At 55.8% G+C, this 57,671-nt stretch carries 49 protein-coding genes, 4 tRNA genes and 1 pseudogene (2 of these 54 running past the window's edge); 16 read left to right on the plus strand and 38 right to left on the minus strand.

The window, feature by feature from the left end; translation table 11 throughout:
- Positions 1–1,181, plus strand: partial view of a glycoside hydrolase family 1 protein gene (locus GY169_RS22425; protein ID WP_167577154.1) — the 3' portion only. The gene continues 283 nt to the left of window position 1, outside the view; only the last 1,181 of its 1,464 coding nucleotides appear in the window; its start codon lies off the left edge, out of view; it ends in the stop codon at positions 1,179–1,181.
- A 50-nt stretch (positions 1,182–1,231) separates the two neighbouring features.
- Here the strand turns inward: GY169_RS22425 and metE are convergent, their stop codons facing one another.
- Entirely contained in the window at positions 1,232–3,493 is a 2,262-nt protein-coding gene (metE, locus tag GY169_RS22430) for a 5-methyltetrahydropteroyltriglutamate--homocysteine S-methyltransferase (protein WP_167577364.1), read from the minus strand.
- Between the two features lie 117 nt (positions 3,494–3,610).
- Here metE and metR point away from each other — a divergent pair, with 117 nt between their 5' ends.
- The gene (gene metR / locus GY169_RS22435; protein WP_163448184.1) at positions 3,611–4,564 is read left to right on the plus strand and encodes an HTH-type transcriptional regulator MetR; all 954 of its coding nucleotides are present in this window, start codon (positions 3,611–3,613) and stop codon (positions 4,562–4,564) included.
- Here the strand turns inward: metR and GY169_RS22440 are convergent.
- The 3 genes from GY169_RS22440 to pldB form a co-directional block, all read right to left on the minus strand.
- Positions 4,452–5,351, minus strand: coding sequence for a carboxylate/amino acid/amine transporter (locus tag GY169_RS22440; protein ID WP_163448183.1), 900 nt, complete (start codon positions 5,349–5,351; stop codon positions 4,452–4,454). The genes metR and GY169_RS22440 overlap by 113 nt on opposite strands.
- Positions 5,352–5,436: 85 nt before the next feature.
- Positions 5,437–6,237 carry a sugar/pyridoxal phosphate phosphatase YigL gene (gene yigL / locus GY169_RS22445; protein WP_163448182.1) on the minus strand — a complete coding sequence of 267 codons (801 nt, stop codon included), beginning with the start codon at positions 6,235–6,237 and terminating at the stop codon, positions 5,437–5,439.
- Positions 6,238–6,278: 41 nt separating this feature from the next.
- Complete coding sequence (pldB, locus tag GY169_RS22450) at positions 6,279–7,271, minus strand: lysophospholipase L2 (protein ID WP_167577155.1); 993 nt, start codon at positions 7,269–7,271, stop codon at positions 6,279–6,281.
- Positions 7,272–7,380: 109 nt separating this feature from the next.
- Here pldB and rhtB point away from each other — a divergent pair, with 109 nt between their 5' ends.
- Both rhtB and GY169_RS22460 read left to right on the plus strand, forming a co-directional pair.
- On the plus strand, positions 7,381–8,001 hold the full coding sequence (gene rhtB / locus GY169_RS22455) for a homoserine/homoserine lactone efflux protein (protein WP_064546461.1): 621 nt from the start codon (positions 7,381–7,383) through the stop codon (positions 7,999–8,001).
- A 154-nt stretch (positions 8,002–8,155) separates the two neighbouring features.
- Positions 8,156–9,040, plus strand: a pseudogene (locus GY169_RS22460) (Rpn family recombination-promoting nuclease/putative transposase).
- Positions 9,041–9,087: 47 nt separating this feature from the next.
- Here the strand turns inward: GY169_RS22460 and rhtC are convergent.
- The 3 genes from rhtC to pldA form a co-directional block, all read right to left on the minus strand.
- Complete coding sequence (rhtC, locus tag GY169_RS22465; RefSeq protein WP_167577156.1) at positions 9,088–9,711, minus strand: threonine export protein RhtC; 624 nt, start codon at positions 9,709–9,711, stop codon at positions 9,088–9,090.
- An 81-nt stretch (positions 9,712–9,792) separates the two neighbouring features.
- A complete protein-coding gene (gene recQ, locus GY169_RS22470) occupies positions 9,793–11,622 on the minus strand; it encodes an ATP-dependent DNA helicase RecQ (RefSeq protein ID WP_163448178.1) in 1,830 nt (609 codons plus the stop codon).
- Positions 11,623–11,740: 118 nt separating this feature from the next.
- Positions 11,741–12,607, minus strand: coding sequence for a phospholipase A (gene pldA / locus GY169_RS22475; RefSeq protein ID WP_163448177.1), 867 nt, complete (start codon positions 12,605–12,607; stop codon positions 11,741–11,743).
- 161 nt (positions 12,608–12,768) lie between these two features.
- Between pldA and yigI the strand changes: the two genes are divergently transcribed.
- Both yigI and rarD read left to right on the plus strand, forming a co-directional pair.
- On the plus strand, positions 12,769–13,236 hold the full coding sequence (gene yigI, locus GY169_RS22480) for an acyl-CoA thioesterase YigI (protein ID WP_106929870.1): 468 nt from the start codon (positions 12,769–12,771) through the stop codon (positions 13,234–13,236).
- 50 nt (positions 13,237–13,286) lie between these two features.
- Positions 13,287–14,180, plus strand: coding sequence for an EamA family transporter RarD (gene rarD / locus GY169_RS22485; RefSeq protein ID WP_163448176.1), 894 nt, complete (start codon positions 13,287–13,289; stop codon positions 14,178–14,180).
- A 42-nt stretch (positions 14,181–14,222) separates the two neighbouring features.
- On the opposite strand, the gene corA is transcribed toward rarD, so the two are convergent.
- From corA to lptM, 8 genes are all read right to left on the minus strand, one after another.
- Positions 14,223–15,173: a magnesium/cobalt transporter CorA gene (corA, locus tag GY169_RS22490; RefSeq protein WP_064546451.1), complete on the minus strand. Its 951-nt coding sequence runs from the start codon at positions 15,171–15,173 to the stop codon at positions 14,223–14,225.
- A gap of 152 nt (positions 15,174–15,325) precedes the next feature.
- On the minus strand, positions 15,326–15,382 hold the full coding sequence (gene ysgD / locus GY169_RS23680; RefSeq protein ID WP_368301982.1) for a YsgD/CorL family protein: 57 nt from the start codon (positions 15,380–15,382) through the stop codon (positions 15,326–15,328).
- A gap of 147 nt (positions 15,383–15,529) precedes the next feature.
- Positions 15,530–17,692 (minus strand): DNA helicase II, encoded by a 2,163-nt coding sequence (gene uvrD / locus GY169_RS22495; RefSeq protein ID WP_163448175.1) that lies wholly within the window; start codon positions 17,690–17,692, stop codon positions 15,530–15,532.
- Between the two features lie 188 nt (positions 17,693–17,880).
- Positions 17,881–18,597, minus strand: coding sequence for a 5-amino-6-(5-phospho-D-ribitylamino)uracil phosphatase YigB (yigB, locus tag GY169_RS22500; RefSeq protein WP_167577157.1), 717 nt, complete (start codon positions 18,595–18,597; stop codon positions 17,881–17,883).
- Positions 18,597–19,502 carry a tyrosine recombinase XerC gene (gene xerC / locus GY169_RS22505; protein ID WP_167577158.1) on the minus strand — a complete coding sequence of 302 codons (906 nt, stop codon included), beginning with the start codon at positions 19,500–19,502 and terminating at the stop codon, positions 18,597–18,599. The genes yigB and xerC overlap by 1 nt, the downstream gene beginning before the upstream one ends.
- Positions 19,499–20,206 carry a DUF484 domain-containing protein gene (locus GY169_RS22510; protein ID WP_167577159.1) on the minus strand — a complete coding sequence of 236 codons (708 nt, stop codon included), beginning with the start codon at positions 20,204–20,206 and terminating at the stop codon, positions 19,499–19,501. Before GY169_RS22510 ends, xerC begins: the two co-directional genes overlap by 4 nt.
- Positions 20,203–21,027 (minus strand): diaminopimelate epimerase, encoded by an 825-nt coding sequence (dapF, locus tag GY169_RS22515; RefSeq protein WP_064546442.1) that lies wholly within the window; start codon positions 21,025–21,027, stop codon positions 20,203–20,205. Before dapF ends, GY169_RS22510 begins: the two co-directional genes overlap by 4 nt.
- 32 nt (positions 21,028–21,059) lie before the next feature.
- Positions 21,060–21,263: an LPS translocon maturation chaperone LptM gene (gene lptM / locus GY169_RS22520; protein WP_163448170.1), complete on the minus strand. Its 204-nt coding sequence runs from the start codon at positions 21,261–21,263 to the stop codon at positions 21,060–21,062.
- Positions 21,264–21,402: 139 nt separating this feature from the next.
- On the opposite strand from lptM, the gene cyaY reads away from it, so the two are divergent.
- Positions 21,403–21,723, plus strand: coding sequence for an iron donor protein CyaY (gene cyaY, locus GY169_RS22525; protein WP_163448169.1), 321 nt, complete (start codon positions 21,403–21,405; stop codon positions 21,721–21,723).
- Between the two features lie 43 nt (positions 21,724–21,766).
- Here cyaY and cyaA read toward each other — a convergent pair whose 3' ends face one another.
- Entirely contained in the window at positions 21,767–24,313 is a 2,547-nt protein-coding gene (gene cyaA / locus GY169_RS22530; protein ID WP_064546437.1) for a class I adenylate cyclase, read from the minus strand.
- A 407-nt stretch (positions 24,314–24,720) separates the two neighbouring features.
- On the opposite strand from cyaA, the gene hemC reads away from it, so the two are divergent.
- The 5 genes from hemC to GY169_RS22555 all read left to right on the plus strand — a co-directional run bounded on the left by hemC (position 24,721) and on the right by GY169_RS22555 (position 31,127).
- Entirely contained in the window at positions 24,721–25,662 is a 942-nt protein-coding gene (hemC, locus tag GY169_RS22535) for a hydroxymethylbilane synthase (protein WP_163448168.1), read from the plus strand.
- A complete protein-coding gene (gene hemD, locus GY169_RS22540; protein ID WP_163448167.1) occupies positions 25,659–26,399 on the plus strand; it encodes a uroporphyrinogen-III synthase in 741 nt (246 codons plus the stop codon). The genes hemC and hemD overlap by 4 nt, the downstream gene beginning before the upstream one ends.
- Positions 26,400–26,420: 21 nt before the next feature.
- Positions 26,421–27,614, plus strand: coding sequence for a uroporphyrinogen-III C-methyltransferase (gene hemX / locus GY169_RS22545; RefSeq protein WP_167577160.1), 1,194 nt, complete (start codon positions 26,421–26,423; stop codon positions 27,612–27,614).
- Between the two features lie 3 nt (positions 27,615–27,617).
- Positions 27,618–28,814, plus strand: a complete 1,197-nt coding sequence (hemY, locus tag GY169_RS22550; protein ID WP_163448165.1) for a protoheme IX biogenesis protein HemY — start codon at positions 27,618–27,620, stop codon at positions 28,812–28,814.
- Between the two features lie 660 nt (positions 28,815–29,474).
- The gene (locus tag GY169_RS22555) at positions 29,475–31,127 is read left to right on the plus strand and encodes an arylsulfatase (RefSeq protein ID WP_167577161.1); all 1,653 of its coding nucleotides are present in this window, start codon (positions 29,475–29,477) and stop codon (positions 31,125–31,127) included.
- 45 nt (positions 31,128–31,172) lie between these two features.
- Here the strand turns inward: GY169_RS22555 and GY169_RS22560 are convergent, their stop codons facing one another.
- The 21 genes from GY169_RS22560 to trxA form a co-directional block, all read right to left on the minus strand.
- Positions 31,173–32,408, minus strand: a complete 1,236-nt coding sequence (locus GY169_RS22560; RefSeq protein ID WP_167577162.1) for an anaerobic sulfatase maturase — start codon at positions 32,406–32,408, stop codon at positions 31,173–31,175.
- 145 nt (positions 32,409–32,553) lie between these two features.
- Positions 32,554–32,630: transfer RNA gene (locus GY169_RS22565), tRNA-Pro, on the minus strand.
- Positions 32,631–32,672: 42 nt separating this feature from the next.
- Positions 32,673–32,758 (minus strand) — tRNA-Leu (locus GY169_RS22570).
- Between the two features lie 23 nt (positions 32,759–32,781).
- A tRNA-His gene (locus GY169_RS22575) sits at positions 32,782–32,857 on the minus strand.
- A 58-nt stretch (positions 32,858–32,915) separates the two neighbouring features.
- Positions 32,916–32,992: transfer RNA gene (locus GY169_RS22580), tRNA-Arg, on the minus strand.
- A 102-nt stretch (positions 32,993–33,094) separates the two neighbouring features.
- Positions 33,095–34,480: a bifunctional threonine/serine APC transporter ThrP gene (thrP, locus tag GY169_RS22585; RefSeq protein ID WP_167577163.1), complete on the minus strand. Its 1,386-nt coding sequence runs from the start codon at positions 34,478–34,480 to the stop codon at positions 33,095–33,097.
- A gap of 231 nt (positions 34,481–34,711) precedes the next feature.
- Positions 34,712–35,452, minus strand: coding sequence for a lipopolysaccharide N-acetylmannosaminouronosyltransferase (gene wecG, locus GY169_RS22590; protein WP_167577164.1), 741 nt, complete (start codon positions 35,450–35,452; stop codon positions 34,712–34,714).
- Between the two features lies 1 nt (position 35,453).
- Positions 35,454–36,803 carry an ECA oligosaccharide polymerase gene (wzyE, locus tag GY169_RS22595; RefSeq protein WP_167577165.1) on the minus strand — a complete coding sequence of 450 codons (1,350 nt, stop codon included), beginning with the start codon at positions 36,801–36,803 and terminating at the stop codon, positions 35,454–35,456.
- A complete protein-coding gene (locus tag GY169_RS22600; protein ID WP_167577166.1) occupies positions 36,800–37,879 on the minus strand; it encodes a TDP-N-acetylfucosamine:lipid II N-acetylfucosaminyltransferase in 1,080 nt (359 codons plus the stop codon). Before GY169_RS22600 ends, wzyE begins: the two co-directional genes overlap by 4 nt.
- The gene (gene wzxE, locus GY169_RS22605; protein ID WP_167577167.1) at positions 37,876–39,126 is read right to left on the minus strand and encodes a lipid III flippase WzxE; all 1,251 of its coding nucleotides are present in this window, start codon (positions 39,124–39,126) and stop codon (positions 37,876–37,878) included. Before wzxE ends, GY169_RS22600 begins: the two co-directional genes overlap by 4 nt.
- A gap of 1 nt (position 39,127) precedes the next feature.
- Complete coding sequence (rffA, locus tag GY169_RS22610; RefSeq protein ID WP_163448157.1) at positions 39,128–40,258, minus strand: dTDP-4-amino-4,6-dideoxygalactose transaminase; 1,131 nt, start codon at positions 40,256–40,258, stop codon at positions 39,128–39,130.
- Positions 40,259–40,262: 4 nt separating this feature from the next.
- Positions 40,263–40,937 (minus strand): dTDP-4-amino-4,6-dideoxy-D-galactose acyltransferase, encoded by a 675-nt coding sequence (gene rffC, locus GY169_RS22615; protein ID WP_167577168.1) that lies wholly within the window; start codon positions 40,935–40,937, stop codon positions 40,263–40,265.
- Positions 40,915–41,796, minus strand: a complete 882-nt coding sequence (gene rfbA, locus GY169_RS22620) for a glucose-1-phosphate thymidylyltransferase RfbA (RefSeq protein WP_167577169.1) — start codon at positions 41,794–41,796, stop codon at positions 40,915–40,917. The genes rffC and rfbA overlap by 23 nt, the downstream gene beginning before the upstream one ends.
- A gap of 22 nt (positions 41,797–41,818) precedes the next feature.
- Positions 41,819–42,886 carry a dTDP-glucose 4,6-dehydratase gene (gene rffG, locus GY169_RS22625; RefSeq protein WP_167577170.1) on the minus strand — a complete coding sequence of 356 codons (1,068 nt, stop codon included), beginning with the start codon at positions 42,884–42,886 and terminating at the stop codon, positions 41,819–41,821.
- Positions 42,883–44,145: a UDP-N-acetyl-D-mannosamine dehydrogenase gene (gene wecC, locus GY169_RS22630; protein ID WP_163448153.1), complete on the minus strand. Its 1,263-nt coding sequence runs from the start codon at positions 44,143–44,145 to the stop codon at positions 42,883–42,885. The genes rffG and wecC overlap by 4 nt, the downstream gene beginning before the upstream one ends.
- Complete coding sequence (gene wecB / locus GY169_RS22635; protein WP_167577171.1) at positions 44,142–45,272, minus strand: non-hydrolyzing UDP-N-acetylglucosamine 2-epimerase; 1,131 nt, start codon at positions 45,270–45,272, stop codon at positions 44,142–44,144. Before wecB ends, wecC begins: the two co-directional genes overlap by 4 nt.
- 56 nt (positions 45,273–45,328) lie before the next feature.
- Positions 45,329–46,375: an ECA polysaccharide chain length modulation protein gene (gene wzzE / locus GY169_RS22640; protein ID WP_163448151.1), complete on the minus strand. Its 1,047-nt coding sequence runs from the start codon at positions 46,373–46,375 to the stop codon at positions 45,329–45,331.
- Positions 46,376–46,388: 13 nt separating this feature from the next.
- Positions 46,389–47,492 carry a UDP-N-acetylglucosamine--undecaprenyl-phosphate N-acetylglucosaminephosphotransferase gene (gene wecA / locus GY169_RS22645; protein ID WP_163448150.1) on the minus strand — a complete coding sequence of 368 codons (1,104 nt, stop codon included), beginning with the start codon at positions 47,490–47,492 and terminating at the stop codon, positions 46,389–46,391.
- A gap of 241 nt (positions 47,493–47,733) precedes the next feature.
- Positions 47,734–48,993 carry a transcription termination factor Rho gene (rho, locus tag GY169_RS22650; protein ID WP_035895778.1) on the minus strand — a complete coding sequence of 420 codons (1,260 nt, stop codon included), beginning with the start codon at positions 48,991–48,993 and terminating at the stop codon, positions 47,734–47,736.
- 86 nt (positions 48,994–49,079) lie between these two features.
- Positions 49,080–49,163, minus strand: coding sequence for a rho operon leader peptide (locus GY169_RS23575; RefSeq protein WP_106929928.1), 84 nt, complete (start codon positions 49,161–49,163; stop codon positions 49,080–49,082).
- Between the two features lie 161 nt (positions 49,164–49,324).
- Positions 49,325–49,654: a thioredoxin TrxA gene (gene trxA / locus GY169_RS22655; RefSeq protein ID WP_004386384.1), complete on the minus strand. Its 330-nt coding sequence runs from the start codon at positions 49,652–49,654 to the stop codon at positions 49,325–49,327.
- Positions 49,655–49,797: 143 nt separating this feature from the next.
- Between trxA and rhlB the strand changes: the two genes are divergently transcribed.
- On the plus strand, positions 49,798–51,063 hold the full coding sequence (gene rhlB / locus GY169_RS22660; RefSeq protein WP_167577172.1) for an ATP-dependent RNA helicase RhlB: 1,266 nt from the start codon (positions 49,798–49,800) through the stop codon (positions 51,061–51,063).
- A 7-nt stretch (positions 51,064–51,070) separates the two neighbouring features.
- Positions 51,071–52,555 (plus strand): guanosine-5'-triphosphate,3'-diphosphate diphosphatase, encoded by a 1,485-nt coding sequence (gppA, locus tag GY169_RS22665; RefSeq protein WP_167577173.1) that lies wholly within the window; start codon positions 51,071–51,073, stop codon positions 52,553–52,555.
- Positions 52,556–52,608: 53 nt separating this feature from the next.
- Here gppA and rep read toward each other — a convergent pair whose 3' ends face one another.
- Complete coding sequence (gene rep, locus GY169_RS22670) at positions 52,609–54,630, minus strand: DNA helicase Rep (protein ID WP_163448148.1); 2,022 nt, start codon at positions 54,628–54,630, stop codon at positions 52,609–52,611.
- Positions 54,631–55,059: 429 nt separating this feature from the next.
- Between rep and GY169_RS22675 the strand changes: the two genes are divergently transcribed.
- Both GY169_RS22675 and GY169_RS22680 read left to right on the plus strand, forming a co-directional pair.
- Positions 55,060–56,454 carry a glycoside-pentoside-hexuronide (GPH):cation symporter gene (locus GY169_RS22675; protein WP_167577174.1) on the plus strand — a complete coding sequence of 465 codons (1,395 nt, stop codon included), beginning with the start codon at positions 55,060–55,062 and terminating at the stop codon, positions 56,452–56,454.
- 11 nt (positions 56,455–56,465) lie between these two features.
- Positions 56,466–57,671: the 5' portion of an alpha-N-arabinofuranosidase gene (locus tag GY169_RS22680; protein ID WP_167577175.1), read on the plus strand. It continues 288 nt past the right edge of the window; only the first 1,206 of its 1,494 coding nucleotides appear in the window; its start codon is at positions 56,466–56,468; its stop codon lies beyond the right edge, outside the window.

Here is a 57,671-nt window from a genome sequence, read left to right on the forward strand (position 1 = left end):
TGGGCTTTAAGGTTCTGCGCGTCTCCATCGCCTGGTCGCGCATCTTCCCCACCGGCGAAGACGCCGAGCCGAACGAGGCGGGGCTGCAATTTTATGAAGACCTGTTCCGTGAGCTGCGCCGCCATCACATCGAGCCGCTGGTTACGCTTTCGCACTATGAAATGCCGCTGGCGCTCAGTGAAAAGTATAACGGTTGGGTGCACCGAAACGTCGTGGATGCCTTCGTACGTTTCAGTAAAGTGTGCTTCGAGCGCTATAAAGATCTGGTGCGCTACTGGCTGACGTTTAACGAAATCGACAGTATTCATCGCCACCCGTTTACTACCGCCGGGATCCGCGAAGAGAAAAGCGCACCGGGCAAGGCAAAACAGGATATCTACCAGGCGCTACATCACCAGTTTGTCGCGTCCGCGCTGGTCACCCGCGACTGCCACGCTATCATTCCCGGCAGCCAGGTCGGCTGCATGCTGACCAAGCTCACCACCTATCCGCACAGCTGCCGTCCGGAGGATGTCGAGACGACGCTGAAGAAGAATCTCGAAAATTACTTCTATGCCGACGTACAGGTGTTTGGCGAATATCCACCGCTGATCCTGCACGATCTTGAACGTCGCGGCATTGAGATTGTCATGCATGATGAAGATCGCCACATTTTAAAACAGCATACCGTCGATTTCGTCTCTTTTAGCTACTATATGTCGATGACCGAATCAACGCAGCCCGATGCTGAACGTATTCCCGGCAACACTGTGCTGGGTGTGAAAAATCCCTACCTGCCCGCCTCGGAATGGGGCTGGCAGATTGACCCCCTTGGCCTGAAAATTTCGCTGCTTGAGCTGTATGACCGCTACCAGAAGCCGCTATTTATCGTTGAAAATGGCCTGGGCGCGAAAGACGTGGTGGTGGACGGTAAAATTCACGATGATTACCGCATCGACTATTTCCGCGCCCACTTTGAGCAAACGTTGGCCGCCATTCATGAAGGGGTGGAGGTGATGGGATTCACCACCTGGGGCTGTATCGATATCATCAGCGCTGGCACGTCGCAGATGTCAAAACGTTACGGTTTTATCTATGTTGATCAGGACGACGAAGGCAACGGATCTCTCCAGCGTCTGCGCAAAGACTCTTTCTGGTGGTATCAGAGAGTGATTGCCAGCAATGGCGCTGACATGAGATAAGCGACCTGCCGGTTGATGGACGGGCAGGCATAACGCCTGCCCGCCGTGACTTACGCCTGACGCAGATTCTGCGCCGCTTTGACCATGTTCGCCAACGCGGCGCGGGTTTCCGGCCAGCCGCGGGTTTTCAGGCCGCAGTCCGGGTTCACCCACAGACGCTCAGCGGGAATACGCTGCTCGGCTTTCTTCAGCAGGGCTTCAATCCACTCCACGCTCGGGACGTTCGGCGAGTGAATGTCGTAGACGCCTGGCCCGATTTCGTTCGGATAGTCGAACTCTTCAAACGATTCCAGCAGTTCCATATCAGAGCGAGAGGTCTCAATGGTGATCACGTCCGCGTCCAGCGCGGCAATGGAATCCATGATGTCGTTGAACTCGCAGTAACACATGTGGGTGTGGATCTGGGTTTCATCCTTCGCCACCGCCGCGTTAATGCGGAAGGCTTCCACGCCCCACGCCAGATACGCCGCCCAATCACTGCGACGTAGCGGCAGACCTTCGCGCAGCGCCGGTTCGTCAATCTGAATAATACCGATGCCCGCAGCTTCCAGATCCGCCACTTCATCACGCAGCGCCAGCGCAATCTGCTTCGCGATGGTTTCACGCGTCACGTCTTCGCGCGGGAAGGACCAGCAGAGAATGGTCACCGGACCGGTCAGCATGCCTTTTACCGGTTTGTCGGTCAGTGACTGCGCGTACTTCGCCCACTCAACAGTAATTGCTTCCGGGCGGCTGACATCGCCAATCACCACCGGCGGCTTCACGCAGCGAGAACCGTAGCTCTGCACCCAGCCGTTCTGGGTAAAGACAAACCCGTCCAGGTGTTCGCCAAAGTACTCGACCATATCGTTACGCTCGGCTTCACCGTGCACCAGCACATCGAGCCCCAAACGTTCCTGTTCAACGATCGCTTGTTTGATATGTTCTGCGATACCGGTGCGGTAGTTACCGGCATCCAGGTTGCCCTTTTTGAAGTCCAGACGTAGACCACGAATTTCGGTGGTTTGCGGGAATGAGCCGATAGTCGTGGTCGGCCATGCCGGCAGATTAAAACGGGTACGCTGTGCTTCAGCACGAACCGGGTAAGCGTTGGCGCGCTGGCTGTCCTGGGCGGTGATCGCCGCCAGACGTTTTTCCACTGCGGCGTTATGTACGCGGGTAGAGTGACGACGCGCCTGGATCGGTGCGCTCCATTCCACAATTGCCGCCGTATCGCCGCTGTTCAACGCATCGCGCAGCAGCGCCAGCTCGCCACATTTTTGCAGCGCGAAGGCAAACCAGCTCTTCACTTCTGCATCAAGGCGGGTTTCCACGCTGAGATCGATTGGGCTGTGCAGCAGAGAGCAGGAGGAAGCCACCCACAGGTCACGTTTGCCGACGATATCTTTAATTTGCGCATATTTTTCGCTGAGATCGGCACGCCAGACGTTGCGACCGTTTACCAGACCCGCTGACAGCAGCCAGTCGGCAGGCAGACGTTTATGCAGCTCGGTGACATCATCTTTGCCGTGCACGAAGTCAACGTGCAGCCCCTGCACCGGCAGCGCGGTAATGGTATCCAGGTTTGGCGTTACACCTTCGAAGTAGGTGGTCAGTAGCAGCTTCACCTGGCCTTGCAGGGCGTCATAAGCCGGTTTAAAAGCATCCAGCCACGCTTGCGGCAGCTCCAGTACCAGCGCAGGTTCATCAATCTGCACCCACTCAATACCGCGTTTCGCCAACTCAGCCAGCACCTGCTGGTAAACCGGCAGAATATCGTTCAACAGGCTCAGGCGGTCAAACTGTTCACCCTTCACTTTCCCCAGCCACAGATAAGTGACCGGCCCCAGCAGCACAGGCTTGATCTTGTGACCGAGCGCCAGCGCTTCGTCCACTTCATCCAGCAGTTGGGTCCAGGTCAGTTTGAACTGCTGACCTTTGGTGAACTCCGGCACCATGTAGTGATAGTTGGTGTTAAACCATTTGGTCATTTCTGCCGCCGCCGCGGGTTCACCCGTGGGTGCGCGGCCACGGCCAATGCGGAATAAGGTATCGATATCGACAGAGCCATCTTTATTTTGATGACGAGCCGGAACGTTGCCGAGCAGCAGGCTGGTGGTTAGCACGTGATCATACCAGGCGAAATCGCCCACCGGCAGCAGGTCAACGCCCGCCTGCTTCTGCTGATCCCAGTGGCGGGCACGCAGCCCGCGGCCTACAGCCAGCAGTTCTTCACGGGAGGCGTTACCCGCCCAGTAGCTTTCTTGCGCTTTTTTTAGCTCGCGACGCAGGCCAACGCGAGGAAAACCGAGGGTGTGGTTCAGGATAGTCATCATATGCCTCTCATGGATTTTTTGTGTTTTAGCCGTCCAGATGTTTACACATCCATAATGTGAATGTACTGTATAATCCTCAAGCGCAAATTGTTCATGCCGAAGTGAAGGACTTTCATGATTGAAATTAAACATCTGAAAACGCTCCAGGCGTTGCGGAGCTGCGGGTCGCTCGCAGCAGCAGCGGCGACGTTGCATCAGACGCAATCCGCCCTCTCCCACCAGTTCAGCGATCTGGAGCAGCGCCTCGGCTTTCGACTTTTTGTCCGCAAGAGCCAGCCACTGCGCTTTACGCCGCAGGGCGAGATTCTGCTGCAACTGGCCAATCAGGTGTTGCCACAAATTACCCAGGCGCTTCAGGCCTGTAATGAACCGCAGCAGGCAACGCTGCGCATCGCCATTGAGTGCCATAGCTGTATTCAATGGCTGACGCCCGCGCTGGAAAACTTCCATAAGCAGTGGCCACAGGTGGAGATGGACTTTAAGTCCGGCGTCACCTTCGACCCACAGCCGGCGCTACAACAAAGCGAACTGGATATCGTGCTGACCTCCGACATCCTGCCGCGTAGCGGTCTGCACTATTCACCGATGTTTGATTATGAAGTGCGCCTGATTCTGGCGCCGGATCACCCATTAGCGGCCAAAGCACGCATTACGCCAGAAGATTTGGCGGCAGAAACGCTGTTGATTTATCCGGTACAGCGTCAGCGTCTGGATATCTGGCGTCATTTCCTCCAGCCAGCCGGTATTAGCCCACAGCTGAAAAGCGTGGATAACACGTTACTGCTGATTCAGATGGTGGCCGCGCGGATGGGCATTGCCGCCCTGCCGCACTGGGTGGTGGAGAGTTTTGAGCGCCAGGGTCTGGTGGTGACCAAAACCCTGGGCGAAGGTCTATGGAGCCGACTGTACGCCGCCGTGCGCGATGGCGAGCAGCGTCAGCCGGTGATGGATGCGTTTATTCGTTCAGCGCGGAACCACGCTTGCGATCATCTGCCGTTTGTGAAGAACGCGGAGCGACCCAGTGCCGATGCACCCACAGCGAGGCCAGGATCACAGCCGCACCTGTGAGGAAGCTCGGCCAGTGAGGCTGTTGGTGCCAGATTGCCAGGTTAACCAGCAGCCCCGCAGGCACATGCATATTGTTCATAATCCCTAAGGTGCCCGCATCCACCTGCGTGGCGCCGTAGTTCCACATAAAGTAACCAATCCCCGACGCAACGACGCCCAGGAATACCAGAATTCCCCACTGCGGCAGGGTTTGCGGCATTTTCTGCGCGTTGCCGAGCAGCATCCAGGCCACCGCCGCGACCAGAAACGCCCCGAGATAAAACCAGGCAAAGGCGTTATGCTGCGGCATCGGTCGGGTCTCCATCAGGCGTTTATAGCCCACCATACCGATGGCAAAGACGATGTTCGATAACTGCACCAGAATCAGACCGGTCCAGAAGTGGCTGGTGATGTGGTCGTAACGAATAATGCCCGCGCCGATCACCGCCAGCAGTGCGCTAAAAGCGTAGCTCCAGCGCAGACGGCGTCCACTCATCAGGTCATAAATCAGCGTGATATAGAGCGGCGTCAGCACGGTAAACAGCAGCAGCTCGGAGACCGTCAGATAGAGATAGGCATGGAAGCTCAGCATGTACATGATGCCCAGCTGCATCGCCCCCACCAGCATATATAGCCCGACGGTTTTCAGGCTGTGTCCGCGCGTACGCAGGAACGGCAGGAACACCAGCGCTGCCAGGCCCACGCGCACCAGCACCGCAAAATAGCTGTCCACATGCCCGGCAAGGTATTCGCCGTAAAAGCTGAACGAAAAGGCCCACAGAATCGTGGTAATAATCAGGAGCGCCACAATGAATGTCCGATTGGAAAATGAACATGCATTGTAGCGGAGTTGGAGGTTGACAACTGACCACTGAATAGCCAGTCGTCAATTTTTATCGCAGGTACATATCGCGCAGGTAGTGCGGTACCGCATCATCGGCGTTTGACCCGATCACTTCGAGGTCCGGATGCAGATCCTTCAGACGCTGGTGCGCGCCGGCCATGATGCAGCCTTTACCCGCCATCGACAGCATTTCGGCATCATTCATGCCATCGCCAAAGGCGATACAGTCTTTCAGCGTATAGCCCATCGCCTTCGCCACCGCTTCCAGCGCGTGACCTTTCGACACGCCTCCCGCCATCACTTCCAGACAGGTCAGCGTCGAGAAGCTCACGTTTACGCGATCGCCCCAACGGGCGTTGATCGCCTGCTCCAGCGGCAGCAGCGTTTCGTGGTCGTTGCAGGTGAAGAACACCTTGCTGACGCCTTCCGGTTCCAGCAGACCCGGTTCATACAGGGTGTAGTTGAATACCGCTTCTTTGAAGAAACGCATCTCTTCGGGGCGGTGGCGGTTCATAAACCATTCGTCGTCACGATAGACATTAGTCACGATATCCGGGTTGGCATTGACGATGCCGAAGAGATCGGCCGCGATATCGCGATCGAGGTTGTGAGCGAAGACCTGCTTGCCGTCGGCATCGTGCACGCGCGCGCCGTTGGAGGTAATCATGTAGGATTTGATCCCCAGATTATCGCGAATCTGGCCGACGTCAATGTAGTGACGGCCAGTAGCGAACACGAAGTTCAGGCCACGCTCGGTCAGTAGCTTCAAGGTCTCTTTAGCGTACGGCGTTAAGTGGTGGTCAGGAGAGAGTAAGGTGCCATCTAAATCAGATGCGACTACCTGGTACATATTCGAATTTAACCTCTAAAAAGTGCGGCGCTGGCGCCGAATTAAGGGTGTCGACCAAAAAAATCGACGATGGCATTGAGTGCTACTGAGCGCATAGCGTCCTTTTCAAAAAGGATCTCATGATAGGCGCCTTCGATGACCAGCGGTTTACCGCCCTCACAAGGGTGGCCCGCCTCCGCGCGAAGGGCGCAGTAACGATCGTGCATGCGGTTATCCACCACGCGTTCTTCTTCTGCCTGAATCAGCAGCACAGGAAACGCGTCGTTTGCGGCGTCGGCAAGGATCTGTTCTCCTGCCAGAATGCCTTCTCTGACCCAGTGGTACGTCGGCCCGCCCACACGCAGCCGGGGTTCATCGGCGTAAAAACGCACGTTGCGACGATAACGTTCGCGGCTATGGGTCAATACGTTAAGGCTAAACGGCAGCGCGTGCCATCGGCCTGTTCCCATTGCATACCCTTCACGAAGACGCTGATGGCCCTCAGCCCAATCGAGAAGCGGCCGCACAACCCATTCTGGCAGACGCATGATAATACCGAACATCGGCGCACAAAGCGCGAGAGCATCACAGCCCTGCGGATTGCGCTGTAAAAACTGCGTCGCAATCGCCCCTCCCATGGAATGGGCGAGAATAAACCGCTGACGCCAACGCCCCTGCACAATCTCTTGCTGCCAGAAGGCGGCAAGATCGTCGACGTAGTCGCTGAATTTCGCCACGTGGCCACGATGGGTGTCGGACAACATACGCCCGGAACGCCCCTGGCCGCGGTGGTCGATAATCAGGACATCAAAACCGCTGTGGAAAAGATCGTATGCCAGTTCAGCATACTTCACGTAGCTTTCAATTCGCCCCGGGCAAACCACGATAACCCGGTCATGCGCGGGCAGGCTGAAACGTACGAATCGTACCGGAACGCGATCGACGCCGACAAACTCCGCCTCTTCCCGTCCACGCCAGAAGTCCATCAACGGGCCGGTGGTAAACGCAGCAAACGCGTTTTCTCTTGTATTCCAATCCTTTTGCTGTTGAAACATCGGGCTTCCACCCCTGTTAACCGCTGAAAATTGTTTTTTCGTGACGTCTCACACAACGTCTGGACAATAGCGTATTGTGGCATAAAAACAGACAATCAGGGAGTTTCTCATGACCTTCGAATGGTGGTTCGCCTACCTGCTAACATCCATAATTCTTAGCCTCTCACCGGGCTCAGGGGCGATCAATACGATGACCACCTCCATCAACCACGGCTACCGTGGCGCAGCGGCATCAATTGCCGGGTTGCAGGCCGGGTTGGCTATCCATATCGTGTTGGTAGGTATCGGTCTGGGCACCCTGTTCTCCCGCTCGGTGCTGGCCTTTGAAGTACTGAAATGGGCGGGCGCGGCATATCTTATCTGGCTGGGTATCCAGCAGTGGCGCGCGGCAGGCTCTATTGACCTGAAAACGCTGGCCAAAACGCAATCGCGCGGCAAGCTGTTCCAGCGCGCGGTGTTCGTTAACCTGACCAACCCAAAGAGCATTGTGTTCCTGGCTGCGCTGTTCCCCCAGTTTATCGTGCCGCACCAGCCGCAGGTGATGCAGTACCTCGTCCTTGGGGTCACCACCATCGTGGTCGACATCATTGTGATGATCGGCTACGCCACGCTGGCGCAGCGCATTTCGGCATGGATTAAAGGGCCGAAACAAATGAAGGCGCTGAATAAGGTGTTCGGTTCGCTGTTTATGCTGGTTGGCGCGCTGCTGGCATCGGCAAGGCATGCGTGAAAGCCGCTCGCAGTTTTTTGTCATCAACGTTGCCAGCCGACAAATTGGCACGAGGCCGCACGCATAGCCGAAAACGGTTTTAGATCTCCGCTATTGGCGCGGACGCGTCAGTGCCAGAATGCCGCCAGACCTTCTCATTCAAGGATGACGAACGATGGCGGAAGCTGCCTCACCGCATGATGCGGTCTTCAAAATGTTTCTTTCCCGCGTGGAAACCGCGCGGGATTTTATCGAAATTCACCTACCGCCAGCGCTGATAAAACTGTGCAAACTGGAGACGCTGCGCTTAGAGTCAGGGAGTTTTATTGAAGACGACCTGCGTCCTTACTTCAACGATATTATCTATTCCCTGTAAACCACAACCGGGCGCGGCTATATCCATGTTCTTATCGAGCACCAGAGCTCGCCGGACAAACATATGGCTTTTCGCTTGCTACGCTACGCCGTAGCGGCGATGCAGCAGCATCTCAATGCAGGTCATAAGAAACTACCGTTGGTCATCCCTATTCTGTTCTATCACGGCAAGCGCAGCCCCTATCCCTGGACACTGAACTGGCTGGATGAATTTCACGATCCGAATGCGGCGCGCCAGCTTTACAGCCATGCTTTTCCACTCGTCGATATCACCACCATTCCTGACGAAGAAATTATGCAACATCGCAGTATGGCCGCGCTTACGCTAGTCCAAAAGCACATCCGTCTCCGGGACATGGCGCAGTTGGAGGACAAACTCGCCAGTTTGTTCGTATCAGGACTGTTAAGCGGACAACAAATAATCGTCCTGGTAAACTACATGGTGCGGGCGGGACAAGCTCGAAACGTTCAGAAACTATTGTATGGGCTGGCACAGCGCGTGCCGGAGCATGGAGATAAATTCATGACCATGGCAGAAGAGTTGAAGCTGATTGGACGAAAGGAAGGAAAACACAGCGCAATGCAGGATGTAGCAAAAGCCATGCTGGCGCGAGGGTTTGAACATCGTGTAATCATGGAAATCACCGGCCTTTCAGTGGATGAGCTACAGCAGCTCAAGCGCTGAAATAATGCAGCCCACCCGGAAACACGTCGTCGAGTGGGCCAACATGGTTAGCGCGAAATAATCAAATGAATGCCAAACCCGGCAAACAATGTCCCTGCCACGCCGTCAATCCACTTCGCCGCGCGCTGATAGCCGCGACGCATCGCCGGCAGCGCAAACAGGCTGGCAACCACGGTGAACCACGCCAGCGTTTCCAGGATAATTAACAGGAAAATGCCCCAGCGAGCCCCGGCACCGACGCTGTCGCCGACGAACAGTGAGAACACCGAGCCAAAGTAGATAATCGCTTTCGGATTCGCCAGGTTGGTCAGCAGCCCCTTCATAAAGCTGCGTCCACCCTGCGCCAGTTCAACCTGCGGTTCGGATTTCGTCGATACTTTCTCTTTCTTCAACGCCCCGCGCAGCATCTGGTAGCCCATCCAGCACAGATACAGGCCGCCCCCGACCATGATAATGGTATGCAGCCACGCCATCTTCTCGATAATTAAATGCAGGCCAAGCAGCGCCACGCCCGCCCAGACCATAACGCCGCAGGTAATCCCCAGCACGCCCATCATCGCCTCTTTACGCGAGCGGCTGACAGCAGTCTGCGAGACAAAAAAGAAGTCTGGACCAGGGCTCATCAACGCAATGATGTGCACCAGCGCCACGGTAAGAAATAGCGTTATCATGATAGACCTACCCAACGGGACGATAAATTCGCGGAAAATAGTACAGTGAGTGACTATCCTGACACTTTTTCCGTCAACTGACTACTCTTCATCGTCACCATCAACGTGAGCGCGAATCAGCGCCAGGAACTCGCGGCCAAAACGCTCAAGCTTACGCGTTCCCACGCCGTTGACGCTGAGCATATCGCTCGGCGAAACCGGCATCTGCTCGGCCATTTCAATCAAGGTCGCATCGTTAAAGACAACGTACGGTGGGATATTTTCTTCATCGGCAATGGCTTTACGCAGCTTGCGCAGCTTGGCGAACAGCTGCTTGTCATAGTTGCCGACCGCCGCTTTCTGCATCACGCGCGGCTTCAGCGCCACAATACGCGGCACGGCAAGCTGCAGCGGCGCTTCACCGCGCAGCACCGGGCGCGCGGCATCCGTGAGCTGGAGAGCTGAGTGTTGGGCGATATTTTGCGTGACAAAGCCTAAGTGGATCAGCTGGCGAATGACGCTAACCCAATGCTCATGGCTTTTATCACGCCCCATCCCGTAAACCTTCAGCTTATCGTGGCCGAACTCGCGGATACGCTGACTGTTCGCGCCGCGAATCACCTCCACCACGTAGCCCATGCCAAAGCGCTGGTTCACCCGGCCAATGGTCGACAGCGCAATCTGCGCATCCTGCACGCCGTCGTACTGCTTTGGCGGATCGAGGCAGATATCGCAGTTGCCGCACGGCTCCTGACGCCCTTCGCCGAAGTAATTCAGCAGCACCAGGCGACGGCAGGTTTGCGCTTCGGCAAAGGCCCCCATCGCATTAAGCTTATGCCGCTCGATATCCTGCAGCATGCCTTCTGGCTTTTCTTCCAGACAGCGGCGCAGCCATGCCATATCCGCCGGATCGTAAAACAGCATCGCCTCCGCAGGCAGACCATCACGCCCGGCGCGGCCAGTCTCCTGATAGTAGGATTCGATGTTGCGAGGAATATCAAAGTGCACCACAAAGCGCACGTTAGGCTTGTTGATGCCCATACCAAACGCGACGGTCGCGACCACGATTTGCAGATCATCGCGCTGGAATTTCTCCTGCACGTCAGCGCGCACGTCATTTTCCAGCCCGGCATGATAGGCTCCGGCGCTAATTCCCCGGCTTTGCAGACGCGCGGCGGTGTCCTCCACCTTCGAGCGGCTATTACAGTAGATAATGCCGGATTTACCGCGCTGCTCCTGCACATAGCGCATCAGTTGGTCGAGCGGCTTAAACTTCTCCATCAGCATGTAGCGAATGTTAGGCCGGTCAAAGCTACTGATTTGAATCAGGGGATCGTTAAGCCCCAGCAGACGCACGATATCGCTGCGGGTGGTGTCGTCGGCGGTGGCAGTCAGCGCCATAAATGGCAGCGCCGGGAAGCGCTGGCGCAGGTGTCCCAGGGCGGCGTATTCCGGACGGAAGTCGTGTCCCCACTGCGAAATACAGTGCGCTTCATCGACCGCTAGCATCACCGGGTTCCAGTGCGCCAGATGTTCAAGGAAGTTATCCAGCATCAGGCGTTCGGGAGCGATATAGAGCAGGCGAATCTGCCCGGTGCGGCAGCCAGCCATCACCTCTTGCTGCTGTTCACGAGTCTGCGTGGAGTTAATGCACGCCGCCGCCACGCCGTTTGCCAGCAGCTGATCGACCTGGTCTTTCATCAGCGAGATCAGCGGTGAAACCACCACCGTCAGGCCGTCCATTACCAGCGCAGGAATCTGATAACAAAGGGATTTTCCGCCGCCAGTCGGCATCACGACCAGGCAGTCGCGTCCGCTGAGCACGGTATCGATGATGGTCTCCTGGCCCGGGCGGAATTGCTGATAGCCAAAGGTCTCCTGCAAAACCTGTTTAGCCAGCGATTCCTGATTGATAACTTCCGCCTGTGCCACGTTGACCCCATTTACCTGAAAATAAAAACAGGCGCTATTTTCAGCGCCTGCGTGCCAAACTGCAATGTTTTAGACGAAATCCTTCGGTCATGCTCGCAACAAACCGTCGGATACCCTGTTAAAACAGGTCGTTAAGCATCACACCCACCCCAACGCGGGTTTGGTTGAAGTTGTAATCAATAAGCGATTCACCGTAGCCGCTGTAGACCTGAGTATAGACGCGCACATGTTTACTGATGGGGTAGCTGACGCCCAGTTCCGCGCCGCCGTAGCCGGTGTTCCAGTTGTACTGGCCTTGCGCGCTCAGCACCGCATCACCCAGCTGATAACCAATTTTCAGCCGGTAGTATCCCATATATTTGGTGATGTCCGGATTATCGTCGGTTTCGCCGATCACATACCAGGGTTTGACTTCCACCAACCAGTTGCCGTTTTGCGCCATCAGTCGCGTATACAGGCGATTCCAACTGCGCGAAGTCGGGTCGGATCGACCATTCGAATCATGGTTAAAACCGAACTCTACGTCGCGCAACGTCCAGCCGGCAAAGCGATAGTCTGTGGCAAAGCCGAGGAACATCTGCGGCTCGTAGTTGGTTTCGCGGAACGGTGCAGATTCGCCGCTGTTAGAAAGCTGCCACCAGGAGCGCTGCGTGTAGGACGCCGCCAACACCGAATTATCTCCCAGGATGCCGCGCCACAGCGGGAAAGCCAGGCTCAGCTGAAACTTCACCTCGTCCTTACGCGCGTTCTCAGCCCAGTCGTAGGAGCGAATCGCCTCTTTATTGAGGTCGCTGGTCCAGGTATACAGCAGATAGTTGCTTTCATAAGGGTAGAGCGTGAACGGATTGTCATGCTCCTGCAGCAGGTTGGCAATAATACTGCCACGCACCGCCGGCACATCATGTACTTCCTTAATCGTCGCTTCCTGCGCCAGCGCCGAGGCAGGCAGCAGCAACGCCAGTAACCCACTCCTTGAGAATCGCATCAGTCACTTTCCCCTGAGATATATAAAAACAATGAATAACAAAATGACATTCATTCTACCTTTTTACGTTGTTCTTGCTCATCAAACCTTTCCGAAAGTAGAAATCAACATTCATTCGGCATAAAATCAACATTTTATTAACAAGCAAAAGTAAGGTCATTATGTCTGCCGAACTCACCGCCGCCGACGCGCTCAAGCTGGTTGGGGAAATCTTTGTCTACCATATGCCGTTTAACCGCGCGCTGAATCTGGAGCTGGAAGTCTACGAAAAAGCCTTTGCGCAGCTGAGCTTTAACAATCAACCGATGATGGTAGGAAACTGGGCGCAAAGCATTCTGCACGGTGGTGTGATCGCCTCAGCGCTGGACGTGGCCGCCGGGCTGGTGTGCGTAGGCAGCACGTTGACGCGCCACGACACCATTAATGAAGACGAGCTGCGCCAGAGGCTGTCGAAAATGGGCACCATCGATCTGCGCGTCGACTATCTGCGTCCAGGTCGCGGCACACGCTTTACCGCCAGCAGTACGCTGCTGCGCGCCGGGAACAAGGTTGCTGTGGCGCGCGTTGAGCTACATAACGAAGAGAAAACGCATATTGCCAGCGCGACGGCGACTTATATGGTGGGATAACCGCCAGAATCGCGTAACATTACATGACTTTTTCGTAATGGATGTTTCACATGGATCCCAAACAAACGCGTCAGGGCGTACTTCTCGCTCTTGCCGCCTATTTCATCTGGGGCATCGCTCCAGCCTACTTCAAGCTGATTTACTACGTCCCTGCCGATGAGATCCTGACCCACCGCGTCATCTGGTCGTTTTTCTTTATGGTGGCCTTGATTAGCATCAGTCGCCAATGGCCGCAGGTGCGCACACTGCTGAAAACCCCGAAAAAGGTCTTTCTGCTGGCGCTGTCGGCGGTGCTGATCGGCGGTAACTGGCTGCTGTTTATCTGGTCGGTGAACAACCACCACATGCTGGAAGCCAGCCTAGGTTATTTCATTAACCCGCTGGTGAATATTCTGCTGGGAATGATTTTCCTCGGCGAGCGCTTCCGCCGCATGCAGTGGCTGGCGGTGATTCTGGCTATCTGTGGCGTGCTGGTACAGTTGTGGACCTTCGGCTCGCTGCCGATTATCGCGCTGGGCCTGGCGTTCAGTTTCGCCTTCTACGGCCTGGTACGTAAGAAAATTGCCGTCGATGCGCAAACCGGGATGCTGTTCGAAACGCTCTGGCTGCTGCCGGTGGCGGCCATTTATCTGTTCGGCATCGCCGACAGCGCCACCAGCCACATGGGTAACAACCCGTGGTCGTTGAATCTGCTGCTGATTGCCGCCGGCGTGGTGACCACCATTCCGTTGCTGTGCTTTACCGGTGCGGCTACACGTCTGCGCCTTTCCACGCTGGGCTTTTTCCAGTACATCGGTCCAACGCTGATGTTCCTGCTGGCGGTGATGTTCTACGGTGAGGTACCGGGAGCGGATAAGATGGTGACCTTTGCCTTTATCTGGGTGGCGCTGGCGATTTTCGTGATGGATGCGATTTATACGCAGAGACGCGGTCGTCGAGGTTAAAGAAGTGGCCGGAGGGCGGCGACGCCTTCTCCGGCACAACCATTACAGCCAGTTCTTGCGCTTAAAGTACAGATACGGCGCAAGCCCTGCCAGAATCATAAAGATAATTGCCCCTGGGTAGCCAAAGCTCCACTTCAACTCCGGCATAAACTCAAAGTTCATCCCATAGCTCGAAGCCACCAGCGTTGGCGGCAGGAACACCACGGATACCACCGAGAAGATCTTGATGATGCGGTTCTGCTCGATGTTGATAAAGCCCATCGCCGCTTGCATCAGGAAGTTAACCTTCTGGAATAGCGATTCGTTGTGTGGCAACAGGGATTCGATATCTCGCAGGATTTCGCGCGCTTGCTCCAGCTGGCTGGCCGGTAAACGCGCCTTGCGCACGAGGAAGTTCAGTGCGCGCTGGGTATCCATCAGACACAAACGAACCTTCCAGCCGATATCTTCCAGCTCGGCCAGCGTGGACAGCGCTTCGTCATACTCGTCACCCTGGTGACCTTCCATAATCACGCGGCTCAGCTTTTCCAGGTCGCTGTAGATGTTTTCAATTTCATCCGCCAGCTGTTCGATTTTGGTTTCGAACAGGTCCAGCAACAGCTCGTAGGCGTTACCATCGACCATCGCCTGGTTACGTGCGCGCATACGATACAGGCGGAACGCCGGCAGCTCGCGCTCGCGCAGGGTAAACAGTCGCCCTTCGCGGATGGTGAAAGCAACGGTGGAGTTACCGGCGTGATCGTCCGCATCTTCGTAAAAGAAGAAGGAGTGAATATGCAGGCCGTCTTCGTCTTCAAAAAAACGTGCGGATGCTTCGATGTCTTCCAGTTCGGGGCGCGTGGCCAGGTTCTGGCCCAAATCCTTTTGCACACGGTTTCGTTCGTCGTCATCCGGCTCGACTAAATCGACCCACACCGAGCTGGCGAGGTGTTCGATTTCGTCCGCTTCCAGACGCGTTAAACGATTATTTTCCAGTTGAAATGCGCTCAGCATGACCGGGACTCCCAATGCAAAAAATTATCGGACAGCCGGTGGGCACACAGAAACTACAGGGGTTTCAGACCATTAAACAGCCTGACTCAATGCGACGGGATAAAATACGGGTCGCTGACAACCGCTAAGGCTATCAGCATATGAGGATAGCCTTAGGAGTTGTTCCTGAATGACAGGAAGGTGAGCCAGCATCTACTGGGTGTGTCCAAGGCTTTGTCCTCTTAGCGTAATCGTGCGCGCATGTTACGCCAGCAAAAAAACGGCGTCAACACGCAACGAAACGCTAACCAGGATTAATTACCTTCTCTTCCGTAAGGCTAGCAGATCGTTACAAAATAATGATATTTTTCTGAAAGTTATACTGTTTCCAGCCTGGCGTAGGCCGCCACCAGCCATTTAATTCCCTGCCCCTGGAACGCGACCTGCAAACGGCTGTGTTCACCGCTGCCTTCCAGGTTGACGATGGTGCCCTCGCCAAACTTGGCGTGGCGCACGCGCTGGCCGAGCTTGTAGCCGGTATCATTTTCAGCCATCGGCGTCCCCATCCGCTGATGGCTCACCGGACGGCTGACAGTCGCGCGCAGACGCACCTCTTCCACGCAGGCTTCCGGCAGTTCGCCGATGAAACGCGACGGGCGATGATAAACCTCTTTACCATACAGACGGCGGGTTTCGGCATAGGTTAGCGTCAGCTTCTGCATCGCGCGGGTGACGCCAACGTAGGCCAAGCGGCGCTCTTCTTCCAGACGGCCGCCTTCATCCAGCGACATCTGGCTTGGGAACATCCCCTCTTCCATCCCGACGATAAACACCTGCGGGAACTCCAGACCTTTGGCCGAGTGCAGGGTCATCAGCTGTACCGCATCCTGCCAGGTATCGGCCTGACCTTCCCCGGCTTCCAGCGCCGCATGAGACAAAAACGCCTGCAGCGGCATTAAATCTTCGTCTTCTTCGTTGTAGCTGAACTGGCGCGTTGCCGTCACCAGTTCATCCAGGTTTTCGATACGCGTCTGGCCCTTTTCGCCTTTTTCCTGCTCGTACATCATGCGCAGGCCGGAATCTTTGACCACCCGATCGGTCTGCACGTGCAGCGGCATATCGGCCGTTTCCTGCGCCAGCGCGTCAATCAGCTCCATAAAGCGCTGTAAAGCGCTCGCAGCGCGACCTGCCAGCGCTTTTTCTTGCAGCAGCTCGCGGCAGGCCTGCCACAAGGTCAGTTGGCGATCGCGCGAGGTCTGGCGCACCACGTCCAGCGTACGGTCGCCAATGCCGCGGGTTGGCGTATTCACCACACGCTCAAATGCCGCGTCATCATTGCGGTTGGCAATCAGGCGCAGGTACGAGAGCGCATCTTTGATTTCCTGACGTTCGAAGAAGCGCATCCCGCCATAAATGCGGTACGGCATGCTGGCTTGCAACAAGGCCTCTTCCAGCACACGCGACTGGGCGTTGCTGCGATAGAGAATGGCACACTGATCCAGCGCGCCGCCGTTGTCCTGCCAGGTTTTAATACGGTTGACCACGAAGCGGGCTTCGTCGAGTTCGTTGAACGCACAGTAGAGCGAGATCGGCTCGCCGTCGGCGCCATCGGTCCACAGCTTTTTGCCCAGACGCCCGTTGTTGTTTTCAATCAGGGCGTTCGCCGCGCTGAGGATATTGCTGGTTGAACGGTAGTTCTGCTCCAGACGGATGGTTTCGGCACCGGGGAAATCGTTCAGGAAGCGCTGGATGTTCTCCACCTGCGCCCCACGCCAGCCGTAGATCGACTGGTCATCGTCGCCAACGATCATGACCTTGCCGGTGTCGCCCGCCAGCAGGCGGATCCAGGCGTACTGAATGTTGTTGGTATCCTGGAATTCGTCCACCAGGATATTGGTGAAGCGTTCGCGGTAGTGCTGGAGGATGTGCGGCTTATTGAGCCACAGCTCGTGGGCGCGCAGCAGCAGTTCAGCGAAATCCACCAGCCCCGCGCGGTCGCACGCTTCCTGATAGGCCTGATAGACCTTCTGCCAGGTCTGTTCGACCGGGTTGCCGTAGCTTTGCAGATGGTGTGGACGCAGCCCTTCGTCTTTCTGGCTGTTGATAAACCACATCGCCTGGCGCGGAGGCCACTGTTTTTCATCAAGGTTCATCGCCTTAATCAGGCGTTTGAGCAGGCGCAGCTGATCTTCGCTATCGAGAATCTGGAAATCCTGCGGCAACCCGGCGTCCAGGTGATGCGCACGCAGCAGACGGTGCGCCAGCCCGTGGAAGGTGCCGACCCACATGCCGCCCTGCGAGGTGCCCATCAGTTCGGCAATACGGTGGCGCATCTCCGCCGCCGCTTTGTTGGTGAAGGTCACCGCCATAATCGAGTACGGCGAACAGTTCTCGACGCTTTGCAGCCAGGCGATGCGGTGCACCAGCACGCGCGTCTTGCCGCTGCCTGCCCCGGCGAGCACCAGCATGTTGGTCCGCTCCGCCGCGACGGCTTCGCGCTGTTTATCGTTGAGGCTGTCGAGCAGGTAAGAAACGTCCATTGGCACCGCCGGAATCAACAGGGCTCAGTAATACACTAAGCAATTCGAGTTGCAGGAAGGCGGCAAGGGAGTTCATCCCCAGGAGCGTACTTCAGTACGTGACTGGGGTGAACGAGTGCAGCCAACGCATCTGCAACTTGAAGTGCGACGTGTATGAGCCCCTGGGAATTTATACAGAGTTATGACGATTATATCAGCGAGGTCAGAGATGCCAACCGGGAAATCTCAATGTGCGGCAACAAACGGCTGTCGGCGGTCTGCATCAGATCGGCGTTTTCCGGCTTGATCCAGCAGGCCTGCATCCCGCAGCGCACGGCGCCCGCGACATCGGTGGTCAGGTCATCACCCACGTGCAAAATCTCGCCGAGCGGTACGTTGAGCTTTTCTGCCGCCAGGTGATACATATCGGCAAACGGCTTAGAGCGCCCGTCCGGCCCGGCGCGGAGCACAAACTCAAAATAGCCGCTCAGACCAAATAGTTCTGGCTGTGCGTTACCGTTGGTAATCGCCACCAGCGGCCACTTTTCGCCCAGCTTTTTCAGGGTATCGTGGGTTTCCTGCGGTACGTCAACCCGGCTACGCCAGTGGGCGAAGTTGGCCATCGCCGCATCGGCACCGGCTTTCGCTTCCTGGGCCGTTAACCCCAACTGCCGCATACCGGACTCCAGCGCGCGCCAGCGCCATTCGGTGACGTCGTGGTAAATCTCCGGCTCGGTCTTCAGCAACGCATCGCGCCACTGTTGAAGCGTGTGGGCGTCAAAATTGGCCAGCGCCGGGTGATAGCCGCGCACAAAATTCAGCGACTCCTGCATCGTGCGGTCAATCACCGGGCGGTTATCGTAAAGGGTATCGTCAAGGTCAAAGGTCAACGCGGCAATCGTGCCCAGTGGTCGATAAAAACGCATTATTTCTCCCGTTTGGCGCGCGGATGCGCCGCATCGTACACCGAAGCAAGGTGTTGAAAATCAAGATGGGTATAGATTTGGGTGGTCGAGAGGTTGGCGTGCCCCAACAGTTCCTGCACACCGCGCAGATCGCCGCTCGACTCAAGCATATGAGTGGCGAACGAATGGCGCAGTTTATGGGGATGGACGTGGCTGTTCAGCCCCTGCTTCACCCCCCATTCGGCAAAGCGTTTTTGCACGTTACGGGCCGAAATACGCTTGCCGAGCTTTGAGAGAAACAGCGCGTCTTCGTCACCGCCAAACAGCCCGCGCAGGTCGAGCCAATGTTCGATCCACGCGACAGCGTTGCGGCCAATCGGCAACCGGCGCTCTTTGCTGCCCTTGCCCATGACCCAGACTTCGCCGGTGTCGAGATCCAGATGTTTGATATCCAGATTGACCAGCTCGGACAGACGCAGACCCGCGCCGTACATCACTTCCAGCATCGCGCGGTCGCGCACCGCCAGCGGGTCGTTAAGGTCAATATCCAGCAGGCGGTTAACGTCGTCGACGTCGATATTTTTCGGCAGGTGGCGCGGCGCTTTTGGCGCGGCAATACCTTTCGCCGGGTTAGCCGGTAGCACGCCCTGGCTGACCATCCAGTCAAAGAAGCTGCGTAAGGCTGACAGGCGCAACGCCAGGCTTGCCGCTCCCAGCCCCTTACGACGGCTGCGGGTGGCGAAGCTACGCACCATCGCAGCATCACATTGTTGCCAATTCTGCAGGCCCATACCTTCGGCCAGTTCAATAATGGCATCAAGCTGACGCTGATAGTTCAGGAGGGTAATGGGGCTTAGCTGCCGCTCAACGCCGAGATAGCGCAGGAAACGGGTAACGTCTTGCCCCAATGCGATATCGCCGGTCATTCGCGTTCAATCCATCGTTCCAACAGGCCGGGCAGCATCAAGGCGATCTCCTGCAACAGCTGCGTTCCCTGTCCAGGCTGATAGTGATGCGGGTCACGACTGCTGAAGAGAATCACCCCGAGGTCGCCATCGCTGCCCATCATCGACATGGCTACCGAGCCTACTGCTTTCGCCTCCGGCAATACCAGCAGCAGTTCCGGACCATTGAGGGTGCCCAGATAGTGGTTTGACTGGCCTAAGCGTTGGATACGCAGCGGCTCGAACGCCTGACGAGAGAGCACCAGGTCGGTGTGTTTAGAGGGAGCGCCAAGCCGCCAGCGGTCGGAGAACAGACGTATCGACGCCCCCGCCAGCCCCAGCTCACGAGCCCAGCGGTGAAAACGCAGCAGCAGATCGTCGAGGCTTTCGGCACACGCCAGCCGGTTTTGCAGATGCAACAAGCGATAGAACAGCCCTTCGTTGGCCGTAGCCTGCTCCATCAGCTGGCTCATATTCTCTTCGAGCATCGCGATATAGTTGCGCGAGCGCGCCATATGCCACTCGACCAGCGAGACCATGCCCCGCACCGGGTGCGGGACGCGCATCTGCTCAACGGCAGCGGCATTACGAATAAAGAATTCAGGATGTTGCAACAGATAGTCTACCACCGCGCCGTCATTCAGCGCGGTGATGGCGTCCTGCTGTTCTTCCCCAACCTGTTTCATAGATGAATAAATCCGTCATAGACATGTGCCGCCGGGCCAGTCATAAACAACGGTTGGCCCGGGCCTTTCCAGGCGATATCAAGACGCCCGCCCGGCAATTCCACGCGCACTTCTTCCGCCAGCAACCCCTGCTGAATACCGACAGCAACCGCCGCACACGCACCGCTTCCACAGGCCTGCGTCTCACCCGCGCCGCGTTCGTAAACGCGCAGGCGGATGTGATCGCGTTTCACGACCTGCATAAAACCAATGTTAGCGCGTTCTGGAAAACGTTCATGGCTTTCCATCACCGGGCCCAGCGTTTCAACGGCCGCCGTATCGACGTCGTCGACCTGAATCACGCAGTGCGGGTTCCCCATTGAAACCACACCGCACAATACTGTCTGCTCGGCCGCACGCATAATATAGGTCTTTTCCGCTTTGTTGGCGCGGAACGGGACCTGCGAGGGCTCAAAGTTCGGCTCCCCCATATTGACGCGTACCAGGTCATCTTCCGTGACGCTTAATACCATACGGCCGTTAGCCGTACTGACGCGAATATCACGTTTATTGGTCAGGCCTTTCAGGCGCACAAAGCGGGCAAAGCAGCGCGCGCCGTTGCCGCACTGAGAAACTTCGCTGCCGTCGGCGTTGAAAATGCGGTAGTGGAAATCAAGGTCCGGATCGTAAGGCGGCTCGACAACCAGAAGTTGATCAAAACCCACGCCCAGATGCCGGTCCGCCAGTCGGCGGATCAGCTCAGGCGAAAAAAACACATTCTGCGTTACCGCGTCGACGACCATAAAATCGTTGCCGAGGCCATGCATTTTAGAGAACTGCATTATCTACTCCAGTTGCGCGGTACAGAACGGAATCAGTAGTTAACCTGCGTCGGGCCGCCGTCGTCGCCACGATCGTTACGGTCCGGCGATGCGCTCTGCACAGGCGGCGTCACGGGTTTGGTCGGCGGTGCCGCCGTCTTATCAGCCGGAGGGAAATAGAGCGGGCCCTTCAGGCCGCAGCCTGCAAGGCTAAACAGTGCAAGTAACAAAGCCAGCGGTCGAAAAATCTTATTCATTCTTAAGATGCCTGTAGTTCAATGCTTTCTATTTTCTATCATCGCAGGAGAAGGCGCAAAAGCAAGCGTTAAGCGCCTGACTGCAACGTGATTTGTTTCACGCTATACTGCCGCTATCACTAAATAGCGGGATAAAACAATGAACGACAGTGAATTTCATCGCCTTGCCGACACTCTGTGGTTAGCCATCGAAGAACGTCTGGACGACTGGGATGGCGACAGCGATATCGACTGTGAAATCAACGGCGGCGTGTTGACCATCAGCTTTGAAAACGGCAGTAAAATCATTATTAACCGTCAGGAGCCGTTGCACCAGGTGTGGCTGGCGACCAAACAGGGCGGCTATCACTTTGACCTGAAAGGCGACGAGTGGGTTTGCGATCGCAGCGGCGAAACGTTCTGGGATCTGTTGGAACAGGCGGCGACGCAGCAGGCGGGTGAGGAAGTAAGCTTCCGCTAAGACTGATTGCCGGATAAGGCGAAACCGCCATCCGGCATCATAGTTAAGAGAAGTACTGCTGTAACAGCGGCGCGTTATTGTTGTCGTGATTCGACGGCGGCGGCACAATCGCCTGGCTGCGGAACGGAATCACCTGCGCACGGCCGTCAACCTTCACAATCTGATAGAACTGCGGCAGGTTGAAGTTGATAAAGCTTGAGCCGTAGGTAAAGCGATCGTGCGACGAGGAATAGAAGCGGCTGACGTCGCGCACCAGCTCTTCTTTGCTGCCTTCACAGTGGTGATACACCTCTGCGCGGTTACTCTCGTCAAGAATATAGATATTAAAGCCCTGATCTTCCCCCGACTCCTCGAAGAAGAACTGGATAATCCCTTCGCTGGCAAAACCATCGACCACCGGCGGCAATTCCACATGGTTGGTCTCAACCTGCACCGACAGACCATGCAGCTTGTTATGCGAAATCGCGCCGTAAAACTCGATGGCGTTTTCCAGCTTCTGTACCGACACGTTCAGACGCTCAAAGAACAGGCCCCAGGTTTGCCCGGAGACACGCAGCGCTTTGAAGCGACCGGTTTCCTGACGGGTACTGGAAAGGCGCAGTTCAATACACTCGGAAACCAGCTGCTGCACGCGGGTACGAATCAAGCCGCGCAGGTGCTGGCTGTAGCAGAACACTTCGACGCTGTCCGGCGGCGCGGCGTCCTGGTGCATTTTACCGAGGATGGTTTTCAGCGCTTCAATCATCGCCTGCTCGCCGTTGAAGTGCAGCGTACGCACTTCGTTCCACGAGTTGCGATAAAGCAGGTCAACGCTGCCAACCAGGCATTTTTGGTCTTCACCGAAGCTGAAAGTATCCAGCTTACGGAAATCAAAGTGCACCACCTGATTGCGGAAGGCCGCCGTCGGGTCGTATTCGAGGTTGACGATAATCGCCAGATGGCGAATTTCACACGGGCTGTACAATGCTTTCGGCGTTGGCGCAGGCAGGCGCAGCGGGAAGTGGTGCGATACGTCAGCAACCATCTCCTGCAGTTTCGCCAGGTCGACAATGCCATTGCCCTTAATAAACAGGCGCGTGCGTGAAGTCAGCAGGCCGTTAAACCAGGCCCAGGCCACCAGCTTGTTGAGATAGCGGTTATATTCCAGCGGCTGATGGCTGATGATGGATTCCATGTTCGGGGCGCGGTTGTAAAGATACCAACCTGTACGGTTGGCGCGTCCCGGCGGAACATAAATAAAGGTCAGATTCGGTTCGGACAGGTCCGGGGAGATCTGCGGGTTCACCAGCGTCACTTTGCCCGGCAGCGCTTCAAACGCCGCGTACAGCTTACGCGTCAGCACGCCGATATCCTGCGGGCTGGCGGAAACGCTGAGGTTGTTACGACGGGCGAAGCGAATCAGGTTGCGGTAGCTCTGCATCATCGCGTCGAGCAGTTCGTTGTGTGCTTCACGGACCTGGTCGATTTTCCAGTTGGCGCGGTTATCGAGCATCGCCAGACGCTCTTCACTCCAGCCCCACTCTTTCACCAGTTGCCCAACCACTTCGCGACGCCAGCCAACGCAAGCGCGTTCACGGCTGAGCTTTTCGCACACTTTCAGATAGAAGCAGCGACGCACAAGGTCGAGACGGGTTTCGTCGTCGATGGCCTTCAGGTATTCGGTCACGCGTTCCAGCATCATGCAGTAGGCATCAAGACCGAAAGAGACGATCTCGCCATCATGCAGGCGCTGTTTAATGTCCTTCGCCAGCAGGCGCGTGTTGGGATACTCCCACGAGTAGGCTTCCAGCAGCAGGGTTTTCAACACCGCTTTGTACGGCGAGTCGATACTCTTATACAGCTGCCACAGGCTGGCGCCAAAGTACTCTTCGGCGGAGAGCGAGCTCAATCCGCCGAGGTCAAGCCATTCATTCGGCGTCAGCACGCCCTGGGCGTAGAGCGTCATCACGTAGTCATCGTAATGATCTTCTTCTTCGCACGGCACCATATTCCACAGAATACGTTTGCCCGCCAGGCGCACCGCCGTACGATAAAATTCGTCGAGCAGTAAAATGTGCTGCGTTGAACCGCAGTCTTCCCCACCGAGGCTGCCGCTTTCGTTATGACGGAAACGGTTTTCGTCGATCAGGAAGAAGCTGACTTCCACGCCCAGCGATGCCGCCCAGCTTTCCAGCAGGCTGCATTTGCGCTGTAACAATTGGCGTTCATCATTGTCGAGCCACGACTGGTGACAGACCCAGATATCCAGATCGGAGGAACAGCTCTGGCCAACGGACGAGGTGCTGCCCATGGTGTAAACGCCGGTAATCGGCAGTTCGCCCTTGGCAGTGCTCTGCGGCGGCATGCCGCGATGCAGCTCGAGTTCGTCGAGGTAATGGCGTTGGGTTTCATCAGGCGTGTAGAGGCAGATGCCCTTGGGAACGTTACCGTCAAGGTAACCCGGCATCAGCGGATGATGATAATGTAATAATGTCGGCAGTAGACTGTATACCTGCTGGAAAGCAGGGCCCATGGCTGCAAGCGCGCGATCCACACGCAGTTGGTTGATGGCATCCAGTCTCTGTTTTAGCGTCTCAATATAGAGGTACAAGACATATCGCCTGATGTTCAAAACCTCGACGTATCCTGTTCAAGCGGTACGGAGGTTTTAATATTTCAACAAGAAGAACCGTTACCGTTTTTCGTCCGCCGTTGTCATTATCGAATTCTGGACAAAAAATGGTTTAAAACGTGATCAATTTAACACCTTGCCGGTTGACCGTAAAGAATGTTGCACTACAACAAGTGTAGCATTGAATGCTGCTGTAAACCCCGGCATACGATCAAGACAGTGCCAGTAATGAACGGTAAACACAACCCCGTTTATGCTTGTCTCCGTTTAGGCTGAAGGCACGTTTCCTGCATCGCGAATTGTTCAGGGTATGAATCCCTGAAAACTAACATCATTAAGGCAACAATGTTAGGATGGACAACGGACGATAGATGACGGTAACAAGCATGTTAGACAAAGTTTTGAGAATTGCCACACGTCAGAGCCCGCTCGCGCTCTGGCAAGCGCACTATGTAAAAGAACGCCTGGAGGCCTGCCATCCTGGGCTGACGGTGACGCTTGTCCCGATGGTCACGCGCGGTGATGTGATCCTTGATACGCCGCTGGCGAAAGTGGGCGGCAAGGGGCTTTTTGTCAAAGAACTGGAGCTGGCACTGCTTGAAAATCGCGCGGATATCGCCGTGCATTCGATGAAAGATGTGCCAGTGGAATTCCCTGAAGGGCTGGGGCTGGTGACCATCTGCGAGCGCGACGACCCACGTGACGCCTTCGTCTCGAACCATTACGCCAGCATGGATGACCTCCCGGCAGGCAGCGTCGTCGGCACTTCCAGTCTGCGTCGCCAGTGTCAGTTGGCCAAACGCCGCCCGGACCTGGTGATTCGTTCGCTGCGCGGCAACGTCGGCACGCGGCTGAGCAAACTCGACAACGGCGACTACGATGCGATCATCCTCGCCGTTGCCGGCCTTAAACGTCTGGAACTGGATGCCCGCATCCGCCAGCCGATGTCGCCGGAAGAGTCGCTCCCGGCCGTTGGCCAGGGCGCCGTCGGCATTGAGTGCCGCCTCGACGATGAACAAACGCGTGCGCTGCTGGCGCCGTTGAATCATGACGACACCGCTGTCCGCGTGCGCGCCGAACGGGCGATGAACACGCGGCTGGAAGGCGGCTGTCAGGTGCCTATCGGCAGCTATGCGGAACTCATTGATGGAGAACTCTGGCTGCGCGCGCTGGTTGGCGCGCCGGACGGCAGTCAAATGGTTTGCGGCGAGCGTCGCGGCCAGCCGGAAGAGGCCGAGAAAATGGGCATTGCGCTGGCCGAAGAGCTGCTCGATAACGGCGCGCGAGAAATTCTTGCCGCGGTCTACGACGGAGACGCCTCAGTATGACCATTCTGGTTACCCGCCCCGCCCCGCAAAGTGAAGCGCTCGTGAGCCGTTTGCGCGCGCTGGGGCGAGTAGCCTGGAGTTTCCCGCTGATTGAATTCACCCCCGGTCGCGAACTTAATACGCTCGATCAGGCGCTTGGCGCGCTGGACGATGGGGATTTAGCGTTCGCGTTGTCGCAGCATGCAGTGAGCTTTGCCCAATCGCAGTTGCAGCAGCAGCGCCTTTGCTGGCCGACGGCTCCCCGCTATTTTGCCATTGGTCGCACTACGGCGCTGGCTCTGCATCAGGTCAGCGGAGCCGACGTACGCTACCCTTTAGATCGGGAAATCAGCGAAGTATTGCTACAATTACCTGAATTACAAAATATTGCGGGAAAGAAGGCGCTTATTCTGCGCGGCAACGGTGGCCGTGAGCTGCTCGCTGAAACGCTTACCGCCCGTGGCGCCGACGTGACGCTGTGTGAATGCTATCAGCGCAGCGCCATCCACTACGATGGCGCGGAAGAAGCCATGCGCTGGCAGTCGCGAGGCGTCTCGACGATTGTGGTCACCAGCGGCGAAATGCTGCAACAGCTTTGGACGCTGATTCCCCTCTGGTACCGGGAGAGCTGGTTGCTCAAGTGTCGGTTACTGGTGGTGAGTGAGCGCATTGCAAAACTGGCCCGGGAGATGGGCTGGCAGGAAATTCAGGTTGCCGATAGCGCAGACAACGATGCGCTGCTGCGCGCATTACAATAACTCTCAAAATTGGAAGCCATAATGACGGAACAAAAAGAAAACTCCGCCGTGGTTGAAGAATCCGGGGACGTCGTGAACACCACGCCGCAACCCGAGGTCCGTAAGCCAGAAAATGCTGAGAAGAAAAATACCGGCGGGAAAACCAGTCTGGTGCTAAGCGCCGTTGCTATCGCCATCGCGCTGGCGGCGGGCATCGGTCTGTACGGCTGGGGTAAACAGCAGGCCGTCAACCAATCCACCACCAGCGATACTCTCGCCAATCAGCTCATCGCGCTGCAAAAAGCGCAGGATGCGCAGAAAGAGGCGCTGGAAACCACCATTAAACAACAGGCCGAACAGCTTGATGCGGCGAAAGCCCAGCAGAGCGAAATGGCCAAACAGTTGGATGAAGTGCAGCAAAAAGTGGCTGCTATCTCCGGCACCGATTCAAAAACCTGGCTGCTGGCCCAGTCCGATTTCCTGGTGAAGCTGGCCGGGCGCAAGCTGTGGAGCGATCAGGACGTAACCACCGCTGCCGCACTGCTGAAAAGCGCGGATGCCAGTCTCGCGGACATGAACGACCCCAGTCTGATTACCGCGCGCCGGGCGATTACCGAAGATATCGCCAGCCTTTCCGCCGTGTCGCAGGTTGATTTCGACGGCATCATTCTGAAGGTGAACCAGCTTGCTAATCAGGTGGATAACCTGCGTCTGGCGGACAACAATACTGACGATTCGCCGATGGACAGCGACGATGGCGAACTGTCGGCTTCGCTCAGCGAGTGGCGCGTCAATTTGCAAAAAAGCTGGCAGAACTTTATGGACAGCTTTATTACTATTCGCCGCCGCGACGAGACCGCCGTTCCGCTGCTGGCGCCGAACCAGGATATCTACCTGCGCGAGAACATCCGCGCTCAACTGCTTGCCGCCTCGCAGGCAGTGCCACGTCATCAGCAGGAAACCTACAAGCAGGCGCTGGATAACGTCTCGACCTGGGTACGTGCCTACTATGATACCGATGACGCCGCCACGAAAACGTTCCTGAACGACATCGATCAACTCAGCCAGCAGAGTATCGCCATGGACGTTCCGGAAACCCTGCAAAGCCAGCCGATTCTGGAAAAACTGATGCAGACCCGCGTGCGTAACCTGATGGCGCAGCCCGCTGCCGCTCAGCCTACGGCAGAGCAACCGGCCGCCGCAGAGCCTGCGCCAGCCCCGGCGCAAGGAGAGTAATCGATGCTTAAAGTCTTATTACTCTTTGCACTGCTGATTGCCGGCGTGGTGGTCGGCCCGATGATTGCTGGTCACCAGGGGTACGTGCTGATTCAGACCGACAATTACAACATTGAAACCAGCGTCACCGGGTTGGTCATCATCATGATTCTGATCATGGTGGTCCTGTTCGCGCTGGAATGGATTCTGCGCCGCATTTTCCGTACCAGCGCCCATACCCGCGGCTGGTTTGTGGGTCGTAAACGCCGTCGCGCGCGCAAACAGACCGAACAGGCGCTGTTGAAACTGGCGGAAGGCGACTATCAGCAGGTTGAAAAGCTGATGTCGAAAAATGCCGATCACGCGGAACAGCCGGTAGTCAACTACCTGCTGGCGGCTGAAGCCGCGCAGCAGCGCGGTGACGAAGCGCGCGCCAATCAACACCTACAGCGTGCAGCGGAAAATGCCGGTAACGATTTGATCCCGGTTGAGATCACTCGCGTCCGTCTACAGCTGGCGCGTCATGAAACCCACGCGGCGCGCCACGGTATTGATAAGCTGCTGGAAATCGCCCCGCGCCATCCGGAAGTACTGCGTCTGGCCGAGCAGGCTTATATTCAGACCGGGGCCTGGAGTTCGCTGCTCGATATCATCCCATCAATGGCGAAAGCCAACGTCGGTGATGACGCCCATCGCGCGGCGCTGGAGCAGCAGGCGTGGATTGGTCTGATGGACCAGGTGCGCGCCGACCAGGGCAGCGAAGGGCTGCGTGACTGGTGGAAGAATCAAAGCCGTAAAACGCGTCATCAGGTGGCCCTGCAGGTTGCCATGGCGGATCACCTCATTGAGTGTGACGATCATGACACCGCACAGCAGATCATCATCGACGGCCTGAAGCGTCAGTATGACGATCGTCTGGTGATGTTGATTCCACGTCTGCACACCAATAATCCGGAGCAGATGGAAAAACTGCTGCGCCAGCAGATCAAAACCGTGGGTGACCGCCCGCTGTTGTGGAGCACGCTGGGCCAGTCGCTGATGAAGCACGGCGAGTGGCAAGAAGCGAGCCTGGCGTTTCGCGCCGCGCTTAAGCAGCGTCCGGATGCTTTCGACTATGCCTGGTTGGCTGACACGCTTGACCGCCTGAAACAGCCGGAAGAAGCCGCTGCCATGCGCCGGGACGGGCTGATGCTGACGCTGCAGAACAACCCGCCAGCGTAATCTACGCGCTAGCAAAAAGGGGCCAAATGGCCCCTTTTCTTTTTTACCCATAAAAAAACGCCTGCTCTTTGTGGGAGCAGGCGTTAAACAGGTTTAATTCGACAACTAATGGGTGCTTCACTCAACGTTATGTCCATGGTGTCTGATGAGGCAAAAGCGACATCTGTCAGTGGACGATAAGCACCGTCAATGGCTCTGCGTCATTCCTGAGTTTATGAGGCACAAGGCGAACATAAGAGATGGAATGAGCATCTACGCGGCGCATTATGTCATAAAATTTTGAGAAATGACATGTCTGGTTAAAGACAATATCGTCTTTTTTAACTCATCAAAAAACATGCCATCGCAGTCATTTCACTTTGCCGTTTTATTTAACCATAATAATAAGCCACGGCAATATATAAATAATAAAACCAGATACCAATATCGGCCTCATTCATGCGGCAAATTATTTAGAAATTAGTAACAATTGATTATTAATCCATTATCGCACCTGCGCTGTCATTATATTTACAGCAGAAGAAATTAAGGTATACGATTCTTCACAGGCAACGCCAGCCGTTGCTGTAATCTTTTATCCATAATTATTAGATAGTTGTTTTAACCTTCTTATCCAAGGCTGTTGTATCTATCAATAATATATTACCTGGAGATTATATAATGGATTTATCTTTCCCACGTAAGCTGCTGGCTGTAGCTATCATTACGGCGCTTCCTGCGTTTGCTAATGCGGTAGATACACCTGCGGTAGCGACAGCTAAGCAAGGTTACTCCGGTTACGACCACCCTAATCAATATCTGGTAAAAAAAGCGACATCTATTGCCGATAATATGATGCCGGTAATGATGCACCCCGAACAGAATAAAGAGGCTCAGCAAAAGCTGGCCGACATCGAGAAAAAAACCGGAAAAAAACCTAACGTTATCATCTTCATTCTCGATGACGTAGGTTGGATGGATGTTGGCTTTAACGGCGGCGGTGTCGCGGTTGGCAACCCAACTCCGGATATCGATGCCGTTGCCAGTCAGGGGTTAATTTTGACTTCTGCTTACTCGCAACCCAGCTCCTCTCCCACGCGCGCCACCATCATGACCGGTCAATACTCGGTACACCACGGGATTCTGATGCCCCCGATGTATGGCATGCCCGGCGGGCTGGAAGGGTTAACCACCCTGCCGCAATTGCTGCACGATCAGGGTTATGTCACTCAGGCGATCGGTAAATGGCACATGGGCGAAAATGAAGGCTCGCAGCCCCAGAACGTCGGCTTTGATGATTTCCGCGGGTTTAATTCGGTCTCTGATATGTATACCGAGTGGCGTGACGTCAACGTGAACCCAGAGGTTGCGCTAAGCCCCTCTCGCTCCGAATACATTAAAAATCTGCCGTTCAGTAAAGATGACGTTCACGCGGTACGAGGCGGTAAACAGGAAGCGATTGCTGACATTACGCCAAAGTATATGGAGGATCTCGATCAGCGCTGGATGCAGTACGGCGTAGACTTCCTCAACAAGATGGCGAAAAGCGATAAGCCTTTTTTCCTGTACTACGGCACGCGCGGCTGCCACTTCGACAACTACCCTAACGCCAAATATGCGGGAAGTTCACCGGCGCGCACATCCTTTAGCGACTGCATGGTTGAAATGAATGATGTGTTCGCCAACCTGTATAAAACACTGGAGAAAAATGGCCAGTTGGATAATACGCTGATCGTCTTCACCTCCGATAACGGTCCGGAAGCGGAAGTCCCACCGCATGGCCGCACGCCGTTCCGGGGTGCAAAAGGCTCTACCTGGGAAGGCGGCGTCCGCGTCCCCACCTTCGTTTACTGGAAGGGGATGATCCAGCCGCGTAAGTCCGACGGTATCGTCGATCTGGCGGATCTGTTCCCAACGGCGCTGGCGTTGGCCGGTAAACCGGGAGCGGAAGTCTCTAAACTGGTACCCAAAACCACCTTCATTGACGGGGTCGATCAGTCCTCATTCTTCCTTGGCAGCAACGGGCAGTCTAACCGCAAGGCGGAACACTACTTCCTCAACGGCCAGCTCTCTGCCGTGCGTATCGATGAGTTTAAATATCATCTGCTGATTCAACAACCGTATGCCTTTACCCAAACCGGCTATCAGGGCGGCTTCACCGGCGCGGTGATGCAGACGGCAGGAAGCATGATGTTTAATCTGTATACCGACCCACAGGAAAGCGAATCTGTTGGCATCCGTCACATCCCTATGGGCGTGCCGCTACAGACCGAAGTACATGACTACATGGCTATCCTGAAAAAATATCCGCCAAAAGTCCAAATCAAGCTCTGACAGCCGCACCGATCCAGCTCGCCGGAAACATCTCCGGCGAGCTGGCTATTTGTGCGATGGGAATACCCGCTGCGCCTTCATGATGTCGCTGACCGGGCGACCGCTGGCAAGCAGATCGCGCATCGCTTTCAGATACGGAGGCAAATGACGGAAGTAGTGGCGGAAACCTTCACACAGGTAGTTTTGCTCACCACCCTCCGTTGGGATAAAGCGATGCTTAGGGCAGCCGCCCCAGCACGCCCTCAGCACTTCACACTGCTTACAGGCCACCGGCAGGCGGGCAAATTTATCGCGCCCAAACTGTTCCTGCTCAGGGGTATCAACCATCTGCGCAAAGCTGTGTTGATGGAGATTGCCGAGCTGGAATTCCGGGTAGACATAGTGATCACAGGCATAAACATCACCGCTGTGCTCAACAACGATCGAGCGCCCGCAGGTGGGCTGATGATGACACACCGCACCGGGCGCGCCGACAAAGTTGGCAAAAGCCCACTCAATGTTCATCACAAACACTTTACCGACGTCGCGCTGGATCCAGCGGTCAAAAATCGCGGTAAGAAACTCACCGTAGGCTTTCGGGCGAACGGACCAGGCCGTGACCCTCTCTGCTGAATGCTCACTCCCTGGCCCCTGCAGCGAAAGCCCCACATTGGCTTCCCGCGGGCCAGCCAGACGCTCGACGACCGGGATAAACTGGATGAATTCCACGCCGGATTCACACAGAAAATCATAAACTTTAAGCGGTTGCTGTGCGCTTTGTCGGTTCACGCAGGCCAGAATATTGTAATCAACGCCGTGTTTTTGCAGTAGCGCCAGCGCGCGCATCACCAGCTTGTGCGTGGGCTTGCCGCCTTTTGTCAGACGATAGGCGTTGTGAATCTCCGCCGGACCATCCAGAGACAGGCCGATTAAAAAACGCTGTTCGCGGAAAAAGAGGCACCACTCGTCATTCAGCAACACGCCGTTGGTCTGAAAACTGTTGCTGATGCGTCGACCCGCGCCGTATTTAGCCTGTAACGCCACCGCGCGACGATAAAAGTCCAGCCCCAGCAGCGTCGGCTCGCCACCCTGCCAGGTAAAGGCCACTTCAGCCTGCGCTTCAACGGCGGCAATATAGTTTTTGATGTAGGCCTCCAGCGTCTGGTCACTCATGCGTGAGCATACGTCGGGGTAAAGCGCTTGCTTCTCAAGATAAAAACAGTAGGTACAGTTGAGGTTGCAGTCAGAGCCGCTGGGCTTGGCCATCGCGTGAAACGCGCGGATTGGGATCTGTTGGGGCATCGTCTCACCATCCTTATGCACGGGAATGCTTCATCATAGTGAAGCATCCCTCAGCGAAAGGGGCGTTTTTTGCGCATGGCGAGAAATTCAGAAATGTGCTCGGAGCGGAGAAAACAAAAAACCCCGCCGAAGCGGGGTTCAAAATTGGTCGGCGAGAGAGGATTCGAACCTCCGACCCACTGGTCCCAAACCAGTTGCGCTACCAAGCTGCGCTACTCGCCGAAATACTGCTTTTTGAATTTTTAGTTCAATTCGTTAAAGTCGTGGTGCGAGGGGGGGGACTCGAACCCCCACATCCTAAGGACACTAACACCTGAAGCTAGCGCGTCTACCAATTCCGCCACCTTCGCAAATTCACAACTCTATCAAATAATGGGGTGGCTAATGGGATTCGAACCCACGACAACTGGAATCACAATCCAGGGCTCTACCAACTGAGCTATAGCCACCACTGCAAATCTTTTACGCGGTCTTAAAAAAACCACCGCAGCTCCAGCACCGGGTAAATGGTGCGCCCGACAGGATTCGAACCTGAGACCTCTGCCTCCGGAGGGCAGCGCTCTATCCAGCTGAGCTACGGGCGCTTAGCGCCGTTGCGGGGTCGGATAATACGGACTTCCTACCCCGCTGTCTAGTGCCTTTTTAAAGAAAATTATCGTTTGCTCATGGTTTGTGCGTTTTGCTGCTTATTTCTGCACTTTTTGCACTTCAACGCTCTTGCCCATGCCAAAAACCTTATAAACCACGGTCACGATGGCCAAAAACAGCGCGCCCACAAACAGCGACATACGGGTATCGTCATTGAAGCCCATACCGATCAGCACACAAATCAGGAACGCCATGGTCAAATAGTTGGCCCACGGGAACATAATTGAGCGGAACGGATGGCTGGCAATAGCCGCTTTATGTGCGCGACGGAAACGCAGCTGGCTAATCAGAATAACAAACCACGGCACCATCCCCGGCAGCACGCTGGCGCTGTAGACGTAGACGAACACACGCTGCGGGTTTGGAATGATGTAGTTCAGGCAGGAGCCAATCAGCAGAATAACAATCGACACGCTCACCCCAACCGCCGGTACGCCGCTTTTGCTCACTTTACCCATCGCCGCAGGCAGCTGACGGTTTTTCGCCAGCGCGTAAAGCATGCGCCCGCAGCTGTACATTCCGCTGTTACAGCCAGACAGCGCCGCTGTCAGTACCACGAAGTTGATAATGCCCGCCGCCGCGGTGATACCGATTTTGGCGAAGGTCAGTACAAACGGGCTGCCGTTGGTGCCAATTTCATTCCACGGGAAGATGGTGACGATAACGAAAATCGCGCCCACATAGAAAATCAGGATGCGCCACAGCACTTTGCCTACCGCGCTGCGCAGAGTCACCTGCGGGTTCCTGGCTTCACCGGCCGTCATGCCGATAAGCTCTACGCCCTGATAGGAAGCCACAACGATGCACAATGCCGTCAGGAAGCCCTTCCAGCCGCCCGCGAAGAAGCCGCCGTGTTCAGTGAGGTTGCTAAAACCGATGGAGGTGCCGCCGTTGCCAAAGCCAAAGAAAATCACGCCAAGACCAATGACGATCATCACGATAATGGTGGTGACCTTAATCATTGCGAACCAGAATTCAATTTCCCCGTACAAGCGCACCGCCGCCAGGTTCGCCAGCGCCACCAGCCCTACGGCAATCAGCGCCGGGATCCACTGCGCCATCTCCGGGAACCAGAACTGCACGTACACCCCTATCGCCGTAATCTCCGAAATCCCGACCGCCATCCACATAAACCAGTATGACCAGGCGGTGAGGTAGCCGAAGAACGGGCTCATATAACGGTGCGCGTAAACGGCGAACGAGCCAGTGACCGGTTCGATAAACAGCATTTCGCCCATCGAACGCATAATGAAGAAAACAAAAACCCCGGCCAGAATGTAGGCCAGCAGCACCGACGGGCCGGCCCACTTCAGGGTGCTTGCCGCGCCCATGAACAGGCCGACGCCAATGGTGCCGCCAAGGGCAATCAACTCAATATGACGGGCTTCCAGGCCGCGCTGGAGCTCCGGTTTATTCTCTGCCATAGATCCTCTTGTGTTTGCATATATACCCGGTCAATGCCGGTTTTATTTTTATAGAAAAAAGATGTCTTTCGGATGTGGACATATCCGTAGAAATACGGATACATCGTCAGGGCATGCGAATGGTTTAACAATTTCACACAAATGGCAAATATAAATGAGGGATAACGTATCGAGATTGTGAATGAATCACGCAGGAAATGCGTGATTCATTGCGAATAATGCGCGGAATATTCAGAGGTTATTGGTGTAATGCCAGCGTAAATAGCGCAGCAGGCGCAGCTGGCGCGTGATGCGGCTCGGCTGGGAAAACAGGCGATAAAGCCACTCCAGCCCCAGCGTTTGCCACACCTTAGGCGCGCGTTTGACGTGGCCGGTAAAGACGTCGTAAGTGCCGCCCACCCCCATGTAGAGGGCGTCAGGGTAAACCTGACGGCAGTCGCGCATCAGGATTTCCTGCTTAGGCGAGCCCATCGCTACGGTCACGATTTTCGCCCCGCTGTCGCGGATACGTGCAAACAACGCGGGACGCTGCTCGGCGGTGAAATAACCATCCTGGGTACCCACCAGATTGACGTTCCACTGCTGACGCAGTTTTTGCGCCGTTTCGGCCATCACCTCCGGCTTACCGCCGACCAGAAACACCGGTGTCCCTTCCGCGCCCGCGCGCGCCATCAGCGCCTCCCACAGGTCGGCCCCCGCCACACGAGACACATCAGCATTTGGGTATTTCTTACGTACGGATCGCACTACCGAGATACCGTCGGCATATTTAAATTCGGCGTCGTTAATCAACGCCCGCACTTCGGCGTTATCTTCCAGCGTCAGCATCTTCTCGGCGTTGATCGCCACCAGAGTCCCTTGCTTCAGATTGCCACCCGCATACAGATAGTCCAGCGCGTGCTGCATATTGCGCCAGCCGATGAGGTTGATCCCGCGTAGGGTATAAGTCGGCGCGGTCCGTAAGTCAGCCATTTTATCCTTCTCCAACCTGCGCAGGGCGTTTTAACCGCTGATGAATCAGCCCCGCGCTCTCAAACAACCAGTACAGCAATTTCGCCACCAGCAAACAGAAACCAAAGATGACCATAAAGAAGACGACGCGAGAACCGAACGAATCCAACCCCTCACGCGCCAGCACGATCATGTTGAAAATTGCGCCAAAACAGAAACTGTGCAGGATGGCCGCCTTATAGCGATTCGTCTCCTGGTTGCCCAGACTATACAGCCAGTCGAACCACTTAATAATCAGCCCTACCGCGACCGCGCCCAGCGGCACAAACCACATGCCGCCCATCACCACCAGCGAGCCAATCAGCGTCGGTGAGATAGCCAGTCCGGAGTGGTTGTTAAGCACTTCCCAGGTAAAGTAGTTGGCGGTATTCAGCACAATGCTTGGACGCGATGGCCACAGCCAACTGGGGATAAAGACGTAAAAGTCGCGCACCATTGGCGCCAGGCCCTGGAAGTCGATCTTATCGTAGTTTTGCAGCAGCAGCGCCAGGTTCTCCCACGGCGAGAAAGTGTCGCGCGTCAGGTAAAGGAAGGTATAAAACGCTTCGTCACCACTGACGTTCATACCGTAGCGTTTCAACGCCAGCCAGAACATGCCAACAATGCCCAGCACGCCCGCCGCCGCCAGCATCCACAGCGAGATCCAGCCGCGAATAATACCGATAAACAGGAAGATAGCGAAAGCGATGATAATGTTTGCTCGCGTGCCTCCGACGATGGCATAGGTCAGCAGGCCGAAGGCCACGGTAGCAATCAGGAAGCCAATCCACGCTTTAAAGCTCGGCTTGAGAAAATAGACAACCAGCATCGCCGGAATAAAGAAGTAAAAGAAGCGCTTAAGCGCGACCCCGGAGACCTCATTGGAAAAAATCTGGCTATAGGAGTGCAGCTTAAAGAGCAGAAAACCGTTGTGCAGGAAGAACGTGCCGACCGTCAACAGCGCAAGCCCCATCAGCAATACCCAGGTAATATGCGTCTCAACCCGGTTCATGGTAAACAGCGGGCGGCGCGTGACCGTCGCATTGGCAGGGCGCAGCCGGGTTTTGTAAGTGACGTAGTACACCGCGTAAAAACAGACCGAAATCAGTAGCGTTTGCAGCAATACATCAGGCGGAGAAACGCCGACGCCGAAGCGAAACACCAGGGTACAGGTCAGCGGGAAGCCGAAGAAAAAAGTCAGCAGGAACAACAACGAAAAGAAGACGTTGAAGTTAAAACGCACGCGGCGAAACTCGAACCACGTCAGGGTGCCGATAAACAGCGTCGACAGCAGCCAGACGACGAACAGCCCGGTAAACTGCATTTCGCTCATACCGCTTCCCCCGCCGCCAGTTGCAACGCCCGATGCCATGGCGCCAGATAGTTAGGTTTGAAAAAGGCGATGGCGTTTTTGTCCACCAGCGCCAGCTGACGCTGGGCTTCTCGCACCACCGGCTCGGTGAGCGCGTCATCAGTAAACAACACCGGAATGTTTTGCTCGGCCATATCCAGCCAGAACGGATTCTGACGGTTCAACACGCAGGGGATCCCCGCCTGAATGAGCAAGCACAGCGTGCCAATACCCTGCTGGCGCGCAAAAATAAAATAGCCCAGGTCGCAGCGGCGCAACAGGGCAAGATAGGCGTCAAATTCCAGCTTTTCGCGCAGAATCTGCACATTTTCTTTGCTGAACAACGCCTGCGCGGCGTGGTCTACTTCAGCAATATAAGCCTCGTTGTTGGCCGGGTAGCCCATCGGTACGATCACGTTCACCGTGTCGCCAAACTGCTGGTGCACCGCCTTCAGCGCGGCAATGTGTTCGTTACTACGATCGCCAGAGTTGCCCACCAGAATGGTCAACTTGCCTTCTCGCGGCGTGGAATCCGCCAGCGAATTCAGCGCCGGATCCATCCGCGTCGGGAAATAGAGCACCTCACCGGGCACCTGCGGGTGCATATTGCCGAAATAGCTCAGATCGCCGCAGGTGGCGAACACGCGCCCTACGCGGCCCTGTGCTATCCGGCGCAGCGGATAGAACAGGCGGAACTTCAAGCCACGCGAGACTTCATACAGATCGGCTCCCCAGATATGCCAGCTCACCTGCGACGGCTTCAGGCCGCCGCTCAGTAACGCCAACCAGATGCCGGTATTAAACTGGCCGTGGAAGAAGAATCGCTGCTGGCGATTGGCCTTCGCCTTCGCCACCACGGCTTTCGCCAGCGCCGATTTATCGACGTAGCGTTCAATCATCAGCGAAGGGAACGCGGCCTCCAGGCCGTCGTCTTTGCTGACCACCATAAACTGACGGGCGTGTGCAGGCTCTTCGGCCAGCTCCTCGGCAAAAAACCGCAGCACTGTCTGGTTATGATGAGGGATATCCGATCCCAGGATATGTATCAGTTCGGTCATTGCCGTTTACGCCAAATTAAAAATACGCCGCTACACAGCGCGAAATAAACAATATAGGTCGCCATATAGGCCTGCGCCGCCCCCAGCGCACCGTGCGCCGGAATCAGCCAGTGTGAGAACGCCGTGAGCAGCGTGAACTGACTCAGTTCCGCCAGAATATAAAAGCGCAGCGAAGCCTTAGCGATGACTAAATAACCAAAAACGTAAGCGCCTACTTTCAATACATCGCCCACCAGCTGCCACGCGAACAGGTCGCGCATGGCGACAAACTTCGAGGAGAACAGCAGCCAGATAGCAAAATCGCGCAGCAACCAGACGGTCAGACTCGCCGCCGCCACGGCGGGTAATACAAACTTCAGCGAGCGGCCAATTTCGCGGGAAATATCCTGCTTCGCGACCAGGCGCGATAACGTTGGTAGCAAATAGACGCTAAACGAAGCGGTAATAAACTGTAGATAAGCGTCGGAGATACTGCTGACGCCCTGCCAAATCCCGACTTCATCCCAGCTGTAGTGCGCCGCCATCAGGTTTCGCATCATCACGTAGGCCACCGGCATCGTGACCGAGGTAATCAGCGCCATCAGGGTAAATTTACCCAACTGACCGGCCAGCGCATTGTCCCACTGCGGCTTGAGATAACCCCACGGAATCTGGCCGCGCCGGGTTAACATCACCGCCGCGGGAATGACAATCAGCGCAGGCACCAGCGCCAACCCCAGTAGCGCCCCCTCGTAACCGCCTAGCCGATAGCAGGCGTAATAGGCCACAACGCCAATCAGGCTCCCGGCGATCAACGACAGCGCATTACCCGCCGCATCGCGGAACCCTTTCATCAGCGCCAGCAGCAGGTTCGCCCAGGCGATGCCCATCTGTACCAGCGCGACCAGCCGTACCAGCCCCTGATAGTGGCTATGGCCAAACAGGCCCTGACTTATCGGTGCCGCCGCCAGCAGGAAAATCGCCGCCAGTAGCGTCGAAAAACCCAACACCATCGCCGAGGAGGTGCCGACGACCTGCCGCAAGCGTGCCGGGTCGTCATGATGCTGGGCAACAAATTTCGTCACCCCGTTGAAAATACCGGCCCCGGCGAGTACGCCGAGCACGGTCACCAGTTGGCGGAAGTTACCCGCCTGGCCGACGCCCGAGGGGCCAAACGACACCGCCAGCAGCTTCACCACCAGCAGGCCAACGCCAATTTTTACCAGCGTGGACGCGGCGGTCCACACCGAAGCTTTTGCCAGCGACATATCAGGCGAAGTAGCTCAGCAGCGTATTGATCACCGTGCGCTGATTGACCGGCGACAGATTGTAGAACAGCGGTAAACGAAGTAGGCGCTCACTTTCTTTGGTGGTAAAGCGATCTTCACCGTGGAACTCGCCAAACTTCTCGCCCGCCGGACAGGAGTGCAGCGGAATATAGTGGAACACCGCCAGAATCTCGGCCTCTTTCAGCCAGTTAATCAGCGCGCTGCGGTCTTCAACGTCGCGCAGCTTGATGTAAAACATGTGCGCATTATGGTCGCAGTCTTGCGGAATCACCGGCAGGTCAATACGTCCGCTGTCAGCCAGCGGCAGCAGCGCATCATAGTAGCTCTGCCATAGCGCGAGACGTTGCTTGTTGATACGGTCGGCGGCTTCGAGCTGCGCCCACAGATAGGCGGCCTGCAGATCGGACATCAGGTAGCTCGAACCAATATCGCGCCAGGTGTACTTATCCACCAGCCCACGGAAGAACTGGCTACGGTTGGTGCCTTTTTCGCGGATGATTTCCGCCCGCTCGACCAGCGCACGATCGTTAATCAGCGTTGCGCCGCCTTCACCACCTGCGGTGTAGTTTTTGGTTTCGTGGAAGCTGAAGCAACCGATATGGCCGATGGAGCCCAGCGCGCGGCCTTTGTAGGTCGACATCACGCCCTGCGCGGCGTCTTCTACCACGAACAGGTTGTACTTCTTCGCCAGCGCCATGATGGTGTCCATCTCGCAGGCCACGCCCGCGTAGTGCACTGGCACGATGGCGCGGGTTTTGTCGGTGATTGCCGCTTCAATCCGCGTCTCATCGATGTTCATGGTCTCTTTATGCACGTCGACAAACACAATTTTGGCGCCGCGCAGCACGAAGGCGTTGGCGGTGGAGACAAAGGTATAGCTCGGCATGATCACTTCGTCGCCCGGCTGGATATCCAGCAGGATGGCCGCCATCTCCAGCGATGCGGTACAGGACGGCGTTAACAGCACTTTGGCGCTACCAAAACGTTGCTCCATCCACTGCTGGCAGCGGCGGGTAAAGCCGCCGTCGCCGCACAACTTGCCGCTGCCCATCGCGGATTGCATGTAATCGAGTTCGGTACCCACGACTGGTGGGGCGTTAAATGGGATCATGATGTCACCTGTATAGCCAGTACGCGGTGCTGACGACATTAGCGCCGCTGTGAATATAGCGTTGAAGTGCTGCGGTGTTGCCGGCTTGCGTCGCCACACGCAGCGTCGATAGGCCGCGAGTATACGCCCAGCGTACCGCAGCCTGCATCAATTCTGCGCCCGCGCCGCGTCCGGCCAGCAGGCCAATACGCGCATCGGAGGCACTCAATTCTCGTAGAGAAACAAATGCGCGGATCGCGCCGTTGTTGTCGCGAAAAACCAGGCACTGGTTATCAAACGTGCCTTTGACCGCGTTTTCTATCCACTGAGCATAGAAGCGGCCGCTGGCGTCGGGAGCGTACCACGGCGCACGAAAGCGGCTTAAGGCAAACGCCTGCGCCGCCAGTGCCCGTAATTCCGGGATATCGGACTCACAAGCCACCTGCGCCTGCGGGCAGGCTACCGGCGTGACGGGCAGCGCCAGATCGACCTCGCCTTCCACGAGCTGAAAGCCCAGCGCCTGCAGCGCATCCAGTTGCGCGACCTGGTGTGCGGCGATCTTCGCCTGCACCCGCGACCAGCCCGCCAGCCGTTCGGCGGTCAGCAGCGGCGCATCGTCGGCAAAACGGACGATCGCGCTATTCACGCCGAAAAACTGATTTTCCCACGTCAGGGGCTCAATATTGGCGCGGACGGGCACGAAGCAGCTCCAGCAGATATTGACCGTAGCCGGTTTTCGCCAGCCCGGCGGCGGCGCGCTTCACACCTTCATCGTCAAGCCAGCCGTTGCGCCAGGCGATCTCTTCCAGACAGGCAATTTTAAAGCCCTGACGTTTTTCGACCGTCTGCACAAACATGCTCGCTTCAATCAGGCTGTCGTGGGTGCCGGTATCCAACCAGGCAAAACCGCGCCCCAGCAGCTCGACGGTCAGCTTGCCATCATCAAGATACATCTGGTTGATGGACGTGATTTCCAGCTCGCCGCGTTCGGAGGGCTTCACCCGCTTCGCGTATTCCACAACATTGCTGTCGTAGAAATACAGCCCGGTGACCGCCCAGTTCGATTTAGGTTGTTTCGGTTTTTCTTCCAGCGACAGCGCCTGGAACTGGTCATCAAATTCCACCACGCCAAAACGTTCCGGATCCATCACCTGATAACCAAAGACTGTCGCCCCTTCACTACGCGCTGCCACGTGACGCAGTTTCGGGCTGAAGCCCTGGCCAAAGAAGATATTGTCACCCAGTACCAGGCACGACGGTTCGCCGTTGAGGAAGGTTTCGCCAATAATAAACGCCTGCGCCAGCCCATCCGGGCTTGGCTGTTCAGCGTACTGTAGTGAAATACCGAACTCACTGCCGTCGCCCAACAGTCGCTGGAAGTAACCTTTGTCTTCCGGGGTAGTGATAATCAAAATGTCACGGATCCCCGCCAGCATCAGCACCGACAGCGGATAGTAGATCATTGGCTTATCGTAAATCGGCAACAGCTGCTTCGACACGCCGCGGGTAATCGGATGCAGGCGCGTACCCGAGCCGCCAGCCAGAATAATGCCTTTCATTGCTTTTCCTCCTCCGGGCGTTTTAGCCTTTCAGACCCAGGCGTTCACCCTGATAGCTGCCGTCCTGTACCTGCTTCCACCAGCTTTCGTTGGCGAGGTACCACTGCACCGTTTTACGCATACCGCTTTCAAACGTCTCTTCCGGCGTCCAGCCCAGCTCGCGGGCAATTTTCGCGGCATCAATCGCGTAGCGTAAATCATGGCCCGGACGATCGGTGACAAAAGTAATCAGGTCATGATAACGCGCAATACCCTGCGGCTTTTGCGGCACCAGTTCTTCAAGCAGCGCGCAAATCGTCTCGACGACCTCGATATTTTTACGCTCGTTATGACCGCCAATATTGTAGGTTTCGCCAATGCCGCCGGTGGTGGCGACGAGATAGAGCGCGCGGGCGTGGTCATCGACAAACAGCCAGTCGCGAATCTGCTGACCGTTGCCGTACACCGGCAGCGGTTTACCCGCCAGGGCGTTGAGAATAGTCAGCGGGATCAGTTTTTCCGGGAAGTGGTACGGACCGTAGTTGTTTGAACAGTTAGTGATAAGCGTCGGCAGGCCATAGGTACGCAGCCAGGCGCGTACCAGATGGTCGCTGCTGGCTTTCGACGCGGAATACGGGCTGCTTGGCGCATACGGCGTGGTTTCGGTAAAGAAATCGTCCGTCGAATGCAGATCGCCGTACACTTCATCGGTAGAAATATGGTGGAAGCGGAACGCCGCTTTACCCGCATCATCCAGCGTGGACCACCAGGCGCGAGCGGCTTCCAGCAGCGTGTAGGTACCGACAATGTTGGTTTCGATAAATGCCGCCGGTCCATCGATAGAACGGTCAACGTGGCTTTCCGCGGCCAGGTGCATCACCACGTCCGGGCAATACTGGGCAAACACGCGGTCCAGCGCCGGGCGATCGCAGATATCCACTTGCTCGAAAGCAAAGCGATCATCATCCGCAACCGGCGCTAAAGACGCCAGGTTACCGGCGTAGGTCAGCTTATCAACGACCACCACGCTGTCCGCGGTGTGGTTAATGATGTGACGTACGACGGCGGAGCCAATAAAGCCCGCGCCGCCAGTCACCAGAATACGTTTCAACGCCAGACCCCTTTGGTATCGACAATAAACTGCTGGGCAATTACGTCGCCGCTGATGGCTTTAAACTGAGCATGGTCGACCAGCATCACCAACACATCGGCATCGGCTAACGCCGTCTCTACCGACACCAGCGAGCACAAGCCGTCGAGTTTTTTCGGCAGTTGATGAATATTCGGCTCTACCACCAGCGTTTCGCCACTGTGCCACTGGGCGATCAGTTCAGCAATTTCCATCGCCGGACTTTCGCGCAGGTCATCGATGTTCGGTTTAAATGCCAGGCCAAAGCAGGCAATTTTCAATTCGCTGGCGCGTTTGTCGCTGGCGGCCAGGCAGTCGGCGACATTCGCCTTCACCTTGTCGATCACCCAGAACGGTTTATGGTCGTTCACTTCACGCGCGGTACGGATCAGACGTGCCTGCTGCGGATTTTGCGCCACGATGAACCACGGGTCGACGGCAATACAGTGCCCGCCCACCCCAGGACCCGGCTGGAGAATGTTGACGCGAGGATGACGATTCGCCAGGCGAATCAGTTCCCAGACGTTAATCCCCTGATCGGCGCAGATCAGCGACAGTTCGTTAGCAAACGCGATGTTAACGTCGCGGAAGCTGTTTTCCGTCAGCTTACACATCTCGGCGGTGCGGGCGTTGGTCACCACGCATTCGCCTTCGAGGAAAATGTTGTACAGCTCGCTGGCGCGAGCGGAGCACACCGGCGTCATGCCGCCAATGACGCGGTCGTTTTTAATCAGTTCGACCATCACCTGCCCCGGCAACACGCGTTCCGGGCAGTAGGCAATGTTAATATCCGCCTGCTCGCCAACCTGCTGCGGGAAGGTCAGATCCGGGCGCATCTCAGCCAACCAGCCGGCCATTTGCTCGGTCGCGCCAACCGGCGAGGTGGACTCGAGGATCACCAGCGCCCCTTTCTTTAGCACCGGCGCAATAGAACGCGCTGCCGCTTCGACATAAATCATATCCGGCTCGTGATCGCCTTTAAACGGCGTCGGCACGGCAATCAGGTAAGCGTCGGCCGCTTCTGGCGTGGTGGTGGCGCGCAGATAGCCATCCGCCACCGCGGTTTTCACCACCCTGTCGAGATCGGGTTCGACAATATGAATTTCACCGCGGTTGATGGTATCCACCGCGTGTTGATTGATATCGACGCCCACAACCTGCTTTTGCCGGGAGGCAAACGCCGCCGCCGTAGGAAGGCCGATATAGCCCAGACCGATCACCGAGAGGGTTGAGAAACTCATAACGTTACCTGATTATTTTTTAATGCTGCCAAAATACGTTCGCATGCCCGGCCATCCCCGTAAGGGTTATGGGCCCGGCTCATCCTTTGATATTCTTCGTCATCGCGCAGCAGGCGCGTAACTTCATCCACAATGCGTTGGCTATCCGTTCCCACCAGGCGGACCGTGCCGGCATCGATGGCTTCCGGACGCTCAGTGGTTTCACGCATCACCAGTACGGGTTTGCCCAGCGACGGCGCCTCTTCCTGAATGCCGCCCGAATCGGTGAGAATCAGCCATGCATGATTCATCAACCAGACAAACGGCAAGTAGTCCTGCGGTTCAATCAATATGACGCTATCGATGTGCCCCAGAATCCGATTGACCGGTTCGCTGACATTCGGATTGAGGTGCACCGGATACACAATCTGCACATCCGGGTTATCCGCGGCAATTTTGGCCAGCGCATGACAAATATGTTCAAAGCCCTGACCAAAACTCTCGCGACGGTGCCCCGTGACCAGAATCGTCTTTTTGCCATTGCTGAGGAACGGATAACGCTGCGCCATATCGCTACGCAGCGCGGTATCGCTCAGTACCCGATCGCGTACCCAGAACAACGCGTCAATCACCGTGTTGCCGGTGACGAAAATGCGCTTATCCGGCAGATTCTCCCGCAGCAGATTCTGCCGCGAGTTTTCGGTCGGCGCGAAATGATACATCGCCAGGTGCCCGGTGAGCGTGCGATTCGCTTCTTCCGGCCACGGCGAATAGAGATCGCCCGTGCGCAGCCCCGCTTCCACATGACCAACGGGAATGCGCTGATAAAATGCCGCCAGGCTTGCCGCGGCAGTCGTTGTCGTGTCGCCATGCACCAGCACAACGTCTGGTTTAAACGACTCCAGAACAGGCTTCAACCCCTGCAGAATGCGGCAGGTTATTTCGGTTAAACCCTGTCCTGGACTCATGATGTTGAGGTCATAGTCCGGAACAATGGAGAAGAGGTTTAGCACCTGATCAAGCATTTCCCTATGCTGTGCGGTGACGCATACTTTTGCCTCAAAATGAGGATCCTTTGCTAGCGCATGAACCAGAGGCGCCATTTTGATCGCCTCCGGACGTGTGCCAAATACAGTCAGAACTTTCACATCGATTCTCTTCTATAGATGAACCAGGCCCATCGCCCTTCACCATTGATGGGTATTTACTGCGTGCGACGACGCGCCAGTGCCACCCCCGCACCCACCAATGCGCCGACAATGCCCCACATCACCATCAGGAATACGCGGCGCGGGCTGGTGCGTTTTACCGGCTCCTCTGGTGTGCGCAAATACCGATAAGTCTGAAAACTCTTTGCCAGCGTCGGCCCCACGTTGAGGGTCGTCAGCATAGCGCGCGCCTGATCGTAATCCAGATCGAAGGTCGGCCCAACGGCCTGCAGGTTTTCCAGTCGTGCCTGCAGCATCGGACGTCCCAGTAAAGAAAGCTCGGAATCCGGGAGCTCATCGGCCGGTACATCCGTGACGCTACGGGTAATATTGTTCTGCTGCGCAATTTTCAGCGCGGCTTCAATGCTGTGCAGACGGCGATTGAAAATCGCCTGAGCCACCTCTTCCTGACGCTTCACCTGCGCTTTCACCTGAATGGTTCGCGCGGCCCACGCGCCTTTCAGCTCGTCATTCAGATGCCCCGCGGCACGTTCGCTGGCAAACGCCACGTACTGGCGCAGCAGGTTATTGGCGTCCTGCGCGGTCTCTGCGCTCAGCGTGACGCTGTCGCTCACGTTTTTTTGCGCATCGCCAGGAATGAACTGAATGTCGTTAATCAGGTCATCAAGCTGGGCGGCATCGGCGCGGGAATTGCCCACCATCCGCTGCTTGTAGTAGTCCGTCTGCGACCAGAAATCACGACGGGTATCCCAGGAGGCGAGCTGCATAACGAACTCTTTGTAAACTTCATCCATCACCGACGGCGGCGTCGTGGTGGTTGGGTTAACCTTCACATCCAGATTGCGCAGGAATTGCTGCTGCGAGTAATAGCCGCCTAGCATGTTGACCGTTGGCCGGTCGGTGATCGCCGTGGTGCTCCATTCCTGTCGGGCAAAAAAGGTATAAATCAGCACCACAGCGGCAAATAGCACCGCAAGGCCGATAATCCAGTGTTTCCCCGACCACAACGCGCGAAACAGGCCACGAATATCCAGTTCATTCTCCGCACTTGATAACTGTGCTTCCGGTAATGGTTGTGTCATTACTACCCCAGTTTTACTTGGTTAATTTTGGATTTTTTTCACTGTTCCGACGCATTCTGCGCTTCATGCGTTTAATAAAACGCGCCACTTTCCATGCCCGCTTGATGCAGTAACCGTAGAGGCCAAAAGCCATCAGGAACAAAATCAGCATGACCCATTCAGGCACAACGCGAGTGTATTCGGCAGCCACACCAATGCCCGCCAGCAACGCGGCGGCAACCGTAATCAACACCAGCGCCTGACGAGAGGTGAAGCCCGCACGCATGATCAGATGGTGAATATGCTGACGGTCAGCCGAGAACGGGCTCATGCCCTTACGCAGACGGCGATACATAATCGCCACCATGTCCATAAGCGGAATGGCGACAATCCACAGCGCGGTGACCGGACTAATCGGGTGATGCGTACCCTGGGTGGTTTCCAGCAGGATCCAGATAACGGTGAAGCCAATCAGCGTACTGCCGGCATCCCCCATAAAGACTTTATAGCGACGCCCCAGCACGCCCAGGTTGAGCATAATGTATGGCAGGATGGCGGCAATCATGGCAAAGCACCACATGGCGAGGCTGGTCTGCCCGTCAAACCACAGAATCAGACCAATGGCGCCGAAGCTGACGCTCGACAGGCCGCCAAGCAGGCCATCGATACCGTCCACCATGTTGAAAGCATTGATGATGGCCCAGACGGCAAACAAGGTCAGGAAGAAGCCAAACGGACCGAGCACCAGCTCCCACGAGCCAAAGATATAGCCGAGGCTGCGCAGGTACAGCCCTCCGACGCTCATCATCACAATACCAATCAGCGCCTGAATGATTGCGCGAATTTTAACGCTGATGTCATAACGGTCATCGAGTGCGCCGACCAGCACGAGTACGCCAGCACAGGCCAGATAAAGGGAAGCATGCGGGATGTAGTAATTGGCGATCGCAAAAGTGAGGCAAATACCGGCGTATACAGAGATGCCGCCCACAAGCGGGATAACCCCCTGGTGACGTTTACGAAAATTAGGTCTGTCCACCAACCCGATCTTTTTAGCCACCCGGCGGGCGAAAAAAAGAAATACGGTGGTGAACAAAAAAATACTGATCAGGTCAGTACCGACGGCCAGTAAACTCACAATTTATACTCGCTGCGAATATTAGTAGCGAAAGTATACCCACGATAACTACTCATCAGAAGAGGAAGCCTGATGAATATTGGGGAAACTCGCCTGATTTATAACCAATTTTACAAACTAGCTATTATTGTAGCCGTAAACCGCAATTGTCCGCGAAAAAAAAGCGGAACCCCATCGGCGAAACTCCTAAAAACAAAAACGCCACACAATTGTGTGGCGTTTTTCAGCGAAAAACCGTGTTTTACGAACGTTTCATCATGTCGAAGAAATCGTCGTTGGTCTTGGTCATGGCCAGTTTGTTAATGAGGAATTCCATCGCGTCGATTTCACCCATCGGATGGATGATTTTGCGCAGGATCCACATTTTCTGCAGCTCTTCAGGCGTGGTGAGCAGCTCTTCTTTACGGGTACCGGAACGGTTGTAGTCGATAGCCGGGAAGACGCGTTTTTCCGCAATCTTACGAGAGAGATGCAGTTCCATGTTGCCGGTACCTTTAAACTCTTCGTAGATAACTTCATCCATTTTAGAGCCGGTATCGATAAGCGCAGTGGCGATGATGGTCAGGCTGCCGCCCTCTTCCACGTTACGCGCCGCGCCGAAGAAACGCTTCGGACGATGCAGGGCGTTGGCGTCCACACCACCGGTCAGGACTTTACCGGAAGCCGGAACCACGGTGTTGTAGGCACGCGCCAGACGGGTGATGGAGTCGAGCAGGATGATCACGTCTTTCTTGTGTTCTACCAGACGTTTCGCCTTCTCGATAACCATTTCGGCTACCTGAACGTGACGAGATGCCGGTTCGTCAAAGGTAGAAGCAACCACTTCACCTTTCACCAGACGCTGCATCTCGGTCACTTCTTCCGGACGTTCGTCAATCAGCAGCACCATCAGCACGCAGTCCGGGTGATTGTAGGCAATGCTCTGCGCGATGTTCTGCAGCAGCATGGTTTTACCGGCTTTCGGCGGCGCCACAATCAGACCACGCTGGCCGCGACCGATCGGCGATGCCAGATCCAGTACGCGAGCCGTTAAGTCTTCGGTAGAACCGTTACCACGTTCCATACGCAGACGGGAGTTTGCGTGCAGCGGTGTTAAGTTCTCGAACAGGATCTTGTTGCGCGAGTTTTCCGGCTTGTCGTAGTTAACTTCGTTAACTTTCAACAGCGCAAAGTAACGCTCACCCTCTTTCGGAGGACGAATCTTACCAGAGATGGTGTCACCAGTGCGGAGGTTGAAACGGCGGATTTGGCTGGGGGAAACGTAGATATCATCAGGGCCGGCGAGGTAGGAGCTGTCTGCGGAGCGGAGGAAACCAAATCCATCCTGCAGTATCTCCAGCACACCGTCGCCAAAGATATCTTCGCCACTCTTCGCGTGCTGCTTCAGGATGGCGAAAATGATGTCCTGCTTGCGCATACGTGCCTGGTTTTCCAGACCCATATTTTCGCCGAGAGTGATCAGCTCAGAAACCGGCGTGTTCTTTAATTCGGTAAGATTCATAATGGTGTGGGTTCTTAAACTCGGGGTAAATCTCGAACTTAATTTGTGAATGGTATGGCAGGGTCATCCGTGCCTGTTTACGGCCATCAACTCATGTCTGTTCGCTGCCTGGTCACAGGAAAGTACGCAGAACTGAAACGACAAGACGGAAAGAGTGACAAGCCTGGAATTTTTCAACCTCTGACGTGGCTAAATGCGACGGGAGGTTTGGGTCAAACAAGATTCAAACAAGGTATGTTTAAAACGAAGTCAAACTTAACTTAGCACGACTAAAGCCGGGCGTCCAGAGTTCCGCTCAATTTAAGAACACAGGACGCCCGAGTCGAATTGCTTACGCCAGGTTAGCGTCGAGGAACTCTTTGAGCTGGCCTTTAGACAGCGCGCCAACTTTGGTTGCAGCCACTTCGCCGTTCTTGAACAGCAGCAGCGTAGGGATACCGCGGATGCCATACTTCGGTGCAGTGCCCGGGTTCTGATCGATGTTCAGTTTGGCAACGGTCAGTTTACCCTGATACTCATCGGCGATTTCATCCAGAATCGGGGCGATCATTTTGCACGGACCACACCACTCTGCCCAGAAATCGACGAGGGTCAGCCCGTCAGCTTTGAGTACGTCCGTGTCAAAACTGTCGTCAGTCAGGTGAATAATTTTATCGCTCATATTTAACTCCACAGGAATAAGCCTGGTGTGTTGGTGTAGCATTAACCAACGAGGTGTTGATGTTGACTTCGCCAACAAAGGTTGACGTTATTTCACCGGATACGCTTTCTTAATGCAATAGTAAGCTGATATTCTACCACACTATGAGCAAAACACATTTAACTGAACAGAAGTTTTCCGACTTCGCCCTGCACCCTAAAGTGGTTGAAGCCCTTGAAACCAAAGGGTTTTATAATTGCACGCCCATTCAGGCGCTGGCTTTGCCGCTGACGCTTGCTGGACGTGATGTGGCTGGACAGGCGCAAACCGGTACCGGAAAAACGATGGCGTTCCTGACGTCAACGTTTCATTATCTTCTTTCTCACCCGGCAATTGCTGACCGCCAGGTGAACCAACCGCGCGCGTTAATTATGGCGCCGACCCGTGAGCTGGCGGTACAGATTCACGCTGACGCAGAGCCGCTGGCTCAGGCCACCGGTCTGAAGCTGGGCCTGGCCTACGGCGGTGACGGCTATGACAAACAGCTGAAAGTGCTGGAGAGCGGCGTCGATATTCTGATCGGCACCACCGGCCGTCTCATTGATTATGCAAAACAGAACCATATTAATCTGGGCGCGATCCAGGTCGTGGTGCTGGACGAAGCCGATCGTATGTACGATCTCGGCTTTATTAAAGATATCCGTTGGCTGTTCCGCCGCATGCCGCCGGCCAACCAGCGTCTGAACATGCTGTTCTCCGCTACCCTTTCTTACCGCGTACGCGAACTGGCGTTCGAGCAAATGAACAACGCCGAATATGTGGAAGTGGAGCCAGAGCAGAAAACGGGCCATCGCATTAAAGAAGAGCTTTTCTATCCTTCCAATGAAGAAAAAATGCGTTTACTGCAAACGCTGCTGGAAGAAGAATGGCCCGATCGCGCGATTATCTTCGCCAACACCAAGCACCGCTGTGAAGACATCTGGGGCCACCTGGCTGCCGATGGTCATCGCGTCGGCCTGCTGACCGGTGACGTGGCGCAGAAAAAACGTCTGCGTATTCTGGAAGATTTCACCCGTGGCGATCTCGACATTCTTGTCGCGACCGACGTTGCGGCGCGCGGCCTGCACATTCCTGCTGTGACGCACGTCTTTAACTATGACCTGCCAGACGACTGTGAAGACTACGTACACCGCATCGGTCGTACCGGTCGCGCAGGCGCAAGCGGCCACTCAATTAGCCTCGCCTGTGAAGAGTATGCACTGAACTTGCCGGCCATTGAGACCTACACAGGTCACTCGATTCCGGTCAGTAAGTACAACCCGGATGCCTTGTTAACCGACCTGCCGAAGCCGCTGCGTCTGACGCGCGTTCGCCAGGGTAACGGTCCGCGTCGTTCGGGCGCGCCACGTAATCGTCGTCGTTCAGGTTAAATAAGTTATGCTCACTACCACCTCGCTGTACGCAGCCATTGATCTCGGTTCCAATAGTTTTCATATGCTGATTGTGCGCGAGGTGGCGGGTAGCATCCAGACGCTCACCCGTATCAAGCGTAAAGTGCGTCTGGCCGCCGGGCTGAGCCAGGACAACATCCTGTCGACGGAAGCCATGGAACGAGGCTGGCAGTGCCTGCGTCTGTTCGCCGAGCGATTACAAGATATTCCCCCCACGCAAATCCGCATCGTGGCAACCGCAACGCTGCGTCTTGCCGTGAATGCCGACGTCTTTATCGCCAAAGCCCAGGAGATCCTCGGCTGTCCGGTGCAGGTTATCCGCGGCGAAGAAGAAGCACGTCTGATTTATCAGGGCGTCGCGCACACCACTGGCGGCGACGATCGTCGTTTAGTGGTCGATATCGGCGGCGCCAGTACTGAACTGGTGACCGGCACCGGTGCGCAAACTACCTCGTTGTTCAGCCTGTCGATGGGCTGCGTGACCTGGCTGGAGCGCTACTTCACCGACCGTAATCTGGCGCAGGAACATTTCGACGAAGCGGAACGTGCCGCCCGTGAAGTGTTAAAGCCGGTCGCGGATGAACTGCGTCACCACGGCTGGAAAGTCTGCGTGGGTGCCTCCGGCACGGTGCAGGCGTTGCAGGAAATCATGATGGCGCAGGGAATGGATGAACGCATCACCCTCGCGAAACTTCAGCAGCTCAAGCAGCGCGCCATCCAGTGTGGCCGTCTGGAAGAGCTGGAGATTGAAGGGTTAACGCTGGAACGCGCGCTGGTTTTCCCGAGCGGGCTGGCTATCCTGATCGCAATTTTTACCGAACTGAACATCCAGTGCATGACGCTGGCCGGCGGCGCACTGCGCGAAGGGTTGGTTTACGGTATGCTGCATCTGGCGGTCGATGAAGATATTCGCAGCCGCACGCTGCGCAATATTCAGCGCCGCTTTATGGTCGACACAGAGCAGGCGAACCGCGTCGCACAGCTGGCGGATAACTTTGTCGATCAGGTTGCTAACAGCTGGGAACTGGAGCCATTAAGCCGCGAACTGCTGCTAAGCGCCTGCGCGCTGCATGAAATCGGGCTCAGCGTTGACTTCAAGCAAGCCCCGCAGCACGCAGCCTATCTGGTGCGTAACCTCGATCTACCGGGTTTTACCCCCGCACAGAAAAAGCTGCTCGCCACCCTGCTGTTAAACCAGACCAACACCGTCAATTTGCCTACGCTGCATCAGCAGAACGCCGTACCGCCGCGCGTAGCCGAGCATCTTTGTCGCCTGCTACGCCTGGCGATTCTGTTTGCCAGCCGCCGCCGCGACGATCTCCTGCCCGCGATTACGCTGGTTGCCGAAGGTGAAAACCTGACGCTGACGCTGCCGGAAGGCTGGCTTGCGCACCACCCTCTGGGCCGCGAAATGGTCGATCAGGAGTGCCAGTGGCAAAGCTATATTCACTGGCCGCTGGAAGTCCGCTAAACCTCATCGGGTTGCCGGATGACGCTGCGCTTATCCGGCCTACCATGACTCAGTTATGATTTTTTCGCTTTCGCCAGCATTTCACGAATGTTGGCGACGTTAGCCTGCCCTTTGTGCATGCGTTCTTCCGCAGTAATCACCTTCCGCTCCTGCTCCCAGATCACATCATCCTGCGGCAGTTCCAGCAGGAAACGGCTCGGCTCCGGGCGCACTAATTCACCGTACTGACGGCGTTCTTTGCACAGAGTAAAAATCAGCTCTTTCTGCGCGCGGGTAATGCCGACGTAGGCCAGGCGGCGCTCTTCATCAACGTTATCTTCGTCAATGCTGCTCTGGTGCGGCAGCAGCCCCTCCTCCATCCCCACCAGGAAGACGTACGGGAACTCCAGACCTTTTGATGCGTGCAGGGTCATCAGCTGAACCTGATCCAGTTCTTCCTCGCTTTCGCCGCGCTCCATCATGTCACGCAGCGTAAAGCGAGTGACCACCTGCGTCAGGGTCATCGGCTCTTCCAGCTCGCTGCCTTCCAGCATTTCCGTCATCCAACTGAACAACGTGTTGACGTTTTTCATGCGCATTTCGGCGGCTTTCGGGCTCGGCGAGGTTTCAAACAGCCAGGATTCGTAATCAATACCGTGAATCAGATCGCGCACAGCGGCGATCGGTTCGCGTTCCGCCAGGCGCTGAATTTCGCCCAGCCATTGGGTAAAGCGCGTCAGCGATTCATAGCCACGGCCGGTGAGCGTCTGGCTCAGCCCCATATCGAAGCTGGCGGTGAACAGGCTCTTGTTGCGAGTCATCGCCCACTCGCCGAGTTTTTGCAGCGTCGCGGGGCCAATCTCGCGTTTCGGCGTGTTGACGATACGCAGGAACGCGCTGTCGTCATCCGGGTTGCTCAGCACGCGCAGGTAGGCCAGCAGGTCTTTAATCTCCGGGCGCGAGAAGAACGAGGTACCGCCGGAAATTTTGTACGGGATGCGGTTCTGCATCAGGAATTTTTCAAACACCCGCGACTGGTGGTTGCCGCGGTAGAGAATCGCGTAATCCTTATACTGCGTCTTGTTGACAAAGTGGTGGGCAATCAGCTCGCCGGTAACACGCTCAGCCTCGTGTTCTTCGTGGTTGGCGCTCAATACCTTCAGCTCCGGGCCATAACCCAACTCGGAAAACAGGCGTTTTTCAAACACGTGCGGGTTATTGGCGATCAGGATATTCGCTGCTTTCAGAATACGGCCAGAAGAACGGTAGTTCTGCTCGAGCTTGATAACCTGCAGCGCCGGAAAGTCTTTGCTCAACAGCACCAGGTTCTGCGGACGCGCGCCGCGCCACGAGTAGATGGACTGGTCATCGTCACCCACCACGGTAAAGCGCGCGCGTTGCCCCACCAGCAGCTTCACCAGCTCGTACTGACTGGTGTTGGTATCCTGATATTCATCCACCAGCAGGTAGCGGATTTTATTCTGCCAGCGCTCGCGCACCTCTTCGTTTCGCTGAAGGAGCAGCGTCGGCAACAGGATCAGATCGTCGAAGTCCAGCACGTTACAGGCTTTCATATGCGCATCGTACAGACCATAGCAGTGAGCGAAGATACGATCCCGCTCGCCCTTCGCATTGGCCGCTGCCTGCGCTGGTGTCATCAGATCGTTTTTCCAGTTGGAGATCGTCGAGATCAGCTGCTGAAACACCACCTTATCGTCTTCAATCAGCCCTTCAGTCAGCTCCTTGAGCAGCGCAGTCTGGTCGGTATCGTCAAACAACGAGAAGTTCGACTTCATTCCCAGCGCGGCGTACTCGCGCTTAATGATATCCAGCCCCAGCGTGTGGAAGGTGGAGATCATCAGCCCACGTGCTTCTTTGCGCCCTAACGTTTGCGCCACACGCTCTTTCATCTCACGCGCGGCCTTGTTGGTAAAGGTCACGGCGGCAATATGACGCGCCTGATAGCCACAGGCGTGGATCAGGTGGGCAATCTTATTGGTGATAACGCGGGTCTTGCCGGAGCCAGCACCCGCCAGCACCAGGCAGGGTCCGGTGACGAATTCGACGGCTTGTTGTTGTCCGGGGTTCAAACGCATAGGGGGATTGCTCAATCTGTAAACACGGGGGTGTGGATTGTAGCAGAAAGTCTGGCGGGAGGGATCGCCCACTGAAAGGCGCCGAAGAAAATCAGCGCTGAAGCGAACGGAGGCTGATGTTTATGCCACTAGCTCATGCTTTTTCCCGATGAAAATCGGCGAGCCGTATTCTGGATAATATATTTCGAGAGTAATTCATCTTCTGAACAATTAATTTCAAATGAAAACAACTGTTTTATTAATATGGAGAATATAGCTGTATCCCTGCACAAAAAAGAGGGTAACCAGCGATATCAATGAAACATCACAAAATGAAAACAATGCCATCAATAGTATTGTCCCCGTCATGACTCTCGTTATCTGTTTGGGTTTACCTGTTGTTCTCACTGTTAGCAATAATTAACCACTTACTTTATGGTGAAATAAAGAATGGCACAGGAAATTTTATTACCAGACGTCACCGTGACCAATAGCACGGAGAGATTGAGCGTTAGGGAGAAGCTAGGATTTGGTTTTGGCGATGCGGCCTGTAATATGAGTTGGGGCCCGGTCACCATGTTCCTCACCTATTTTTATACCGATATATTTGGTCTGGATGCAGCGCTCCTCGCCACCATGTTTTTAGTCGTCAGACTGGTCGATGCGTTTGTCGACCCTATGCTTGGCGGTATTGCCGATCGCACGCGTTCACGCTATGGACGTTTTCGCCCTTATATTCTTTACGGCTGCGTTCCCTTCTGCCTGATCTGTATCCTCGCGTTCTATACGCCGGATATCACCGCGGGCTGGAAAGGCGTGTATGCTTTTGTCACCTACCTGTTGCTGTCAGTATTGTACAGTACGGTCAATATTCCTTACTGTTCGCTGGGTAGCGTCATTACCGCCAACCCGGTCGATCGCATCTCGTGTCAGTCCTACCGTTTTACCATGGCCAACTGTGCGGTGCTGCTGTGTTCCTTAACGCTGTTGCCGCTCGTACACTATTTCGGCGCGGGCGATCAGCAAAAAGGGTTCTTTATTACCAACACCCTCTTTTCAATTATTGGTCTCTGCATGTTCCTGCTGTGTGTCTTCAATACCCGCGAGCGCATCGCGCCGGAAGAGGGGCCGCAGGAAAATATCTTCAAAAGCCTGCTTTTTGCCTTTAAAAACAAGCAGTGGGTTCTGGTGGTCTCCGGGATGTTTATCGGTTGTATTCCCGCTTTTGTCTGCGGCGGCGCGACCATCTATTTCACCAAATATCTTATGCACCTTAACGACCTCTGGACGACGGTGTTTATCAGTATCGGGATCGTGGCTGCGATATTAGGTAACCTGACCACCAATACGCTAACAAAACATATTTGCAAGGTGAAACTATATATTTACGTTGGTTTTATTACCGCAGCCATCTCCATCCTGATTTACTTTATCGACCCACGAAACATAGAGACTATTTTCGCCCTCAACACCCTGCGCGGCTATATTGGCGCGATTACGGTGCCGATATTCTGGTCCTTTATTGGTGATGCCGACGACTTTGGCGCATGGAAGTTCAAGCGTCGCATGTCCGGCGTCTATGCATCCGGCAACCTGTTTGCCCTGAAGGTGAGTCTGGCGATTGCCGGCACGATTACCGCCACCATCCTGTCCTTAACACACTATGTTCCGGATGCGCCTCAGCAAACGCCAGAGACACTGAACGCCATTATGCTGCTGATCACCGTCATTCCCGCAGCGGGCAGCATCATCACATCACTGCTGTTCCTGTTCTTTTACAAGCTGGACACCCGGATGATGAACGAAATTCAGACCGATTTAAAAGCTAACCACTACCCCGCTTAAGGAGGAACGTTATGTCGAAGCTCCACTTCGCCATTACCCCGGATAATCGCATCGCCGAGATTAACCCCCGGCTGTTTGGCTCTTTCGTTGAGCATCTGGGCCGTGCGGTTTATACCGGTATTTACGAACCCGGCCACCCGAAAGCCGATGCGCAAGGGTTCCGCCAGGACGTGATTAACCTGGTGAAAGAGATGAACGTCACCACCGTGCGCTATCCCGGCGGCAACTATGTCTCCGGCTTCAACTGGCGCGATGGCATTGGCCCCAAAGAAGAGCGTCCGGTGCGCCTGGACTACGCGTGGATCAGCAAAGAGAGCAACCAGTTTGGCATCAGCGAGTTTAACCACTGGTGCCAACAAACCCACGTCGAGCCGATGATCGCCATCAATCTGGGGACCGGCACGCCGCAGGAAGCGGGATACTTTATTGAATACTGTAACCACCCTGGCGGCACCACGCTCAGCGATCTGCGCGTACAGCACGGCGACGCCGAGCCCTATAATTTTAAACTCTGGTGCCTCGGTAACGAGATGGACGGCCCGTGGCAAACCGGGCAAATGAGCGCGGACGACTACGCCAAAAAGGCGCGCGAGACGGCTAAAATTCTGCGCTGCGTCGACCCGGAAGTTGAGCTCATTGCGTGCGGGAGTTCAAGCTCGATGATGGATACCTTCCCCACCTGGGATCGGGTCGTTCTCGAGGAACTGTACGACTATGTCGATTACATCTCCTGCCACCAGTATTATGAAAACGAAGGCACTGAGAGCGACTTCCTGGCCTCATTCGTCAATATGGACAACTTTATCGAGACCATCGTCAGCACCGCCAACTACGTGAAAGCGTACAAGCGCGGTAAGAAGGACATTATGATCTCCTTCGATGAATGGAACGTCTGGTATCTGCGCGGCGACCCCTGGGATGCGCCGATGAAGCATAAAGAGAATCGCTTTAAGGTTGCGCCGCCTTTGCTGGAAGACCGTTACTCTTTTCTCGACGCGCTGGTCGTTGGCGGTCTTCTCTGCTCCCTCATTAACCACTGTGATCGGGTTAAAATGGCCAGCCTGGCGCAGTTAGTGAACGTCATTGCCCCCATCTTTACCGAAGCGGACGGCGGGGTGATTCGTCAGACCATCTTCTGGCCCTTTGCGATGGTGGCTAACGTGGCGAAAGGCAGCGCGTTGCGTCACTTCATTCCTGCGGGCACCTTCAGCAGCAAA

Origin of the sequence: Kluyvera genomosp. 3 (genome assembly GCF_011765685.1) — a bacterium.
Lineage (GTDB): Bacteria > Pseudomonadota > Gammaproteobacteria > Enterobacterales > Enterobacteriaceae > Kluyvera > Kluyvera georgiana_A.

Bases quoted from the DNA above. Each gene is read 5' to 3' on its own strand.
- pldB (WP_167577155.1), bottom strand. From the start codon at position 7,271: ATGTTTCAACAGCAAAAGGATTGGAATACAAGAGAAAACGCGTTTGCT.
- hemX (WP_167577160.1), top strand. From the start codon at position 26,421: ATGACGGAACAAAAAGAAAACTCCGCCGTGGTTGAAGAATCCGGGGAC.
- yigB (WP_167577157.1), bottom strand. From the start codon at position 18,597: ATGCGTTTTTATCGACCACTGGGCACGATTGCCGCGTTGACCTTTGAC.
- metR (WP_163448184.1), top strand. From the start codon at position 3,611: ATGATTGAAATTAAACATCTGAAAACGCTCCAGGCGTTGCGGAGCTGC.
- rho (WP_035895778.1), bottom strand. From the start codon at position 48,993: ATGAATCTTACCGAATTAAAGAACACGCCGGTTTCTGAGCTGATCACT.
- yigI (WP_106929870.1), top strand. From the start codon at position 12,769: ATGTCTGCCGAACTCACCGCCGCCGACGCGCTCAAGCTGGTTGGGGAA.
- wecC (WP_163448153.1), bottom strand. From the start codon at position 44,145: ATGAGTTTCTCAACCCTCTCGGTGATCGGTCTGGGCTATATCGGCCTT.
- xerC (WP_167577158.1), bottom strand. From the start codon at position 19,502: ATGACCGGCGATATCGCATTGGGGCAAGACGTTACCCGTTTCCTGCGC.
- uvrD (WP_163448175.1), bottom strand. From the start codon at position 17,692: ATGGACGTTTCTTACCTGCTCGACAGCCTCAACGATAAACAGCGCGAA.
- rhtB (WP_064546461.1), top strand. From the start codon at position 7,381: ATGACCTTCGAATGGTGGTTCGCCTACCTGCTAACATCCATAATTCTT.
- rep (WP_163448148.1), bottom strand. From the start codon at position 54,630: ATGCGTTTGAACCCCGGACAACAACAAGCCGTCGAATTCGTCACCGGA.
- rffA (WP_163448157.1), bottom strand. From the start codon at position 40,258: ATGATCCCATTTAACGCCCCACCAGTCGTGGGTACCGAACTCGATTAC.
- GY169_RS22600 (WP_167577166.1), bottom strand. From the start codon at position 37,879: ATGACCGAACTGATACATATCCTGGGATCGGATATCCCTCATCATAAC.
- hemC (WP_163448168.1), top strand. From the start codon at position 24,721: ATGTTAGACAAAGTTTTGAGAATTGCCACACGTCAGAGCCCGCTCGCG.
- trxA (WP_004386384.1), bottom strand. From the start codon at position 49,654: ATGAGCGATAAAATTATTCACCTGACTGACGACAGTTTTGACACGGAC.
- wecG (WP_167577164.1), bottom strand. From the start codon at position 35,452: ATGGCTGACTTACGGACCGCGCCGACTTATACCCTACGCGGGATCAAC.
- GY169_RS22510 (WP_167577159.1), bottom strand. From the start codon at position 20,206: ATGAAACAGGTTGGGGAAGAACAGCAGGACGCCATCACCGCGCTGAAT.
- hemD (WP_163448167.1), top strand. From the start codon at position 25,659: ATGACCATTCTGGTTACCCGCCCCGCCCCGCAAAGTGAAGCGCTCGTG.
- metE (WP_167577364.1), bottom strand. From the start codon at position 3,493: ATGACTATCCTGAACCACACCCTCGGTTTTCCTCGCGTTGGCCTGCGT.
- pldA (WP_163448177.1), bottom strand. From the start codon at position 12,607: ATGCGATTCTCAAGGAGTGGGTTACTGGCGTTGCTGCTGCCTGCCTCG.
- hemY (WP_163448165.1), top strand. From the start codon at position 27,618: ATGCTTAAAGTCTTATTACTCTTTGCACTGCTGATTGCCGGCGTGGTG.
- lptM (WP_163448170.1), bottom strand. From the start codon at position 21,263: ATGAATAAGATTTTTCGACCGCTGGCTTTGTTACTTGCACTGTTTAGC.
- thrP (WP_167577163.1), bottom strand. From the start codon at position 34,480: ATGGCAGAGAATAAACCGGAGCTCCAGCGCGGCCTGGAAGCCCGTCAT.
- GY169_RS22555 (WP_167577161.1), top strand. From the start codon at position 29,475: ATGGATTTATCTTTCCCACGTAAGCTGCTGGCTGTAGCTATCATTACG.
- rhlB (WP_167577172.1), top strand. From the start codon at position 49,798: ATGAGCAAAACACATTTAACTGAACAGAAGTTTTCCGACTTCGCCCTG.
- gppA (WP_167577173.1), top strand. From the start codon at position 51,071: ATGCTCACTACCACCTCGCTGTACGCAGCCATTGATCTCGGTTCCAAT.
- dapF (WP_064546442.1), bottom strand. From the start codon at position 21,027: ATGCAGTTCTCTAAAATGCATGGCCTCGGCAACGATTTTATGGTCGTC.
- GY169_RS22675 (WP_167577174.1), top strand. From the start codon at position 55,060: ATGGCACAGGAAATTTTATTACCAGACGTCACCGTGACCAATAGCACG.
- GY169_RS22560 (WP_167577162.1), bottom strand. From the start codon at position 32,408: ATGCCCCAACAGATCCCAATCCGCGCGTTTCACGCGATGGCCAAGCCC.
- yigL (WP_163448182.1), bottom strand. From the start codon at position 6,237: ATGTACCAGGTAGTCGCATCTGATTTAGATGGCACCTTACTCTCTCCT.
- wzzE (WP_163448151.1), bottom strand. From the start codon at position 46,375: ATGACACAACCATTACCGGAAGCACAGTTATCAAGTGCGGAGAATGAA.
- rarD (WP_163448176.1), top strand. From the start codon at position 13,287: ATGGATCCCAAACAAACGCGTCAGGGCGTACTTCTCGCTCTTGCCGCC.
- corA (WP_064546451.1), bottom strand. From the start codon at position 15,173: ATGCTGAGCGCATTTCAACTGGAAAATAATCGTTTAACGCGTCTGGAA.
- wzxE (WP_167577167.1), bottom strand. From the start codon at position 39,126: ATGTCGCTGGCAAAAGCTTCGGTGTGGACCGCCGCGTCCACGCTGGTA.
- rfbA (WP_167577169.1), bottom strand. From the start codon at position 41,796: ATGAAAGGCATTATTCTGGCTGGCGGCTCGGGTACGCGCCTGCATCCG.
- rhtC (WP_167577156.1), bottom strand. From the start codon at position 9,711: ATGATAACGCTATTTCTTACCGTGGCGCTGGTGCACATCATTGCGTTG.
- cyaY (WP_163448169.1), top strand. From the start codon at position 21,403: ATGAACGACAGTGAATTTCATCGCCTTGCCGACACTCTGTGGTTAGCC.
- wzyE (WP_167577165.1), bottom strand. From the start codon at position 36,803: ATGAGCGAAATGCAGTTTACCGGGCTGTTCGTCGTCTGGCTGCTGTCG.